Here is a 57,671-nt window from a genome sequence, read left to right as displayed (position 1 = left end):
TTGCTTAACTAGACATAAAACAACTGCTACCATTTACATTTGTAAATCTTTCTTCTTGTCTCTTTCTTCTTGTATTTAAATTCTTAGCTCTGGCATAAAAAAAAAGCGCGTTTCTAAATGCTAGAAACGCGCTTTTTTTTATTATTTGAATTACTATTGTATCTGTTTTTTGTAAATGGAGTAAATAGTATCGATTGTTTTGCGGTCCAAAGTAGGAGTTACATCCGTTTGAATATAATGTAATTTAAAAGCCATAATTGCTGCCGAAAGGTTTTTTGTGTTGTAACCAATGATTCGAAGTGCTTGTTCAATTTTAAAATCAAAAGGAGCTTCTTCTAAAACTTCATCTGGCCAGATTCCAAATCCTTTTTCAGCTAGAGTTTTCCAAGGAAATAAAGCACTTGGATCTTGTTTTCTTCCTGGGGCAATGTCAGAATGGCCTAATATATTTTGTGTCGGTATATTATAATCCTTTTTCAATTTTGTCAAAAGAGCCACTAAACTGCTGATTTGGGTTTCTGTAAAAGGTTTGAAACCGTTGTTGTCTAATTCAATTCCAATTGAACTTGAGTTGAGGTCAGTGTTTTTTCCCCAAGTTGAAGCGCCCGCATGCCATGCTCTTAAATAATCATTCAGCATTTGCACTACTTTTCCGTTTTCAGAAATAATATAATGCGCACTAACCTGTGTTTTAGTTTTAGTAAAAGTGTTGATCGTCTGCTTTAGCGAATCTTGAGCTGTATGGTGAATGATAATAAAGCTTGGTTTTCTTAAATTGAAATTTACCGTTCCAATCCATTCTGTTGTTATACCATTTACCAAATGAGTAGAGCCCGTTTTTGATAAAGTATCTTTTACAATGCCTAATTGCGCGGCATAAGTAGTGTCAATTACAACAGGACTAACTGGAGGAATTGCTTGAGGATCTTTACTTGTAATTTGATTTTCTAAAGTTTTAAGCTGCTGATCGTATACCTTTTCAGTAGTTTTATATGGATTTGTAGAGCAAGAAGTTATAATAATTGCTAATATCAAATAACAAAAATGTTTTTTTACCATGATCATTCACATTGTAAGTTGAAGTCTAAAAAATTATTCTCCAGCTTTTATTGTTTTTTCTTCTTCTGTTGCTTCTTTTTTGTCTTTAGAATCTTTTTTCTTTTTTGATTTATCTTTTTTGATTTCCTTAAAATTGGCCATGAAAGCAGTGTATTTTTCTATTTGATCAGGATTTAAGAAAGCAGTAATTTTTTTATTAGTACTTTCTCTTAAAGCTTTAATCTGTTCCAATTTTTCATCTTGACTGCTGCTTTCGTTTTTCAAAAGAATTCCTTGTTCTTTCATGCTGTCTGCCAAAACATTTGCGATTGCAATAGCTTGAAGTTCATCAAGTTTTACTTCTGGTTTCATTTGCTCAACGATTTTTGCTGCAGTTTCTTCTACAGGAATCTCTTTTGGCTTGCTTGGAGAACTCTGTGGTCCAGACATCATGCTTCTGTCCATGCCCATTCCGCCTCCGCGTCCATAACCTCCGCCATAGCCATTATTATAACCATTGTAGCTGCCTCCATACTGAGCTGACGCTAAATTAAAACAGCATATAGTGAAAATCAAAAGAAAAAATGTGTTCGTAGGTTTCATAGTAAGTTGTTATCTAAATTGATAATAATTTAGCGTAAATTTAAGCAGGTTCTCCGTATAAATCAAATTCTGTCGCTTCTATTATTTTAATATTAACAAATTCACCTGTTTTTACATAATGTTTAGATGCATCGATCAATACTTCGTTGTCAACATCAGGACTGTCAAATTCTGTTCGGCCTACAAAATGTGCTCCTTCTTTTCTGTCAATGATACATTTGTAAACTTGTCCAACTTTTTCTTGGTTCAAATCCCATGAAATTTGCGACTGCAATTCCATTATTTCATTAGCTCGGGCTTGTTTTACATCGTTCGGAACATCATCTTCTAATAAATAAGCATGCGTATTTTCTTCATGAGAATAAGCAAAACATCCCATTCTGTCAAATTTCATTTCCTGAACAAAATCCTTCAAAATCTCAAAATCTTCCTGAGTTTCTCCAGGATATCCAACAATTAAAGTTGTTCTGATTGCCATTCCAGGAACTGAAGCACGGAAATCTTTTAATAACTTTGTTGTTTTTGCCTGAGTTGTACCGCGGCGCATTGATTTTAAGATGGAATCAGAAATATGCTGTAACGGAATATCGATATAATTACAAATTTTTGGTTCGCGTTTCATTATTTCCAAAACATCCATTGGGAAACCAGTTGGGAATGCATAGTGTAAACGAATCCATTCGATTCCTTCAACTTTAACCAATGCTTCTAAAAGTTCTCCAAGATTTCTCTTCTTATAAAGATCAAGTCCGTAATAAGTTAAATCCTGAGCAATCAAAATTAATTCTTTAACGCCATTTTTAGCTAAACCTTCAGCTTCTTTTACTAATTTTTCAATTGACTGCGAAACGTGCGCCCCACGCATAAGCGGAATTGCGCAAAAACTGCAAGGTCTGTCGCATCCTTCTGCAATTTTTAAGTAGGCATAATTTTTTGGAGTTGTAGTTAAACGTTCTCCTAATAATTCGTGTTTATAATCGGCACCTAAAGCCTTCAATAATTGTGGTAATTCAGTTGTACCAAAATATTGATCTACATTCGGAATTTCTTTTTCTAAATCTGGTCTGTAACGTTCAGATAAACATCCTGTTACAAAAACTTTATCAACTAAGCCTTTGTCTTTTTTATCTGCATATTCCAAAATCATATTTACTGATTCGGCTTTAGCGTTATCGATAAAACCACAAGTGTTAATTACAATAATGTTTCCTTCTTTTTCCGCAGGAGCTTCGTGTTCAACTTCTTTTCCATTAGCGCGCAGCTGTCCCATAAGGACTTCACTGTCATAAACATTTTTTGAACACCCAAGAGTGATAACGTTAATTTTGTTCTTTTTTAAAGACTTGGTTCTCATACTTTTATAAATTGGAGTGCAAAATTACACTTTTTTATTCAAACACCGCTTGTTTCAGTTTCTTTTAGGTGTTTTTTATGAAGCTAATCCCGCTGTCCGCTATATCTTTTCCTTGCTAAAGGAGCAAGAAAAAGGATGCCGCTTCCATCGGGGCTAAAAAAAATCCGTCAAGCAAACACCTGACGGAAATCTCTATTCATCTATTTTAATTTCTGATTACAATTCAAATAATAGGGTCAAACTTACATTGTTAAGTTTTGATGTAATGTTTGCTCCATCTGTAAATCCAGTGGCAAAAAATCCTTGATTTGATTTTCTCTCTAAATAAGAATAAGCCAAATCTAATTTAGTTGCTCCAAAACTATAACCCAAACCTCCTGAATAACTGTTTAAATCACCAATTGTAGTTCCGTTTTTGTACGGACTTCCTTCAAAACGGTATCCGCCACGAAGACTTAAGTGTTGTATTTTGTATTCGGCACCAATTCTTAATTCTCCATTAGATGTCAATTGACTGTTCATGTCAGCATTTAACCCTCTGAATCCTGGATCGCTGGTTGGTTTGTATTTTGTATTTGCATAATCCTTAATAGAGTAATCAACACTAATTAAGCCTGATTTTCCAAATACATAAGCGCCACTAAATGTAAATTTTCCAGGTGTCTGCAAAGTGTATCTGTCATAAACATTGACAAGATTTGGATTAATAGATTCATGTATTTCTTGCCCACCTGCAGCTTGTCTTGTGGTAGTTAGACTTTGTGAAACTTCATCATATAAATCGTACCAAGTGTTTGATTCGTACGCAAGTCCTAGTCTGAAAGCATCAGTAACTTTGGCAATTGCTCCTAACTGGAAAGAAAATCCGTTTCCGTAAGTATATAAGTCATTATTAAAACGAAGATTTGAGATTGTTTCTCCGGCCTCTAACGGATTGCTGTTGTCTTCGTAAAAACTGCTTGATCTTCTGTAATCTGTAATATGAACATTCAGATTAGCTCCAAAATAAATTCTGTCCTTATATGAAGTTGCAATATTAAAACTCAATTTACTGTTGTATCCTCTCGCGTAAATTTCGTTTTCTTGGTAGTAATTACCGCCAGCTGGAACATTTGAAGTGTATTGTGTATTGTTGTCAGTATTAGATACTGGATTGATAATATATCCTTGATATCCAAAATAGGCTTGTTGCTCATCATAGTACTGATCTCGATATGGGATATTGGTTATGTTTCCTAATGGAATTCCATTAGCATAAGTCAAAAAGTACTGATCAATTGAGTTTCTTGGATTGGTTCCAACAGAAAATACATCACTATTGAAATTGTTTGTGTTTTCATAAGTTGTTCCAATTGCAATCTTAGTCCAATTATTATTTGGATTGTGATCATGAAAAACAAAAACACCACCAGCTTGATTTAGTATAAAAGAGTTGTCTTTATCGCTTGTTTCAGTTCCAAAATAATTAGAATTATTTTTAACGGTCTGATTGCTGAAAGATATCCCAATTTGATTATTGTTGAAAATTGCAGATCCAGCTGGATTCACGCTTAAAGCAGATAAGTCTCCTCCAACGGCTCCAAATGCACCACTCATTGCTCTGAAACGTGCGGTTCCGGTTAAATTTTCCTGTCCATAACGAACAGCGTCTGATACTTCTTGTGAATGTAAGGCACTAATAGATAGTCCTGTTATAAATAGGAAGAATATTTTTTTCATTTTGGTTAAGTTTTTAAAGTGATTGAATGATTTACGGAAGAGATTTTATCTTCTTCCGCCGCCACCGCCGCCACCGTAAGATCTTCCGCCACCGCCACTGCTTCCGCCGCCGCTGTAGCTTCTTCCGCCTCCACCGCCACTGTCCATTGAACGTGATGGGCTAGGAGAGTAAGTTCTTGCCGAGTTGTTGTTTGGAGTACTATAACTTCTGTTACTTGTCCCGGCACTTGATCTTCTGTTAGAATAATCATAACCATTACTTTGACCTTGAGCAGTACCTCTTCTGTCTGTAAAAGTTGGACTTGAATAGGTTCTGCCATTTACAGAAGAACTTCTTCTGAAATCTGAGTAGCCTCTGCTGGTTGTACTATTGCTGCTTCTTCCAGCGTAATCTCTTCCTGAATAAGAACTTCTTCCTGCATAATTTCTGCTGGCAAAATCTCGTCCAGTGTAATTTCTTCCAGCGTATGAACCTCTTCCTGCATATGAATCTCTTGATGCATATCCTCTAGATCCATAATATGCTGCAGATCCTCTTCTTCCATAGCTGTAAGAATAATTGTTGTATCCGTAGCCATAACCGTAACATGGATATCCCCATCCTGGGTATCCATATCCTGGGTAATAGCCCCAGCCTGGATAATAGCCTCCCCAACCGTAATATGGGTATCCCCAGCCGTATCCATAACCAGAATAGCCCCATCCGAAACCAAATCCCCAATACATTGATGGATCTGAATAGTAGGTTACTGAAGTTTCTGTAGTACCGCTTCCCCAAGCAGGGTAAGCTGTTGCTGTTTGTGTACTGTCGTTTACAGCATAATTACTGTAATTGTCTACATCAGTAAAAATTTCAGTTGGCTGATTATCGTCTTGAAGCGACTTAAAGTAATCTTTATATTGATTATTGGTGCTTGTTGTAGCTGTTTGTGCGTACGTGTTTGTAGATTTGCCATAAACTCCGTCATTGTCATAATAAGAAGCATTTTGGTAAGAGCCACACGATGTAAGCAGAAAACTCAGTAATCCAATTAAGTAAAAGTAACTTGAGTTTTGGCGGAGAGAAGTAGAAGTTTTCATATCTGTGGTGTTTTTTATTGTTGCACATTACAAAAATAGTTAGTTTTGTCAAACTATTTAGTTAAAATTATTTAAAACAAAATTTGTGCCAAACTATATAATATGAGTAAGAACCTTACTACAAGATCAGAAGATTATTCGAAATGGTATAACGAGCTGGTTGTAAAAGCGGATCTAGCTGAAAATTCAGGAGTTAGAGGATGTATGGTTATTAAGCCGTACGGATATGCTATTTGGGAAAAAATGCAGGCTGAGTTAGATCGAATGTTTAAAGAAACAGGACATCAAAATGCTTATTTTCCTTTATTTGTGCCTAAGAGCATGTTTGAAGCGGAAGAGAAAAATGCAGAAGGATTTGCAAAAGAATGTGCTGTTGTAACGCATTATAGATTGAAAAATGATCCCGACAAACCGGGGAAATTAATGGTTGATCCGAACGCAAAATTAGAAGAAGAACTTATTGTTCGTCCTACGAGTGAAGCGATTATTTGGTCTACATATAAAGGATGGGTACAGTCTTATAGAGATTTGCCTTTGTTGATTAATCAGTGGGCAAATGTGGTTCGCTGGGAAATGCGTACGCGCTTGTTTTTAAGAACTGCCGAGTTTTTATGGCAGGAAGGGCATACTGCTCATGCTACAAAAGCTGAGGCGATTGAAGAATCTGAAAAAATGATGAATGTTTACGCTGATTTTGCAGAGAGCTTTATGGCAATTCCGGTTGTTAAAGGTTTTAAAACTGAATCAGAGCGCTTTGCAGGTGCAGATGAAACATATTGTATTGAAGCATTGATGCAAGACGGAAAAGCGTTGCAGGCTGGAACTTCTCATTTTTTAGGTCAGAATTTTGCAAAAGCTTTTGATGTGAAGTTTGCTAATGCGGAAGGAAAGCAAGAGCATGTTTGGGGAACTTCTTGGGGGGTTTCTACTCGATTAATGGGAGCATTAATTATGACGCACTCTGATGATCAAGGTTTAGTATTGCCTCCAAATTTAGCGCCAATTCAAGTTGTAATTGTTCCTATTCATAAAACAGACGAACAATTAGCAGAAATTACAGCTGCTGTAAATGAATTGGCTGCGAAATTAAGAAAGCTGAAGATTTCAGTTAAATATGATGACAGAACAACTCAAAAACCAGGATTCAAATTTGCTGAATGGGAATTGAAAGGAGTTCCTGTTAGAATTGCTGTTGGACCAAAAGATTTAGAAAACGGAACTTTTGAGGTTGCAAGACGCGATAATTTGTCAAAAGAAGTTGTTGGGAGTGAAAAAATCGTAGAATACGTAAATGACCTTTTAGAACAAATTCAAAAGGATCTATTTGATCGTGCATTAAATTACCGAAATACACATATTACAGAAGTAAATAGTTTTGAGGAGTTTAAGCAGGTTTTAGATGGTAAAGGAGGTTTTATATCTGCTCACTGGGACGGAACAGCTGCGACTGAAGAGAAAATAAAAGATTTGACAAAAGCGACAATTCGATGTATTCCTTTGGATGCTGTTGAAGAGGCGGGAATCTGTGTGTTTACAGGGAATCCTTCTACTAAAAGAGTGCTTTTTGCTAAGGCGTATTAAAAAAAAATATTTTTTTTTGCATCAGGTATTGTACAACTAAAAAATAGTTGTATTTTTGCATCCGCATTAGAGAAACACGGTCCGTTCGTCTATCGGTTAGGACGCCAGGTTTTCATCCTGGTAAGGGGGGTTCGATTCCCCCACGGACTACTTTTTTTTCTGCTACTTAAGTTATTACACTTGATGTTAATGGTCCGTTCGTCTATCGGTTAGGACGCCAGGTTTTCATCCTGGTAAGGGGGGTTCGATTCCCCCACGGACTACAATTTCAATTTTATTTAAATTGAAGAAAACTTAGAAACGATCGGTCTGTTCGTCTAGGGGTTAGGACTCCAGGCTTTCGTCCTGGTAACAGGGGTTCGATTCCCTTACAGACTACAAAATTAGTTGTAAATAAGTTTTGTAAAATAAAAATTGGTGTCTCGATTTTTGTTTTATTAGTTAAAACCAAAGTGATTGTTTTATAATTGTGGGAGGTTTTTCTTTTTTAACTAGTATTTATAATAATTATTACATCTAAAATTAAAGAAAATGGCAAATCATAAGTCAGCGTTAAAAAGAATCAGAAGTAACGAAAAAAGAAGAGTTCTTAACAGATACCAGCACAAAACTACTCGTAATGCTATCAAAGCATTAAGAATAGCTACTGATAAAGCTGATGCTACTGCAAAATTATCAACTGTAATTTCTATGATTGATAAATTAGCTAAAAAGAACATCATTCATGATAATAAAGCTTCTAACTTGAAGTCTAAATTAACTAAGCATGTTGCTAAATTGTAATTAATTACAATTTTATAAAAATATAAAAAGTCCTCTTTTGAGGACTTTTTTTGTTTATGACTAATTGAGAAGTCCTAATATTCTAAATTTCAAATCCCAAATTTGAAATTTTACAATATCAAAAATCCAAATTCAACTTTAAAACAAAAGTTTGGAATTTGGATTTTTAATATTCGAATTTAATTTGGTCTAAAGATTTATTTTTTTCTTAAGGTACTCAAGCATTGCGAGTGTAATTGGTTTTGAAAGAAAATCTAATATAATGGGATATTTTTTTGCTTTCGCTAAATCTTCAGGATCAATTGTTGAAGATAAAACTATGACATTTGCAGTATTGAATTCGGCGTAATCTGGTGAAGTGAAATGATCTAGAAATTCCCAGCCTCCCATGACAGGCATATTTAAATCTAAGAAAATCAATTCAGGTTTTTTGTTGTCTTTATTTTTGTTGTTGGTATATTTTAAGGTATTGAAGTGATGAAGGGCTTCTTCTCCATTTTGAGCGGTGATAATTTCATGCGAAATTTGGGACTTCGAAATTACTTTTTTACATAACATTAACGTGATAGGGTCATCGTCAATGCATAAAATTTGCTCGAGCATGATGTTTAATTTTTAAATGTTATTATAAAGGTTGTTCCTTTATTGACCTCGCTTTCTATACTTATTGTTCCTCCCATGGTTTCTACCTGCGATTTTACAAGGTATAAGCCAAGTCCTTTGCTGTCTGGGTAATTGTGAAATCTTTGGTACAGGCCAAAAACTTTGTCTCTGTTTCTTTCTAAGTCAATTCCAATCCCGTTGTCTTTGAATGTTAATATTGCTTTATTGTCTATTTGTTCTGCAGTAATTGATATTTTTAATTTTCGGTTTTCTGATTTGTATTTTATAGAATTTGTAAGTAAATTAAGTAAGATGCTTTCAATATATGCCTTGTTTGTGTTTAGCAAAGGTACACGTTCAAATTTTAATTTGATGATTGGCTTGTGTAATTCTATTTGAAATGATAATTGGCTGAAAACATTTTCAAAAACTTCTTTTAGTGAGACTTCTTCTTTTTGCATTGAAGGATTGTCCTTGATAATAATAACTTTTACTAAATCGTTGATCGTTTCATTCAGTAAATGAGTTGATTTGGTAAAGCCATTTAAGATTTCTTCAAGCTCTGGATTTTCGATCGGAATGTCTTCGATAAGGTTTAAAAGTCCAATTAGATTAGATAACGGCGCTCTTAAATTGTGTGAAGTGATGTATGAAAACTGTTTTAAATCTTTGTTGTTTTGAGTCAGTTCGCGAATAAGATGCTCTTTTTCGGTTTCAAGCTTTTTTTCTTCTGTAATATCTCTTTGAATTGAAATCCAGTGCGAAATAGATCCTTCATTATTAAAAATCGGAATCATAGAAAAACGAACCCAATATTCTTCTTTTTGTTTTGTGTAACTAATGGTTTCTATTAAGCATTCTTCCTCATTTTTAATTGCTCTTAATAGTTTTTTTAGTTCATCTGAATCTGATTTCGGGCCTTTGAAAATATTTGGAGATTTGCCGACAATTTCATTGGATAAATAACCCGACATTTGTGAAAAGGCAGGATTTACGTATACAATTTTTGGGATTTTTCGAGCTTGTGAATTGGCTTCAGTAATTAAAATAGAATCCTTAGATTGTGTAATAACAGTTTCTAAAAGTTTTAATCGCTGTTCTTCTTCTTTCTGCTTTGTAATGTCCTGAATCGCTCCAATCATTCTGATGGCTCTTCCGTTTTCATCTTTTAATAAAAAACCACGGTCTAAAACATATTTGTAAGTCCCATCAGCACATCTAAAGCGATATTGATCTTGCCATTTTTCTGTTTTTTGTTCAATAAAAGAATATAGTTTGATAGACATTCTGATGCTGTCTTCAGGATGAATTTTATCAAACCACCATTTTGATGTTTTTCCAACTTCGTTCGGATTGTAGCCAAAAACACTTTCAATTCCTTTGTTCCAGTTTAGGCTGTCCTCTTGAATTTTCCAGTCCCAAATAGTGTCACTTGTCGCTTTTGCGACAATGTCATATTTTTCGTTTGATTCTTTGATTTCTTCGTTTGTTTCTTTTAGTTTTTTGAAAACAGTGACGTTCTTTTTTTCGTTTTTAGAAACTATGTATTTGAAAAATAATGCGGTAGTTAATATGAAGAAAATATCTTTAAGAAAAAAAAGATAAAAGTATTTTGTGTCCGGGAAATAAGTGGTAAGTATTTTATGACAGATGATTGCCATAAACAATGATACTAGAATATAAACTAGAGTAATTTGGAGAGTTTTACTTTTCATTACCTCAAATATAGTTAAATTAACTATAACTCAGTACTATCAAAAGCGCATTTTGAAGGGTATATTTTGGTGTTTTATATTAACTAATTGATTGTATATACGCAAACTATGTCAGAAACGTTTTTTATTAAAAAATAAAGTGTACCTTTGCGCCCATTAAAAATCACAGATGGAATCTATTAGAAACATTGCAATTATTGCCCACGTCGATCACGGTAAAACCACTTTGGTTGATAAAATTATGTATCACTGTCAGTTATTTCGCGATAACGAGAACACAGGTGATTTAATTCTTGATAATAACGATTTAGAGCGTGAGAGAGGTATTACTATTACTTCTAAGAACGTATCAGTTCAATATAAAGGAACAAAAATCAATATTATTGACACTCCTGGCCACGCGGATTTTGGAGGTGAAGTAGAACGTGTACTAAACATGGCCGATGGTGTATGTTTGCTAGTAGATGCTTTTGAAGGACCAATGCCGCAAACACGTTTCGTATTACAAAAAGCGATTGACTTAGGTCTTAAGCCTTGCGTAGTTATTAACAAAGTTGATAAAGAAAATTGTACTCCTGAGGAAGTTCACGAAAAAGTTTTTGACTTAATGTTTGAATTAGGTGCTCAAGAATGGCAGTTGGATTTTCCAACTGTTTACGGTTCAGCTAAAAACAACTGGATGTCTGATCATTGGGAAAACGTAACTGATAATGTTGAAGCATTATTGGATATGGTTGTTGACAATGTACCTGCTCCTAAAGTTTCTGAAGGAACACCACAAATGTTGATTACATCTTTAGATTTCTCTGCATTTACAGGTCGTATCGCTATTGGTCGTCTTGAAAGAGGAATTCTTAACGAAGGTATGCCAATCTCATTAGTAAAAAGAGATGGTACTATTTCTAAATCTCGTATTAAAGAACTTCATACTTTTGAAGGTCTTGGACGTAAAAAAGTATCGCAAGTTATTGCTGGAGATATTTGTGCAATCATTGGAGTTGAAGGTTTTGAAATTGGTGATACTATTGCTGATTTTGAAAATCCAGAAGGTCTAAAAACAATTGATATCGACGAGCCTACTATGAGTATGTTGTTTACAATTAATGACTCTCCTTTCTTTGGTAAAGAGGGTAAATTTGTAACTTCTCGTCACATTAGAGAAAGATTGACAAAAGAATTAGAGAAAAACTTAGCGATGAAGTTAGGTGAAACTGATTCTGCTGATAAATTCATGGTTTTTGGCCGTGGAGTACTTCACTTATCTGTTCTTATTGAAACAATGAGAAGAGAAGGTTACGAGTTGCAAATTGGTCAGCCACAAGTTATCATCAAAGAAATTGACGGTAAAAAATGTGAGCCAATTGAGGAATTGACGATCGATTTACCAGAAAGTCTTTCAGGTAGAGCGGTTGAGTTCGTTACTATGCGTAAAGGTGAAATGTTGAGTATGGAAACTAAAGGTGACCGTATGATCGTGAAATTTAATATTCCATCTCGTGGAATTATTGGATTGCGTAACCAATTGCTTACTGCAACAGCTGGTGAGGCTATTATGGCACACCGTTTTATTGGATATGAGCCTTACAAAGGAGAAATTGCTGGACGTAACAAAGGTTCATTAATTTCTATGGAAAAAGGAAAAGCTATTCCTTATTCTATCGATAAATTACAAGATCGTGGTAAGTTTTTCGTTGAACCAAATGCTGAAATTTACGAAGGTCAGGTAATTGGAGAAAACTCTCGTGGTGATGATATGTGTGTAAACGTAACGAAAGAGAAAAAACAATCTAACGTTCGTTCTTCTGGAAATGATGAAAAAGCAAGAATCATCCCTCCAATTATTTTCTCTTTAGAGGAAGCTTTAGAATACATTCAAAAAGATGAATATGTAGAGGTTACACCAAAATCTATTCGTTTGAGAAAAATCTATTTGACTGAAACTGATAGAAAAAGATTTAAATTCTAAGAGATTTAATTTTCAATATAAAAATCCCAAATTCCAATATGGAGTTTGGGATTTTTTTGTTTCAATTCGCATTGAAATTTTGGGATTTGGAATTTCAAAATTGAATTTTTTATTAATTATCTTTTCAAACTAAAGTGACCTTTTGCTTCACGCCCGTCTTCGAGTTTTAATGTGTACCAATAATCATCTGCAGGCATTGGGCTTCCGGTGAAGGTTCCGTCCCAGCCATCGCTTGAGGCAGTAATTTGTTTGATTAATTTTCCATATCGATCGAAAATAAGGATTTTGGCACCAGAATTAAAAGTATCATTTGCTCCTTGAAGATTCCAATAATCATTATGCCCGTCATTATTTGGAGTGAAAAATTTAGGAATTCCAAGTACTGCTACGGTTTTTGAAATTTTTCCGCATCCATTTTTGTCATTTATGTAAAGATCATGAATACCTGGGCGAACATTTTCAAATAAGTTAGATTCTTGAAAAGTACCAGTAGGATCATCTAAACTGTATTCATAATTTCCGGCTCCTGAAACATTTGCTTCAACAGTATTATAATCTGATAAATCGGAGATGGAAACAGAATCTAGATGTGCAATATCTGAAGCTGTTACGCTAATAGTTCGTGTTCTGCTGCAGCTGATTGCATCTTTAGTAAAAACTTCTACGGTATAAATCCCTTCTTCATTAACATCTAAAGTTTCGCTAGTTTCTCCCGGAATAATACTTCCGTCTTTTGACCAGCTATAGGTATATGTGTTGACTGGTATATTTCCAATAATTCCGGCATCGAGTTTGACAAAAAAAGTTGGCAAGTTGGAACATACTAATTCGTCAGCACTGCGATTGTCATTAATATCAATATTAGGTTTAGGATTTACTGTAAGCGTAATGTAAGCTCCCAATCCAAAACAGGCATTATCTAGATTACTGTCTACACGTACCCAAATTTTTTGTTGTTTTGGTATTGTATTTCGATAATTTGATGGATTTGTAATAGCATTAGTTTCTGCCAAAGCATCAGCTTCATTTGCAAAATAGTTTATAGAATAATTTGCGCTTGCTGAAGGAAGCATCGCCTGAATGTCAGCTGTTACACTACTAAAATCAAAAGCTGCAATTCCGTCTTTATCATCATTAACTGCATCAATAAAATCATCACAAATGGTAAAAGATCTTTTAAATTTAGAATCGATTTGTGTTGTTGAAACTACTAAATTCAATTGAGCAACACTAAAACATCCATTTGAATTTTCAACCCGTGTCCAAATATTTTTATTAGCACTCGTAAACGCCAACGGATTTGAAATTAATACAGCAGCATCTTTTGTATTTGCACCCGCCAAAGTAGTGTAATAAGAGAATGTTTCATTGGCAAAATTGGCTGAAATAAAACTATTTTTTGTGGTTACATTAAAATTAGAAATTCCGTCAGTATCGTCATCACATTGAACAATTGTAATTGGCGAGCTTAAAACTGGTAAAGAATAAAGTGTAAGTTTTACAGAATTGGCAGAAGTCAATCCGCAGGCATTATTGTTTCTGTTTAATAGCGCACGATATTGATAACCATTCATTGTTTTATTTGTTTTTTGAATGGTTAAAGAAGCAGTTTTAGTTCCGGTATAAATTGCGTTTTCAGTCAAAACATTCCAGATATTGCCGCCATCAGTAGAAAATTGCCATTGAAAAGTGTCAGCATTCGATTCGATGCTGAAAATGGCTTTTTCCAATTCGCAGACCGTTTGATTTTCTGGCTGTTTGGTAATTATAATTGGAGTTGCAATAATATAATTGCCATTTGGAGCAGTATAACCATCGGTTCTGCTGGTTACAACGCCAAAAGAATTTACAGCAACTGGCACGTTTCCTAACAGACCGTCAAAGTTTGGATCACTAAATCCAGCTTCAATAACATCATTACAGCCGTCGTTATCACTGTCAATTTCAGTGTAGTTCTTTATTCCGTCATTATCAGAATCTAAAACGGTATATTTTAAAACACCGCTGTCAGGGTTGGTTTCTAAAGCATCAGCTAATCCGTTACTTCCAAAAACTGTCGTGTCAACAATTCCGTCTCGATTAACATCTGGGGTATTGCTTCCGGATTCAGTCAAATCATAAATTCCATCATTATCGCTATCTAAATCAAGATAATTCGGAATTCCGTCATTATCGGTATCGAGTGGGGGTGTGGTAAGATTAAAAATATCATCCAAACCATCTAAATTCGAATCTTTATTAGATAAAGCAATTGGTTTAATTTGCGATTCGATCACATCAGGTATGCCATCATTGTCTGAATCTAAATCTAATTGATCTGGAATTCCATCGCCATCAGAATCTTTTGGAACACAAGTTGCTGTGAGTTTGAATGTTGCTTTGTTTCCAACTGTATCAAGCAGGTTTTTATGAGTAATTTTAAATGATTGAGTTTGATAGGACTGGAATTTGAATGTTCCAGTTCCGGCAGGTAAAGGAACATTGCCATTTAATCGAAAGCGAATTTCAAAAGAAGAAAATTGTGTAACACCGCTTTCGTATATTCCGTCATAATTGGTATCAATTAGTAATTGATTGTCGGGATTTAAAACGGTGACTGTTTTATCAATATCTGAATTGATAATATATTCAGAATCAGAATTTAATAAATCAGTTACATTCGCCTTATCGCTATATTCTAAACGAATATTTATTGGTTTAGCAAAATTCATTTTATAACTCACAGAAAAACCTTTTCCTGGCAATACTTCGGTAATAAAACTTCCGTCTGCATTTCCAGTAAAAGGAACTGTAGCGGCTGTTGTACTGTTTGTAACGGTACCAGTGAAAGAATTAGAATAAGCTCCCGTTTTTATCAAGCCTGAATTTTGGTTTGAAATATTTACGGGCAAATCCCCATATGATTCTGTACAGTTTGTTATGCCATCATTATCATAATCAATGTCAATATTGTCATTCGCTAAATCATTATCGATATTTATAGGACATTCACTCACTGGAATTTTATCTGAAAACACATCGCTCACACATCCTGAAATGCTTCCTCTTACCTGATAAAAACCGGGCTGGCTTGGGCTGAAGGTATTTTTAGTTTCACCCGGAATAAGAACGTCATCTTTATACCATTGAAAAGTATCATAAGAAGACAGTGTATTTATTTTTAAAGATACATTTGGAATACAAGATGAGTTGTTTAATGTGATTTTACCGCTGACGATTTCAGGTTTTAAATCAAAACCCGAATAATAACCTCCATAAGTTGCAGCTCCATTGGTTCCAAAATAAGAAACATATACTTGCTTAGTTGATTTTACGGCAATATTTCCTGATAAATCAGATACGCTATAACGAACAAAATCAGCAGTTCCTTGAATTGGAGTTGGAAGCGCATTGATGGCGCTGTTGTTTAGTAAAACTGTAGCTCCTGTTTCGGTTACAATATTCAGGAAGCCGTTAAAAGTATTATTGCCAATAGATTGGATTTGAGGAATATTATCTACCGTATTTGGCGTTGCACAATTTATTGGAGGTACAAAAAATAAATTTTGATTGGCCGGATTTATTGTTCCTCCAATACTTTGATAGGCAAATACGTTATTAGATGTTTTTACATACAAAGTTCCGTTGGTGAACTGACTCCCATCAATTGCAGCATATTCGCCGCTGTTAAGGGTTTTATATGGAGAAGTCGAGCCATTAATGAATACTTCGGTATTGTCGTAATGTGCTACTAATAAAACACGCTCTAATTCATCTGTACCTAGTCCTTTTATGAAAATGTATTCTTTTCCTGTTTTTTCAAGTGAAACAATTTGATCAAAACCGACATCTCTTCCTACAGGAGCCAATCCTCCGTTTTGAGTAGCTCCAAGCGCTGTACTGTTGCTTCCTCCAAAAGAACCTGTATTGACCACTACTGGTTTATCAGACGCAACCAGAGCTCCAATTAATTTAGAGCTATTTGATGGAATTTCGCTAATATTATTATTGAATAAAGTGAGTATGTAACTTTCATTTTTATTTAATATAGCGGTAATTGGTCCCGAAACAGTTGTCCCGTCAGAAAGTCTAGTTCCGTTCTGGATATTTGAAATGGTAATTTTTGTACCATTTTCTGTTGCCATTATGGATGTAAAGTTGGCTAAAGTTGGGTCGGCGAGCGGATTTAACATGGCTCCTAATCTAAAAGTGGTGCCTAATGCGCTGTTTCCTTTAGAGACTAATCCTCCCGCGTGATTATAAGTTCCGTTTTGAACAAGTGCGGCATTTACTCTCGCACTTACATAAATTAGATCTTCAGCTTCAATTACATAACCTCGGTTTGATACAACTCCAGCACTAAGCAAAGGAGCAAATAACTGTGTTCCAGGGCCATTTCCAATATAATAGCGATAGGGATTATTACTGTTTACGGTGCCATTTACAACACTTCCTCCATTAGAAATAATTTTGAAATTAACATTGGCAACGCTTGGAGTTGAAATGTATAAATATTGATCGTTGACTAGTAATGCGGCATTACAAATCAATGGCGGTATGTAGTGCGTTTTACTGAATTGTGAGAAACAATTTAATGTGCAAAGCAAAAATAAAAAGGAGTGTAATGTTTTTTTCATTGGCTCGTTTATTGGCAACATACAAAATTGAATCGCCCAAAACCAAAAATAAGATTTATTTTACTTTCATTGAAAGATAGCGTGTTTTTTTCTTTGTAAATATTTAAAATCTAGGAGTTTTTGAAATTCCGCTATTTCAGAAATGTATTTTGAAGTAAAATAAAGTGGAATTTATCAGAAGGAAATTTTATCTTTTTAAACTAAAATGTCCCTTAACACTTTTCCCATCAACAAAAAGAAGCGTGAACCAATAATCATCAGATGGTAATTGTTCGCCATTGAACAAGCCATTCCAGCCCGTGCTGTTTTGATTCATTTGCTTTAAAAATTTACCGTAGCGGTCAAAGATGTTTATAGTGTAATTTGGCATCTGATTTATATCTTTAATTGCCCACAGATCGTTATATCCATCGTTGTTTGGAGTGAAAAATCTTGGGTAATCTAAAACATATAATAAAAAACGATTTGAAAGTCCGCAGCCGTTTTTATCTCGTGCAGTTGCAAAATAAATACCGGGTCCTATTCCGGTAAATAATGGGTCATCTTGAAAAACGTTTCCATCTAATGAAAATTCGTAGTTTCCAGCACCAGTATATTTTATTAAGACAGAATTATCGACTCCAGAAAAATCTTTTACAACAGCTTCTGTAATAACTGCCGGTTCAGATAAAAGGACGGTAAATTTTTTGGTTTTTTCGCATCCGTTGGCATCTGTCACGGTAACGGTGTAATCTCCCGGTGTGCTTACTAATAAAGTATTTGTTGTACTATTTCCCGGACTCCATAAATAACTGCTGAAACCAGTGGCGACATTTAAAGTTATGTCATCATCCTTGCAAATGTATTTTGTTTCTTCCTGAAAATTTGCCGGATCAAAAGTATTAACGACCAGTGTAATTGGTGAAAGACTATAGCAGTCAGCTCCATTTATAATTCGGGCATAAATAGTTTGAGAGAACGCAACTGTATTTTTGAAATTATTTGGCAATACATTTGTTTCGTTCAAGGCATCATTTGGAGTTGAAAAATAATTTACCTGCAAACCTGCTGGCAGACCTGCAGTTAATTGTGGCGTTACTTCTGACTGAAGATCAAATTGATAAAAACCATCTTGTTTGTCATCGCCGTCGCAAGTTTTAATTGGATTTTGTGGTGCAATTGCATTGTTTGAAATTTGAAGTTTTACTTCAACAGTTTTGAAGCAGCCAAATTTATTTTCAATTCTTCCAAAAACAGTTTGATTGACGCTTTTGTTTGTATATTTTTCAGGATTTGCAATTGGGTTTGCTTTCGACTGAGCATCGGCTAAAGTTTCATAATAACCATTGTTTGTAATGTCTGAAGCATTGTTTTTAATCAGATTGTCAACTTTCTTTAAATTAAAAACACTTTTCCCGTCAGTATTATCATCACATTGAACTAACGTTGTGTTTGTTGTTAAGATTTCGGGCGCAACTTCAATTTTGATTTCTCCAGTTACAACACATGTGGAAGGTGTCATGGTAACTTCGACTTTATAAGTCCCTGATGTTGATGCTTGAAGTATCGGATTTTTTTCTGCTGGCAAAAGCACACCGTCTTTATACCATTTAAAATCATAAGATGCTGATAAATGTGTATCTAACGTTGCTTGTTCTCCAAAACACAATGGTTTGCCCGTTGTTGAAGTCTGATCTGAACCAAAATCAATTTTAGAAGAAAAACTTCCAGCCTGCAAAAAAACGGCCGAATCAAAATACCTGTTTTTATCATCAGCAATTACAAGCTTAATATGGTATTTTTTACCCGTTACAACCTTTGTCTGTGCATTCATGACAACAGTTTGCCCAGCATAATCTATTGGACTGCTATTATCATTTAAGCCGTTGAAATAATTTTCGTTTACAGCTGGACATCCTGGATAATGGTCTCCATTTACAGCAACTCCGGGCTCAATTTTTGGACGAACATTTGTTGAGGAAACTGGAACAGCATTATTATTGGGCAAAACGGCCAAATTTTTATAAGGATCAGAACTTCCGGCTTCTTTAATTAAAAATGCAAATCCGTCTGAATATTCACAAGGGTAAAAAGACTGATATTCATTTGAAGCAAAAATATAATTGAAACTTAGAAAATCAGTAAGAGGAACGAAGTCAAATTCTAAAACAGTTGCATTTATAGAATTAATTCCTAAAATAGTATTTAAATCTGCATCTCCTTGCCAGTTAACGTCGCCTTGACCAATATAGCTTACATATGGCCCGACTGCATTTGGACTTGTTGATGTAGTTAAAACAATTCCTTCAGAAAAAGGAAATCCGCTTGATCCTGCATTAAAATAAGCAAAACTTTGCTGGCCTTGAGTAAAAGTATCTCCTTTTCCTGAAGTATTGGTAACAGCTACACATGAACTGTTGACTAATATATTTTCAATAAGCTGTTTTGGTGTTTTTTGATCATCTATGCTAATATATTGAGCGTTTATCTTACTAGATAAACAACACATAAAAAAAACGCATAAATAAACTTTAAAATGAGTCATAGCCCAACAAATATACTACAAATCTCTCTTCTTTAATAATTTGTATGAGAGGAAAACGAACAAAAACGTCCAGACTAAAACGATTAAAATTGAAAAATAGTTTACGCTGTAATCTTTTATATTTTCTACGCCAATTTGAGTTCCGATACTTTTTACAACGGATAGTCTGGTAAAAGGCTCAATTATTAAATTTGACATGGCTTCTAGCGGGAAAAACTTTATAATGGTAAAGGCTATTTTGCTGTCAGGGAATATTTTAAAAATTAAAAGACCTCTTGCAATTCCTTCTAAAATGCTCCAAACTAAAAGAAATCCTAAAGCAAAAGCCGAACGTTTTACCAAAATTCCTAAAAACAAACAGAACGAAAAGAAACCAACAAGCTTTACAAAAAAGGCCAGCAAATAGTCTAAATCAGAGAATATAATTCCAAATTCATTGTAAGATGAAAAACATAGTCCGAGAATTAAACTCATTACAAAAACAAAAATTGTCGATGCAAAAGCAAAAACAACAACAGTCAAAAATTTTGACAATATGAATTCTTGTTTACTCAAACCGTCAATTAGGTTTTGTTTCAGTGTTCCGTAGCTGTATTCGTTTGCCATCATAGAAACAATTACGATTGCAAGAAATAATTTCAAAATAGCGGCAACATACGTATTAAAATGCCAGATATACGGAAAATTGAAGATTCCCATTTCGGCTAAATGAAATTTAAACGGACCAATATCAAATTTTATTGACGCGATCAATGCGATAAACGAAAGTAAAATAAAATAGGCGAGTGTTAAGATACGGCTGGCTTTGTTTTTCCAGATTTTTTGCAGTTCTATAGAGATAAGTCTGTTCATGGTTTAGTTTTTTTGAATGGTGGCGTTTTTGGTTAATTCTAAAAATTGTGCTTCCAGGCTGTTTTTACGTTTTACCAAATGATTTAAAACGATATTTTTTGAGAATAAAAACTGATTTAAATCGGAAGCTGATAATTCTGATTTTAAGTAAACCAAAATTTTTCCATCTTCTTCTTTAATTTGGCCAACAGACTGATGATCATTCAAAATTGATTTTAGAGCTAGATTATCATTCGCAGAAATTTCAAAAAATCCTTCATTTGCAGACATCGCATCAACGGAACCTGAATACAAAATTTCGCCTTTTCTTAAAACAACGACATGCGAACATACTTTTTCGACTTCATCTAATAAATGCGAAGCCAATAAAATTGTTGTTCCCTGCGCTGCAATTTCTTTAATAATATCACGGATCTGATGAATTCCCTGCGGATCTAAACCATTCGTTGGTTCGTCTAAAATCAAGATTTCAGGATCATTCAAAAGTGCCGATGCAATTGCAAGACGCTGTTTCATCCCTAAAGAAAAAGTACTGAATTTGCTGTCTTTTCTTTCGGTTAAACCTACAAGATTCAGTTTTTCTTGGATTTTAGAATAATTGATGCTTTTAATTTTACAGACTAATTTCAGGTTTTCTTCAGCCGTCATATAGGGGTAAAAGTTAGGTCGCTCAATAATGGCTCCCACTTTTTTTAGGGCTTCATGCGTTTCCATTTTTCCGTCAAACCATTTGTAATGGCCTGTTGTTTCGTTTACAACATTCAAAACAATGCCTAAAGTGGTTGATTTTCCGCTTCCGTTAGGGCCAAGAATGCCGTAGACATGACCTTTTTGAATGCTGAATGATACGTTTTTGAGTGCCTGAATGCGCCCGTATCTTTTGCTGAGATTTTCGATAGTAAGGATGGTTTCCAAGGTTTTTTCGGTTTTAGTTTTTAGTATGACGAATCAAGTTCTATATTGTTACGTGAAATTTATTTTTATCGTGTTATTGATGTAAATTTGTACTAAAGATATTCAAAATGAGCGAGCCTTTAATGGTTTTAAAAAAACCTTCATACCCTTTAACGCAACCGCTTTTAAGTTATTTGGACAGATTCGAGCGTATTTCGAAAGTTTCTGTTTTTTATGATGATTTATTGCGATTCTCTGGTTCGATTAATGTTTATGATAAAAATGAAACCGATACCTTATGGATTCGTGTGTATTATGGCGAATTTGAACGAAATGAAATCGATCTTAATCTAAAGAAAATTTATTCGCTACTGCATTCTGATGGAAACAGTGAAATTATTCAGTTTCTAAATGTCGATGCGATTGATTACTGTACTTTTGGAAATTCAAAACCTTTTAGAATTAAAGTCCGAAATATTCTGAATGATAATTACGTTCATTTTTATATCAAAAAAGCCGATGCCTCAAGAATTTACGGATTAGAGTTAGAAGATATCCTTTCGCCAGATAAAATCAATTTTTTGGTGTACAACGACACTTTAATCGAAGAGCATATTATTGGGATTCCCGGCGATGTTTTTATGGATACTTTATTAGACAAATGTACCGAAACCGAAAAAGCCCAAATTGCAAAAGAATTTGTAAAGTTTAATGAACGCTGTATGATTCGTTTGCTCGGTGACATGCGCGCGTATAATTATGTAATTGTACCAATTCACGATTTTGACCAAGTAGTCTATAAAATTCGCCCAATCGATTTTGATCAGCAATGTTATGAAGGGAATTTCAAAGTCTATCGTCCGCAGTTTTTCAAGGAAAATTATCCTATGATTAAATTGATTAAGGAGAAATTAGAAGAACGTTCGATCATTCAGTATAAAGATGAAGAAAGAGCGATTTTGGCAAAACGTATTCATTCGGCTGAAACCAGAATTAAAAAATTATTGAATATAATGTGTCACGACACGATTTCGACGCAAGAACACTTGGATCAGCTCAAAATGGAATTGTATCGATACACCAATGATATGAAGTTTAAAAATGCCAGATCAATGGGGCACGTCATGCAAGCTGCGTTTGAGTTTATTACGCGTAATTTTAAAAACACTAATTTAGTTTAAAGAATTTTACCATATAAGTTATATAAGTTCATAAAGTCAACCTTCTTAAATTATCTTATATAACTTATATGATTTAAAAATTATAATCTTATGAAAAAATCTTTTTTAGTAGCCGTTTCTATTGTTTTATTGGCTTGTCAGCAACAGACGAGCAGTGATTTTAAAAAGCTTTATTCACTTCCGAAGAAATTAAAAGAAGTTTCAGGAATCGCTTATTTTCCGGAGACCAACTTAATTTACACTTTAGAAGACAGCGGAAACAAAAATGCCATTTATGCAATTGATTCTAAAGGAAAATTAGCCAAAACCATTACGATTTCAAATGCTACAAATGTCGATTGGGAAGATATTACAAAAGATAAATCGGGTAATATTTACATTGGAGATTTTGGAAATAATGCCAATGAACGCAGGGATTTATGTATTTATAAAGTCGCTAAAAATCAGCTGAATAAAGATTTGGCTTCCGCCGAATATAAAATTTCGTTCGCCTATCCAGAACAAACCGAATTTCCTCCAAAGAAAAAAGAACTATTTTATGACGTTGAAGGGTTTTTTGAACTAAACGGATATTTTTATCTTTTCACCAAAAACCGAAGCAAAGGTTTTGATGGAACGGCTTTTATTTACAAAATTAAAAATGCAAAAGGAAATCAAAAAGCAGTGAAAATAGGAGCGTTTAAAACGTGCAGCAATTACAATCATTGTGTTTTAACAAGTGCCACAATTAGTCCCGACGGAAAAAAAGTAGTATTGCTGAGTCACGACAAAATTGTTTTATTTAAAGATTTTAAAGGCGATTTATTCCATAAAGGAAAACAAACCGAAATAAGCCTAAATCACTTCTCTCAAAAAGAAGCTATTGTTTTCAAGGACAATAATACTTTATTTATCGCTGACGAAAAAACCAATAAAATAGGAGGGAATGTTTATGAGTTTAAGCTCTAAGGTTCTAAGTTGCTAAGATGCTAAGGTTCTAAGCTTTTTCTTTAAATAAAAACCTTAGAACCTTAGCATCTCAGAACCTTAGTTCCTTTTCTAAAAGCTATATGCTGCTCCAAAAATAATTCTTCCAGGTTCATCAGGAGATTGGAAATAAGAAATTCTGGCTGTTACCAAGTTAATCGCATTCAGCCATAATCCGCCGCCGTAATCCTGGTGCCATTTTCTTGAGTTTTCACCATCAAGCCAGATTCTTCCGTAATCGAAACCTCCTAAAATTCCATAAGTCAAAGGCGCAACTGTACGGTGAATTTTACCAATGCTTAAACGTAAATCACTGCTTTGAGAAAAATAAGAACTTCCTAAAAAGCGTTCATTTCTGTAGCCTCGCAAGTCAGTATCTCCGCCTAAAGCAGCACCGTGATAAAAATCAAAATTGTTATTTAAAACAGCTTTTCCTTTTAAGAATGTAGCTAAAACTAATTTTCCGTTGTGATCTATTTTATGCGTAAAGCCTAATATACTTTCAAGCGTTGGGAAATTTTGTTTTGTATCGCTTAAGTTTGTCGTCCACATTCCTGAAAACATAAAGTACATTCCTAAGGTTGGTTTTGCAACAAAATCAGAGTTTTTGAAAACATATTTTACCCTCAAAGCTCCATACGTTTGACTGTCAAATACATTCGGATTTATAATTCCAGGAATATCAATAAAGCGGTTATCCGTTTCTTCAACAGTCAATTTTTGAAGAATGGGCTGAATGCTAAATTCACTTCCAAAACGCCCGACGTGTCTTGCAGCACCTGCAACAGTAAATTTTCGAATTCGGACTCTGTTATAATCCATTCCAAATTCATCGTCATTATTTACAGTTTCGTTTCCGTAACCAAAATAGTTCATCGCAAAATTTGGTGTAGTCAGTTGTGAATCAACGTCAATAACCCATTTCCCTAATAGTCCTGGAAAATGTGCTGCATAGGTTAACTCGAAACCTCCAGTTGCAAAATAATAGAAACCATTTAAGATATGTTTCTGTGTATAAGGATTCTGTTTAAAATTATTAACCGTATAATTCAAATTAAATCCAAGTTTTACGCCATCATCCGGATTATAGCCTATGTTTGGCAGACCGGCAATTACGTTATATTTAGGTTTTTCATAATTGTACAAATTCACATCATAATCGTCTGTAAGCTGTGTTCTGGCTTTAGAATCTAAGTTGTATGTGTTTTCTTTAGATTTAAAATCATAAACAATCACTTTTCGGCCATTTTCTACGTTGTATGTGTCATTGTTTTGGCCTCCAATTAAACGAATTTTAATGCTGGATTTTTCATTTCCTTTTACTTCAAAAGTATCGTTATCATCCAAACCATAAATCCATAAATTTGAAGTTTTATCATCCGTTACAGTTTTGGTGTAAACCAAATCATCGCCTTCTTTTTTAACTCTTAAAACCTGAATTTCAATACTTTTTTTAGCATTGTGATTGATTACAAATTTGTCTTTTTTATCAGTTCCAGCAATCATAACCGTATGGCTTAACACATCAAAATATTCCGAAGCATATTTTTGAAGGTCTTTTTTTCTGCTTTTTAATTTCTGTTTAATATCATCAACGGTTTCATCCTGAACTTCTTTAGGCATGTTTTTGAAAGCCGTATCAATATCAGCATCTGATAAATTTTCCTGAATATATTTGGCTTGTTCAGTCCAGTCTTTCTCTTCGGCCGTTCTTAAAAATGCAAGATCCATTGGGTAAGGTTCTCTTCCAAGCCATTTTACATTGATTTTATTTCCTTTAAAAGTACGCATATGACGAAGTGGCGGCATATTCATAATAAGTGAAAGTAAAGCTCCGTCGTATTTCACAAACGCCTGATCACGGTCTCTCGGAATTGGTTTGTAAATAACTTTGTCGCCTTGTTTGTATTCGCCCCAGCGCCATTGATCGCTATGCCTGTCCCAGTCGCCAATAAGGATATCAAATAAACGGGCTTTTATATATTCTTTTTCGTTAACTGAGTATTTTTCATCTTTATGCAAGTTTTTCATGATGTCCTCAGTGCTGATAATATCAGATGGATTTCCAAAATTTTTGGCATCCAAATGATTATCTGCCGGACGCTCTTCAACCATATAAAGCTGATCGCCATAACCCGCATTAAATTCTTTTAGGCCTTTTTGTTTCGGAATATAATATAAAATCGGATTTGTGTGTGCAAGTCCAATTTGATCTGACATACTGCCTGTTACATATGGAGCATATGGATGCGAAGTCGTGTAAAAATCATATAAAAAGTTTTCCGTGTAGGTTTTCTCAAAATCATTTACAATATATTGATCCTTAAACGCAACCGACTGTAAAAACACAGTGGCGCTTTTTTTCATAGCACGCATTACATATTCACGACCTTTTGGATCTGACATTCTTAAGGAAATAGACTGATGTCCTCCGCCTTCGCGAATTGGTTTTAAACCGCCCATTAAAGTATCTACAGTAGCAACTTTGGCTTCAATTGGTGTGCTGTAATATTTTCGATAATGCTGTCCGAACAAAAATTTATGAACTAAACTTTTATCGGTCATTTCTTTTGTATAAATCGAAGTTGTGATTTTTGATGGGAAACTATTTGGAATATCTGATGCCCAGTTAATTTCTTTCGCTTTTATAATTTCGCGTTCAAAAAGAAGTTTTTCCTTGTTGTTTTCATTCCCGAAATAAGAAACTTTTGCATCACCGCTTTTAAATAATGTTAATGTTGCATATCCATTTCCGCCATAAGAAAAATCATTTTCACTGATAGCTCTCGCTGCTTCAGATTTTGATCCCGCTCCGCTGATAATCTGCTGAATATTTTCTTTGCTGATGTATTGCAGATTATGATCATGTCCTGAAACTACAATTACATTTTTCTGTTTTTGCAAAAGCGTTTTTATTCTTTTGGCATAAATTGTATATTGTTTATTTTGAAGGTCCTGCGGACTTGCGCCTGATGTTTTTCTCAGCAAATTAATAAAAGAGCCAATTACCGGAAGCGGAATTTTTTTCTCTAAAGGAAATAATTGTTTTTCCATAGAAAATTGTCCGCCGTGCGTTCCGTTGCTCAATAAAGGATGATGAATGGCCAGAACTACCGTTTTCTCTTGATTTTTATTTAAGATACTTTCCAGTTCATCAAAAAAATCTTCCCTTGTTTTAATGTCGCAATTATCATTTATCGTAGGATGATTGTTCCAGTCTTCCAAAAACCATTCGCTGTCAATTGTGACCAACGTTGTAATACTATCAATTTTTATATCTTCAATTGGACAGCCTTTTCTTGGTGAAAATGCTTTTTTATCATTTAAATATTTGGTCACAAAATTTTCCTGACGTTCCAAGCCTTTAATACCGCTGTACCAATCATGATTTCCAGGAATCACCACAGTTTTTCCTTTAAAACCTTCGGTCAGTTTTAATTGATTAGTTAGTTTTGTTTCTGCTAAAGCTTTCTCCGAGGCATTGTCATCACTAGGAAAGCCTTTCGGATAAATGTTATCTCCCAAAAAAAGAAGCGTCGATTTTTTACCCGATTTTTTTAGTTTTTGATGCAAAAGTTCCAGTGTTTGCTGGGCTTGTTCTTCATCAGCATTTCCAGCATCTCCGACAAGAAAAAAAGTGTGCGCAATTTTTATAGTGTCTGTAGCGTTTTCTGTTTCGTTGGCACTCACATTTTTTCCGTATTGCGCTTTGCGCGTTGCACAGGAGTAAACAATGAAAAGTGCGGTTATTGCTAAAGAATAGTTTTTAATCTTAGCAATAAAATGATTATCCAAAAACAATTTCATATTTTAGTGGTATTAAAATATTCTCTTATGAACCTAATAGAACAATCCGAAGATTTCGTCGGTAATTTACTCAAAGATAAACTTTCTAATTTATATTCTTATCATAATTTTAACCATACTTTCACAGTAATTACGGCCGTAAAAGAGCTTTGTAAAAAAGAAGATGTAAAAGATGGTGATAAAGAGGCATTAATGGTTGCCGCCTGGTTTCATGATACTGGATATATAAACGGTTACGAGAATCACGAAAAAGAAAGCACCGAAATTGCATCAGACTTTTTGCGCGAAAAAGGAAAATCTGAAGAATTTATTGCGCTGGTTTCCAGTTTGATTTTGGCTACAGCCAAAGAATATGAGCCAAAAACACTTTTGGAAAAAATCATTAAAGATGCAGATTATGCGCATTTAATGGGACCAGAATATATAACTACCTGCGAATTACTTCGTTTAGAACTAAAAAATACCGGAATAGCAAGTTTCTCTAATTCAGAATGGACGAGAGAGAATTTAAATTTCTTATTGAATAAACATCGCTTTTATACGGACCATGCTTTAAAAAAATGGCAGCCTTTGAAAGAAAAAAATCTAATTCTTATTCAGAAGAAAATTAACAAACAGGAATTAAAAGTAGCCTCGGCAATTGACGAGGAAAATAAAAAGAAAGAAAAGGTCGAAAAACCAGAACGCGGCATTGATACGCTATTTCGCGTTACACTTGGAAATCATACGCGCTTAAGCGGGATTGCTGATAGTAAAGCCAATATTTTACTGTCTGTAAATGCAATTATTATTTCGATTGCACTTTCTTCAATCATACCAAAATTAGACAGTCCGAAAAATGCGCATTTAGTAATTCCGACATTTATAATGCTGATTTCTAGTGTAATCACAATTATTTTTGCTATTCTTTCGACAAGGCCAAAAGTAACTTCAGGTTTTTTTACGCGCGAAGATGTTGAGGCTAAAAAAGTGAACTTGATGTTTTTTGGGAATTTTTATAAAATGCCTTTTGAAGAATACAACTGGGCAATGAATGAAATGATGAAAGACAGAGATTATTTATATTCTACAATGATAAAAGATTTGTATTACCTGGGATTGGTTTTACAGCGAAAATACAATTTACTTCGAATTGCTTACAATTTTTTCATGATTGGAATAATCATTACAGTAATCGCTTTTGTAATTGCTTTTAGATCGATTTAATTTTTAGATCAACGCATAATTTTAGACGCTGATTTTACGGATTCGCTATCGCGAAGACACTGATAAAAGCGGATTTCTGATTTTTTAATAAATAAAAAAACTTTTAAATCTGTGTTCATCCGCGTTTTCGCGATAGCGAATCAGTTTCATCTGTGTTGAATAATGTCAAAAAAAAAGCTCAACTGTTTAGTTGAGCTCATCTAATAAATCTTGATAAGTGATTTTTTTTGCTGCTGGACTTATAGTATTATTAATCACTTTGACACGAATGGCTCTCAAGCCCGAAACGCCTTGAAGATCTTCTACTTCAAACTGCTCAATCGCAGGTTCCAGTATTTTTTTGTGCTGTAAGTACTTGATATACTTTAAGTATTCAGTTTCTTCGTTGTTTTGAGAATAAACAATTGTAATTTTTTCTTTCTCGGTTATTCTCTCTTTTGTTCCTTTAATATTCGATTTGTCAATTCGTTTTTTAACAACTTCATATCGTGCATTATAGGTTCCGTCTACGTCAAAACGTTTTTCATCCATTCTGAATCGGATCGAAAGCGGCACGCTGAAAACTAAAATCAAAGACGTTACATCTAATTCATACGGAAGCGATTCTTTTAGCTGATGATGCTCTAATTCCATTTCGCATAATGTCTGCAATTGCCATAATCTCAAATTATGCAGATACATGATGTCAAAAGGTTTTGTTGGCGAAATTGAAGAACCAATATATAAATTATGTTCAACACCATCTGTTTTAAAACGCTCGTAATAATGCGGATAAATTTGCTGTGCTTCGACTTGTTTTTTATCTAAAACCGATGCCATTTTTTTATTGATAATAGACATCGCATTATCAAACTTTTTTCTTTCCTGATAAAATAAGCCCGATTTTTCGTCTAGACTTTCAAAATACAGAGCTTCTAATTTTTCATTTTTCTCTGAACCTTTAGTGTTTTTTAAAATCGGATGAATTTCATCTTCAATATAACGTTGAATATGCTGTTCAGTATCTGCCTTCAATGGGAAATCTAATTCTTTTCGAAGTGATTCCAATTCAAATTTTCTTTGTTCCAAAAGAACAAGATTTGAATTTGTTTCTTGATTGTCAAAAATTTCTAAAAGCGTCGAAAGCTGATTTTTTAAGTCAATTTTTACGGTTTCATTTCGGTGTTCTGATGAACCTTTAATATCAATCTGCCCGTATAACGGATATACATTTTTAAAAACAATTTCTTTAAAAATATAATCTTTTGTATGATTTATATTTTGAAAGTAATTCTGGGATTCTTTCTTAAATTTCCAATAAACACTCGGGTGAATCGTAGTGTATTCACGCTGAATAATCGCTTCAATCTGATGTTGCATATCAGTATTATAACGATCAATTGTATCTGTTAAATACGGTAAAATCAATTCCAGTTTTGTCGCGTTGACACTATTTAAATCGCGTACATTGTCAGAAACCAGTTCGACAACTCCTAATAATTGTTCGTCTTTTATAACAGGCGCAAAAACACAGCTTTTAATACCTTGTTTCAGTAAATGTTCGCCCAGTCTTTTATTTGGAGATTCTTCAATGAATTTTTCGACATTCGAAATCACAAATGGTTCTTTATTGTTCAGAAGATTTTCAAAAGAACAGCCAAAAAAAGCATTTTTGCAATCTACTTCCTGATCTGTATTCAGTAGAAAACTCTGCATCTGATTGTCAAACTTAATTGGTCTTATAAATTTTTCTTCTTCAGGATTGTAAATAATAAAACCAACTTTTAAACTCGGAATTTTAAATATAGATCTAAAAATAGTCTCAATAACATCCGTAGAAGTATCCGTAGTACTATCAGGTTTTAATAAATTGCTTTTCAGATTTGAAATAGCACTTTCGGTTGTTGCATCAAATAAAGAAACCATTCCAAAACCTTTTAAAATCCAGCTTCTTTTAGGGAATTTAGCTTTCCATAAATCGATATCATTGTAATTATCAATTAATTGATCAATATCGTCCTGAGTTAATTCTATAGCTCTTTCTGTTGGCGTAATTTCCATGAAATCGGCATTGTAAAGAATTCTATAGTGCTTTTCAATGCCTTGCTCATCTGGGATATCATAAAAAAACGGCTTATTGAAATCAATATTTTGATTGTAATAATACGCTAATATTAAACAGCAGTTATTTATATAGAATTGATGATCATCAAAATCACGAATTTCCATATCGAATTCGTCTCCGGCATTGCGCAGGATTTTCTTGAAACGTTCGGTATAATTAAAAGATAAATTTTGAAACGGAATTGTAATTGCTTTTATCTCATTATGCGTCAAAGCAGTTGGAAATAAATCGGCAACTATGTTTTTTATTAGAGCTTCGTTATTTTTAATGATATTATAATCATGAATTCCTGTTCTGAATTCCGGAAAAGGCTCAACCTCTTTTAAAATGGCTTTAGCATAATTAGATCGGTAATCTACATCAGACGCCGCAATTTCTTCAAAAGACTCAAGTAGTTTATGAAAAGAGATTATGGTTTCGAAAGGACTTTCATGTGGTAAAAGGCGTTCCATGTTTTTTTGTTTTAGAGTACAAAATTAAGCAAATATTAAGAATCGCCGACATTTTGCAATTTGTTTCGCTTATGGTTAAATAGCTAATTCCTTTATAAATAAAGGGTTTTAAAATCTGCTTAAATATTTTAACTAAAAATTAACACTTTAAATAACGGAACGATCGTTCCGTTATTATATCTTTGTACCATAATAATTGAATAATCAATAACTTAAAAACAAATAAAAATGAAAAATTTAGAAAACAAAGTAGCAATCGTAACAGGTGGAAACAGTGGAATAGGATATGCTGCAGCAGCAGAATTGGTAGCAAAAGGTGCAAAAGTAATTGTAACAGGAAGAAACAAAGAAGCTTTGGCAAAAGCCGAAACAGAATTAAATGTTACTGGAATTGTTGCAGATCAATCGGATTTAAAATCAATTGATAATTTAGTTGATCAAGTAAAAGCACAATTCGGAAAAGTAGATATTCTATTTTTAAATGCCGGAATTGCAGCTTTTGCTCCAGTAGATTCAGCTTCAGAAGATCATTATGACAGTATTATGAATGTGAATGTGAAAGGAGTTTATTTTACAGTTCAAAAAGTGTTGCCAATTTTAAACGATGGCGGTTCTATTATTTTTAATACTTCAGTAAATGCTCAATTAGGAATGCCAGGTTCAAGCGTATATGGAGCAAGTAAGGCGGCCGTTTTATCATTAAACAGAATCTTTGCAGCAGAATTAGCACCAAGAAAAATCAGAGTAAATGCAGTTTCTCCTGGTCCAATTGAAACTCCTTTATATGGTAAAGTAGGTTTAGAAAAAGAAGAAGTAGAAGGTTTAGGTGCTGCTTTGGGCAACAAAATTTTATTGAAACGTTTTGGTCAAGCCTCTGAAGTTGCAAAAACAATTAGTTTTCTTGCTTCAGACGACGCATCATTCATTACAGGAACAGAAATTGTTGTTGACGGCGGACTTACTGTAAATACAGTATTATAATTTTTTTGACCAATTCAGGAACGATTGTTCCGTATAATTATTATCTTTGTATAGAAATTTAATTTTGGAGCAATGGCTAGAACGAAAGAATTTAATGAAGATCAGGCTTTAGATAAAGCAATCGAAATTTTTTGGCACAAAGGCTATAACGGAACTTCGGCTCAGGATTTAGTAACGTATTTAGGTCTAAGCCGTTCGAGTTTGTATGATACTTTTGGCGATAAACAAAAATTGTTTTCGAAATCTTTACAGCGTTACCAGCTTCAAGCTCAAGATACTGTAAAAGAACTTTTGGAAAAGTCTGATAATGTTAAAGAAACGCTTAGAGATATTTTTAAACAAGCCGTGATCGAAAGTCTTGAAGACCGCATTACAAAAGGGTGTTTTATGGTTAATTCATCTGTAGAACTCGCAATGCACGACGAAGAAATTGCAAAAATTGTAAAAAACAACAGCCAGATTATGGAAGAAGTTTTTACAAATGCTGTGAAAAGAGGGCAGGAGGCAGGACATATTTCAAAACAGCTAGATGCAAAAGTTTTGGCTCGATTCATCTTTAATAATTATTCTGGGATTAGGGTTTTGGCCCGAACTGGAGAAAGAGACAAACAAGTTTATGATGATATTGTAAAAGCAGTATTCTCGATTTTATAGCATCAAAATGTGCGACAATAAAAAAAACGGCAGTTACATTTGTAACTGCCGTTTTCTGTTTTAAGTAAGTAATAGAAAATGAAAACTTCTTAGCTTTTTTCTTCTTTGTTGAAGTAAACTAAGTAGTAATACATTTGTTTTTCTTCATCCCAGCCTTTTTCAACAAATTTTTCTGCACTTTCAGGATTGATGAAATCCATTTTAATTTGAATGTGAGTATCTAAATTAATCACATTTTTAATCGATTTTCTTGCGTCAGAAACTGCCGCGTTGGCAATTGGGAATGAGGTCACATCTTCGATGCTGTATTTTTCTCCTTTATCAACTTTATAGTTTTTGAATTCAGGAATTAAGTCTGGATTATCTAGTACTTCATTCAAGAAATTTTGCTCTTCAAACTGATCATTTTTAGCGAAATAATTCACAGATCGGTTCATGAACATAACTTCCTCTTTCTTGTCTTCTGCTGGCAAAACAACATCTTTTGCGAAGTTTTGACAGAATTTTAAATATTTTTTAGTGATGAAATTTTCATCTTCAAAAGCATCTACAGATAAAAAGTGCTCTAACCAGTAACGCGCATCATAACGGTTGCTGTCTACAGTCAATATTTTATATCCTTCTTCTTTTTTATAATTGAAAATCAAACATCCTTTATCTAGTTTGCTCAAGTTGATTCCTTGCTGCAAAATCATTTCAAGATTGCTGTCTTTTTCTTCAAACTGCAAAAAGTCGGCCTGTAATTCACTTTTAAAAATCCCGATTGCGTCAACTACATTATTGTCGATACTTAAGTTTGTCAAATACGTTACGTAAACCTCTCCGTTTTTAATGTGCGGATGATTTGACTGCTCATACAAATGCTTTGTAATTTTTTTAGAAACCTCTTGAACACTAGACGGATTTGCAAAAATTTCAGTTGCATATTTAAACATGTCGTTGTAATCCAAGTCCACTTCGTGTGCAAACTGATAATAGTTTTCTTCTTTTTCTCTAAAAGGCTTAAAAAAGTATTCTTTTATCAAAGGAACAATTTCATCATTTAAATTAAATGGCTGCTCTGATAAAAAAATAGCTTCGTTACGGCTTTTATTTCCTACGCGATGTATAGAAAGCGTCTCGATGTGGGTGTTGAATAGGTTTATCATATTTTTTTAGGTACTGAGGTTCTAAGATGCTAAGGTACTAAGGTTTGGTTCTGTCTTTTATTTTTTTAATAAAAGAAACTAACATTCTTTCTACTTCGCGACTGTCCTCATATAAGTTGTTAAAATCTTGATCTTTTAGATAAGATATATTTTTTGCTATTTCTAACTGCGTCTGCATTTCGAATAATGATCCAACAGATATGTTTAAAAAGCGTAAAAGATCTTTATCGCTTTCTCTTCCAAATCCTTCGGCAATATTGCTAGGTATAGAAATCGAACTACGTCTAATTTGTGAAGTTAATCCGAAGATTTCTTCTTTAGGAAAATTGTTTGTGGAAAAATAAATTTTGGTTGTCAAGGCCATTGATTTCTGCCAGACAAGTAAGCTTCTAAAGTTACTCATGTTTAAATATTTTTAATTCGAAGAATTAAAAATAAGAAAAAACTTTCAAAATAAAACCTCAGAACCTTAGCGTCTCAGGACCTCAGAACCTTAGATTAATTCCAATTCTCCTCAAATCCATAATCTTCAAAGCTGTCATCGCCTTCGAACATGTCAAGATCATCTTCGTCTAAGTCGTCTTCAAATTCACCGTAGATATCGTCGTGCATATCAGCTTCAAAGTTTTTTTCGATCGCTTCATCTGGCATTTCACCGTGAGAGAATAAAGTTTCTGGGTAAATTGCACCAACAGATTCTTCTTCAATTGCAGCCAATTCAACTAAGAAAGTCCACATGCTTATGAAATCGTAAACGTAGATAATCTTAGTGTTTTCTTTATCCAAAATACTAGATAACGGATAATCGTTCATGGTTCTCATTTCACCAGGAACGTCTCCTGTATCAAAAAGCGGAATTTCATCTTCTTGATTCCAAGTTTCGTCACAAGTATAAAATGAAGCCACTTCTGTACCGTCAAAGCCAAAAGCATTGAAGATGGCATTGTGTAAATCTTCAAGTGTATCTTCCTCAAGAATTGCAATGTCTCTAAAAATATCTTCTTCGGCGTCTAGAATTACTCTAAATTTATAAACCATAATCTTTGTTTTTATTGAGAGGTCAAAGGTAAAATATAAAAAACGAAATACGAATTGTGAATTGAGATTTGTTGAAAAGATTTTAATCTTTTGATTTACCGTAGTTTATTTAGCTGGCGCTCCTGCAAGGTTTTCAAAACCTTGTAGGTATGACTTTAATACAAATACAAACCTACAAGGTTTTGAAAACCTTGCAGGAATAGGGATTAGAATTACTTCCCAGTCAATCTCTTTCTAATTTTATGATAATGTTTATGGTAAGTGCTGTGACTAGGATAACTTCTGCTTGAAGTCATATTATTAAAAATCAATGCGGTGAAAAGCAAAATAAGAACTCCAGTCAAAACGGGAGAAAGTACGTACATATAACCCAAAGCTTTTACTTTTTCGGTTCCGATGACCGCGATCAAAGCCGTTGCTCCTCCAGGCGGATGAAGCGTTTTGGTAATCTGCATTAAAATTATGGCAATTGAAACGGCCAACGGTGCAGCAATGTACATGATATCAGGAATCAGTTTATGAACCGTGACACCCACGAGAGCAGAAATAACGTGACCGCCAACTAAATTTCGAGGCTGTGAAAACGGACTCTGAATGATTCCATAAACTAAAACGCTCGAGGCTCCAAAAGAACCAATTAAATAAACAGCATCACTTCCAGAAAAATGCATGGATTGAACGTAAGCCAGAATTCCAATTCCAACAAATGATCCTAAAAACGACCAGAAATGCTCTTTATAATCGATTAAAGTTTCTTTATAAAGAATATAACGTGTTTTGCGGTAGCTTCTTTTAATTTTTTGAGTTGGCATAATGTATAATTTGTGGTATTTTTTGCCACAGATTTCACAGAGTGAAAGGATTATAAAACTGTGAGATCTGTGGCCTAAAAAAAATATTTATTTCGTCAAGCTTGGAGCGTAAGTATATACAGTGTAAGGATAAATTGTTTTTGCAGTGTATTTTGAAATTAAGCAAACAACAAGAATTGGAAAAAATAAAGTATAATCGTTCGTTAAGCCGCACACTAAGAAAATTGCTGTAAAAGGCGCATGAATACTGGCACTTAAAACTGCTGCCATTCCGATAATCATGAAGTTTAGTGGAATTACATTTACATGAAAAAAGCTGTTTAACACTGATGCCAATAATAATCCTAAAAAGGCTCCAATAAATAAACTCGGAGCAAAAACACCGCCGTCACCTCCAGAAGCCAATGTAATTGAAGTTACAATTGGCTTTAAAATTAGTATTCCAATGAATGTCAGTGCCAAAGTTATAGTCAATGGAAGCTCGTTTGAACTGCCAAAAATTCCTTTTATAGCGTGATATCCTTCTCCATATAATTGCGGAAAAGTAAATAAAGAAATACTCAAGACAGCTGAACCAATCAGGATTTTGTAATAATGTGTGTCAATTTTGCCAAACTGTGATTTGAAAAATAATACACATCGTGTTAAATAAACCGAGTTGATTCCGGCTAAAATTCCTAAGAGAATAAAATAAGGAATCGCTTTTAGATGCCAAGTCGCAATAGAAACTGCAAATAAAGGTTCTTCTTTTAAAATGGTCAATAAACCAAAAGCAATAGAAACGGCAACTACATTTGAAATGATAAAAGCACGAGTTACTTTTCTAGAAATAACTTCGAGAGCAAATAGAATTCCTGCAATTGGACTGCTGAAAAGCGCCGTAACACCCGCAGCAACACCCGCACAGATTAATTCGGTTTTATATTGACGGAAAACATTTTCTTTTTCGTGCGCAACGGAACCAATTGTAGCCGTGGCAACAACTGTCGAAACTTCAATTCCTGTTGAGCCTCCAAAAATAACAGTCAATAATCCGTTTATGAAATGTGATGGAATTTTGTATGAAGGAAGATTTTTTTTTGTTTTAGTACTTTCAAAAACTTCTTTGATTCCTTTATTTTCTTTTTTCTTAAAAAGATATTGTCTTAGAAAATAAATCACTGATAATCCGAAAACGGGAAAAACGATGTAAAATATCGGATGAACAGAAACTTCGTGAAAGAAGATTGCTTCGTAATATTCGGTTATTTTTTTTAGTGAAATTCCGAGAAAGGCAGAGAGAAAGCCAATTAAAATAGAAACAATAACTAATTTTCGGAATTTAATGAATTGATGATTTTTTTTGATTTGCGCCGTTTTGTTCATCAGAAGTGGTTTTGTAGTCGCAGGATTTTATTTGCGATTTCACAAAATTAGGCAATCAAATTTGTTTTTTAATAATAATCGTTCCTTATAATATGTTAAAATTGATAAAATAAGAAAATTCTTTCAGTGTGTTTTTCTTGGAATAGTGGTTGTTTTTAGGGACAAAGTGACAAAGATACAAAGTGGCTAAGGTTTTCTCATTTTATGTCATTTCGACGAAGGAGAAATCTCCGCAAGTAACTCCACAATCAAAATCGCCAATCTTTGTAGAGCTTCTCGCGGAGATTTGCTTCGCCTATTCGCTATCGCTCGGGTCTCGTTCCTCGAAGTGACAAACTATACCTTTATTATCTGACTAAAAGAAAACCTTTGAACCTCTGTAACTTTGAGCCTCTGCACCTTAAAATTTATCTCTCATAAAACTCAATTGGCAGTAAATCAGGATCAGCAATAAAAGTGAAACGTTTTTCAGTTGTTTCATCAATTCGTATCGGTTCTGATTCAATTTCTTTTGAATCTAAAAAAGAGATGGTTTCTTCTAAATTTATTACTTCAAAAGCCAAATGTCTTAAACCAACAGCTTCAGGTCTTGAAGGCCTTTGTGGCGGATTTGGGAATGAAAATAATTCGACAACATACGAACCATTCAAAGCTAAATCCAATTTATAAGACTGGCGCTCTTCGCGGTAGATTTCTCGAATAATTGTTAAGCCTAAAATTTGAGTATAGAAATATTTGGATTTTTCGTAATCAGAGCATAAAATGGCAATATGGTGAACTTTATTTAAGGTAAGCATTATTTTTTTGATTCAGGTTCTTGATTTAATTTTCGAATAACTTTTGCAGGATTTCCAACGGCTAATGAATTGTCCGGAATGTCTTTTGTAACAACAGATCCGGCGCCAATAACACAGCCTTTTCCAATTGTCACGCCGGGACAAATAACGGAATTTCCGCCAATCCAGCAATCATCTCCAATGGTAACCGGATAAGCATTTTCAAGCGTTTTTCTCAATTCAGCGTCAAGCGGATGAGACGCAGTATAAATTTGCACATTTGGTGCAATAAAAACATTTGATCCAATATTTACAGGCGCACAGTCCAAAACAACACAATTCACATTGAAATAAACGTTGTCACCGCAAAAAATATTATAACCGTAATCACAATGAAAAGGCGGTTCTATATATAAACCAGCTCCTGCATTCGGAATTAATGTTGCCAAAATTTCTTTTGCTTTTTTGGTAACTCTGTATTCTTTCACATTTAAACTGTGTAAAAGATTTTTTGCTGCTCTTCGACCTTTTAATAATTCTGGGTCAAAAGCGTTGTAGTATTCGCCAGAGATCATTTTTTCTTTTTCTGTTTTCATCTATTACATTTTCGTCTTGGCGATTTTCTCATGAATTTTCAAAGTTTCCTGCAAAGCTGCGGTACAGTACCAAGGCGTTAATTCGGCTTCAAGTAAATTGGCTTTTATTGCGGGATCGGTCGCTACGAGTGCTTTTGCTTCTTCTATAGTTTCAACATTAAAAACATAAATGCCACGATAATTTCTATCATTTTTCATAAAAGGTCCGGCAACAACAAGTTTTCCTTCTTTGGCTAATTTACCAATATTTGCCATGTGGCCTTCAAAAAGCTTTTTAGTTTCTTCTTTTGAAGCCGTTGTGTTGGTTCCCGATTTTAAAAGACAAAAAACATATTTCTTCATTCCGTATTCATCGGCGTTTAGAGATTTTGCCAGTTTTTCATCAAACTTAACTTCTGTTTCTTGGGAATATCCTATTGCGTTTAATAGCAAAAATGCGAATAACAGTATTGATTTTTTCATGTTTTAGTTTTGTTAAAATTGAATGACATAAACAACGTTTTAAAGCAGTTTCTTCAAAATAACAATCTGTCCTAAATGATAAACGTCATGCTGAATAATTCCGTGAATATCTTCATAAAAATTATGATTATTATTTTGATCTATTTTCTCGAAATCCGCGTCATTAAAATTACTCAAACAATCATTCCATAATTCCTGAGATTTTGCCAGACTTTGTAGTGATTGTTCCCAGGCAGGTTCAGATGAATCTAAAATGGGTACAAAATAATTATGATCGGGAGTTGTGATTATTTCTCCTTGAACACGTTTTAATATGTTTCTTCTCCATTGTATTAGGTGATTGACAATTTCCCAAATCGTGTTTAAATTAGGATTAATTTTTTTATAAGCCTGAGCTGCAGTTACATCTTTTAAAGTATCTGCTAAGGTAACTTCAAGCCACGGATTTCCATTATAAATGGATTGATACAAATTCGAAACTCTTTTACTTTCTGACATGATTAACAATGTTTTTCAATTTCTAGCTAAGATACAAATTAGTATTTTACAACTCATCCTTAAAATTCTACAATTGGGTTATTATATATTTTTTAACTTTAAATGTTAAAATATATTTGCTTCATCAAAAACCAAAGATGTTATGAAAACCAAATTATTTTTTACAATAAGCCTTTTATTTTTTACTGCTTTAAATTTTGCTCAAAATACTATTTCAGGAAAAGTGGTAGATCAAAAAGGAAAACCAGTCGCTGGTGCTAATATTTATATTGACGGAACTTATGACGGAGCCACAAGTTCTGAAACGGGAGACTTTTCTTTTCAAACCAGCGAAACGGGCAATAAATTTTTAGTGGTAAGTTTTTTACTTTTTGAAACTTTCAAACAAGAAATTGATATTACCAATTATAAAGATCAGACGATTAAATTACGTGAGAATGTAAATACGCTGGATGCTGTTGTCATTACTGCCGGAACGCTTGAATCTGGTGACAAAGCGAGAGTTTCGGTTTTAAAACCTTTAGATATTGTAACGACTGCTGGCTCTGCCGGAAATATTATTGCCGCTTTGCAGACTTTGCCAGGAACGCAATCTGTGGGTGAAGACGGACGCTTATTTGTTCGTGGAGGTGAAGCCAGCGAAACACAGACTTTTGTTGACGGAATACGAGTGGCACAGCCATACGGCGCGACAACTAATAATTTACCAACAAGAAGCCGATTTTCTCCTTTTCTGTTCAGCGGAATTGCATTTTCTACCGGAGGTTACTCGGCAGAATATGGTGAAGCTTTGTCAAGTGTTTTGCTTTTAAATACGCAAGATGAAGCAGATCACGAAAAAACGGATATTGGTTTAATGACTGTTGGATTAAGTTTAGCCAATACGCAAAAATTCAAAAAAAGTTCTGTAAGCGTCAATATGACTTATATCAATTTAGCGCCTTATCAAGCTGTAATTCCTCAAAATGTAGATTGGAATAATCCTTATCAGTCGCTTGGCGGAGAAACGGTTTACCGATATAATTTCACAAACGGAATCTTTAAATTATATGCTGCTTTTGATTCGGAGAAATTCGATTTGAATCAGAAAAATATAAACTTCGAAAATCCAATCAGAACAGATTTGAATAATAATAACTTTTATTTAAACTCTTCTTACAAAGGAACTTTTGGAACAGGATGGCAGTTAACTTCGGGTATTAGTTATGGTTACAGTAAAAATTTAACCAAATATGATATTAATGATATTGATGCCAAAGAAAATGCGGCTCAGTTGAAATTGAAATTGACGAAAAAAGTTTCAAATTATTTTAAATTATCTTTTGGAACTGATTATTTCATAACCAAATACGACGAAAATTTTAAGGATAATATTTCTATCGATGTAACAAACGGATATGATTCTAACATTTTTGCAGCTTACGCAGAAGGTGATATTTTGTTCTCTAAAAAATTGGCAATGAAAGTAGGTTTGAGATATTCGAACAACAGTTTATTAAATGAAAATAATATTGCACCAAGAGCTTCATTGGCATACAAATTTTCAAAAACGAGTCAGTTTTCTTTCGCTTACGGAGATTTTACGCAAACGCCTGTTGTGGATTATATTAAGTATTCAAAGTATCATCAATTTGAAAGTGAAAAAGCAAGACATTATATCCTGAATTATCAGTTTACAAAACCAGGACAGACTTTTAGAGCCGAAGCTTATTACAAAGATTACAGCAATTTAGTTCAGTACGATACAAAGAATATTGAGTACAATTCAGTTTTCAATAATAACGGTTCTGGATATGCAAAAGGATTGGATTTATTTTGGAGAGACAGCAATTTGTATAAAAATTTAGAATACTGGATTTCATATTCTTATATCGATTCAGAAAGACAGTACAAGAATTTTCCAAACATGGCAACTCCAAGTTTTATTGCTAATCATACTTTGTCTGTAGTCACAAAATATTTCATCACCGACTGGAAATCACAAATTGGATTTACAAACAGTTATAGTTCAGGACGTCCTTATAATGATCCAAACCAAACACAATTTATGAACGGAAAAACAAAATCATACAACAGTTTGAGTTTTAACTGGGCGTATTTATTGACAACACAAAAAATCCTTTATTTCTCAGTTTCAAACATTTTAGGAACACAAAATATCTTTGGATATGATTATGCAAAACTGCCAGATCCAAATGGAGTGTATCAAAGACAAGCGGTAACACCAACAGCTGATAGATTTTTCTTCGTAGGTTTCTTCTGGACGATCAGTCAGGATAAAAAAGAGAATCAGTTGAAGAATTTATAGGTACTAAGATGCTAAGGTTCTGAGGTGCTAAGAAAAAAACTTAGTCCCTTAGCATCTCAGAACCTTAGTATCTTTTAAAAAAAAACAATTCAGTAACCAAAATCGACAACTCAGTATCATTTAATTTTAAAAGAATAAAAACCAACATACTTTTGAAGTATAAATTAACAAACAGAGTTTTAATCATCAATTAAAAAGAGTCGCTAAGTTGCTAAGACTCTAAGACAAATAAAAAAAACTTAGAATCTTAGCAACTCAGAACCTCAGAACCTTAAAAAAATAATTTAGAACCTTAAAAAAAAGAAATCATGACCAAAATTATTACAATTACCACATTATTTATCTGCAGTTTATTATCAGCTCAGACACAATTTGAACAAGGAATGGGAAAAGCTTTTGGGCTTTGGAAAGAAGGAAAAAATGCTGAAGCATCGGCAATGTTTGAAAGAATTGCTGCTGCGGAGAAAAACAGTTATCTGCCTAATTATTATGTAGCTTTGATTAACACTACATCAGCTTTTAGCGAAAAAGATAAAACGAAAATCGATTTGTTATTAACTAAAGCTCAGGACGCATTAGATGTTGAATTTATAAAAGATCAGAATAATGCAGAACTTTATGCTTTGCAAGCTTTAATCTATACAGCGTGGGTAGTTGCAGATCCAATGACAAACGGAATGAAATATTCGGCTAAAGTGATGGAAGCTTACGCGAAAGGAAAAGCGATCGACCCAAATAATCCGAGAATTGTTTTTGGTGAAGCTGATTACCAAATTGGCGGAGCAAAATGGTCAGGCGTAGATACAAAGCCATTGTGCGCGCAAGTTGACAGAGCTATTGAACTTTTTGCTACATTTAAACCTGCAACTCCTTTTTCTCCAAAATGGGGATTAGAAAGAGCTTTGGAAACTCAAAAAAATTGTAAAAAATAAATTTAATTTAAGCAGATTTAGAATGAAAGACTATAGAAGTAGCTTTGCAGATGTAAGAAGTGGAACGATCACCTGTTTCAAAATTTCTATGGTCTTTGCCATATTGTTTTCAGCATTTTTAGGAGACGATTTAAGTGTTAAAAACGTTGCGGTAACCTTTTTCGTAAGCTGTCTTTATTCTTTCGGACTTGGATTTGGGAACGGATTTATCAGTGTTTTTCTAGATAAAAAATGGGATTGGCTGGAGCAGACGAATTTGAGAGTTTATTACGGAATTTTATGTACAGTTTTGTATACGGTTCCAGTAGTTCTAGGAATAAATTATTTCATTTTTGTTGTCTTGCAACACGTGACTTTAGATGTGTTTTTTAGTGCAAGAATGCTTTGGGTTCATCTTTTTTATATCGTTGTTTCTCTGGGAGTTTCAACTTTCCTGCAAGCCAGAAGTTTTATGGTAAAGTGGAAACAAGCTTCAAAATTTGAAATAACACAGCAAAAGATTATTGCGGGAACGGCAAACGCCCAATTCGAGAGTTTAAAAAATCAGATCGACCCGCATTTTCTTTTTAACAGCTTGAATGTTTTAAGTTCTTTGATCGAAGAAAATCCAGATAATGCACAGCGATTCACAACTTCTTTATCTAAAATCTATCGCTACGTTTTAGAGCAAAAAGATAAAGAATTAGTGTCTGTTGAGGATGAATTGTCATTTGCAAAAACCTATATGAATTTGCTTAAAATGCGTTTTGAAAATAGTCTGTTTTATGAAGTGCCAACAACAGATATAAATCCAGATGCAAAAGTAGTTCCGTTGTCGTTACAGCTTTTATTAGAAAATACTGTGAAACACAACGTTGTAAGTGAGCAAAAGCCCTTACACATTCGAATTTTTATTGATGGAGATTATCTGGCAATTCAGAATGATTTTCAAAAGAAAGAAGTTTTGCAGGATCGAAAAGGAGTTGGACTGCAGAATATTGTAAACCGATACGGAATTGTAACAAACAGAAAAGTGGTGATTGAACAAAACGAACAAACATTCACTGTTAAGATTCCGATTTTAACCAAACAAATTACAGTTATGGAAACAAGTGCAGACTATAGCGATGAAAATAAAGCTTATTTCAGAGCTAAAAAAAGAGTGGAAGAATTAAAAGGATTTTACGGAAATGTTATTTCATATTGTTGTGTGATTCCATTTTTAATTTTTATAAATTTGAGGTATTCTCCTGGATTTCAGTGGTTTTGGTTTTCGGCTCTAGGCTGGGGATTTGGAGTTGTAATGCATGCTTTTAAAGTTTTTGGATACAGCTCAGATTGGGAAGAACGAAAAATCAGAGAGATTTTAGAAAAAGAAAACAAACAGAAAAACTGGAAATAATCATGGAACCAAATTATTCTGAAGCAGAACGTTATCACAAAGCTCAAAAAAAAGTAAAAGAGATTAAAGGATTTTATCATCATTTAACCGTTTTTATTCTGGTAACGATAATCCTGCTTGTAATAAATCTAATAACTTCACCAGAATATTTATGGTTTATATGGTGTGTGTTTGGATGGGGAATTGGAGTCGTAATACATGGACTAAAAACTTTTGAAATTTCACCAGCCTTTAGTAAAGAATGGGAAGAACGAAAAATAAAAGAGATTTTAGAAAAAGAAAAGAATAAACAAACTTGAAAATAGTCATGGAAACAGATTGTAATAATGACCGAGAAAAATTTGAATTTCAAGAAATATTCAGCAAAAAAGCGGTAAAACTTAGATCCGTATATATACATACATTTTTTTATGCAATTGGATTGATAATCTATCTTTTAAAAGAATACTATGGAGTTTCGCTGAATTTCTTTCCTATAAAATATTTAAACAGCGTTGTAATGGTAATTTGGACAAGTGTATTTTTAGTGTCTGTAATTGATTTGTTTGCTTCGTATAAGATATTTGATGAAGAATGGGAAGAACGCAAAATGAAAAGCCTTTTAGATAAAAAAGTAAAAAAACAAAAATGGGAATAATCATGGAAGTAAATTTTAATGACGAGGATAGATATTACTTGGCAAAAAAGAAAGTCGAGAATATTAAAGGTTTTTATGGAAACTTAACGGCCTTTATTTCAGTAAATATAATTTTGATTGTTATCAATTTAATGACTTCACCGAATCATCTTTGGTTTTACTGGCCATTAATGTGGTGGGGCGTTGGAGTTCTTTTTCACGGATTGAAAGTTTTTGAAGTATTTCCGGTTCTTGGAAAAGACTGGGAAGAGAAAAAGATCAAAGAGTTCATGGAAAAAGAAAAAGAGAACAAAAAAAAATGGCAATAATCCTTAAATAAAAACAAAATGGGACGCTTAAGAAGACGCATGTACGAAGAATACAGAAACGAATTTTCGAATGATGAACGCTTTAATATTGCATATAGAAAAGTTAGAAGAATAAAAGGTTTTTACTCGCACTTAAAAGTATATATAATTGTAAACGCAATTATAATCATCTCTAGTTTAAACCGAGAGTTTATTGGAAGTCATTTTAACGACAACGGTTTGTTTGAGTGGCATACTTATTCAACAGCATTTTATTGGGGAATTGCATTAGTGATGCATGCTGTTTCAGTTTTTGGACGTGAAATTTTCTGTAGTGATGATTGGGAAGAAAGAAAAATTCAGGAATATATGAATCAAGAGACAGAAAAGAGCAAAAAATGGCAATAACTTTAAAAAGGATTTAAAATGGGATGTTCTAGAAGACGCATGTACGAAGAGTACAGAAAGGAATTTAAAGATGATGAAAGCTTTGAAATTGCGTATAAAAAAGTAAAAAAAGTAAAAGATTTTTACTCGCATTTAAAAGTATATATAGTGGTGAACGTAATCCTTATTATTTCTAATACAAATAGAGATTTTCTGGGGATTAGGTTTAATGAAAACGAATTATTTGACTGGGAAACTTATTCAACTGCAATATTTTGGGGAATTGCCTTGCTGGTTCATGCCTTAGCAGTTTTTGGACCCGAGTTATTTTTTGGATCAAACTGGGAACAGAGAAAAATTCAGAGCTACATGGACAAAGAAGCTCACAGTACCCATAAATGGCAATAACTTTAAAAGAGATTTAAAATGAGACGTTTTAGAAGAAATATTTTTGAAGATTACGACGAAGAGTTCAGCACAGATGAAAACTTCAATATTGCATACAGAAAAGTAAAAAGAATAAAAGGTTTTTACTCGCATTTGAGAATTTATATTATTGTAAATGCGATAATTATAATAACAAATTTGAACCGCGATGTCTTTGGAAAAGATATAATTTACAATGGTTTATCAGACTGGCACACTTATTCTACCGCTTTTTATTGGGGAATAGCATTATTAATTCATGCATTTTCGGTATTTGGACCAGATATCTTTTTTACCAAAGATTGGGAACAAAAGAAAATCCAGAAATTTATGGAAAAAGAGAACCAAAATACCAATAAATGGGAGTAATTTTGAATTGAATTTTCAATTTTTTAGCCAAATAAATGACCACACTAATCATAGAAGACGAAAAACCGGCAGCAAGATTGTTGCAGAGAAAGCTTGAAAAACTTGATATTGCAGTTAAAACTATGTTGCATTCTGTAGAAGAATCAGTAGATTGGTTTGCAAACAACGAACATCCAGATCTGATTTTTTTGGATATTCAGTTATCGGATGGTTTATCGTTTGAAATTTTTGAAAAAATAGATATAAAAAGCGCCATCATCTTTACAACTGCTTACGATGAATATGCACTAAAAGCATTTAAATTGAACAGTATAGATTATCTTTTAAAACCAATTGATGAAGATGATCTTGAAGTAGCTGTAGAAAAATTCAAGATGAGACTTCCAAAAGCGGTTTCTGAAACTTCTAATCTGCAATTGGATTTTGAACAAATTCGTCAGATGCTGTCAAATCCTTTTGAGAAAAATTACAAAAAGAGATTTACGGTTAAAATCGGTCAGCATTTAAAAGTAATTACGACTGATGAAATCGAATGTTTTTTTAGCGAAAACAAAGGAACATACATTCATACTTTTGATAACCGAAATTATTTAATCGATTCGACTTTAGAAATTCTGGAACAGGAATTAGATATGAAGAATTTCTTCCGCGTAAGCAGAAAATTTATTGTACCGCTTCAGGCAATAAAAGAAATTCAGGTTTACACGAATTCCCGACTTAAAGTTATTTTGCCAACCTATAAAGAAGATGAGGTAATTGTAAGCCGCGAAAAAGTCCAAGATTTTAAAGCTTGGTTGGGATAAGAATTATTTAAGATTCTTAAAAATATCATCATCATCAAATTGATTTTTATTTGTAATAATCGATTTGATGAATTTTTCTTTAATGCTTGTTTTAAGAAAACACGACCCGTAACCATCCTGATAACTTATTTTAATACCTAAAATTAAAGTATCATTTATAGTTTTACAACTGTAAATTTCTTCCGAAGACCCATCATCATGTGTTAGACTTGCAAATTTTTGATTTCTGACTTCTTTCTGATTTTCAGGAATTCCAATTGTACTGTATTGATTAGTTTGTTTATTGAACACCAATAAATAATCATAATCATCACAATCAGTCAAACCTTCTTCATCGGAAGCTCCCATTTCGAAATTTCTGATGGTTAAAATTGTTAGATTATCATTAAAGAATACATCATGTTTATCGTTTTGATTTATCTCATAAATATCTTGCCCAAATACTAAATAATCATTGTCTTTATATTTAATTTTTATAAAGTTTGATTTGAAGCAGTAGTCAGTACTTTTTTCAATATTATATTGTTCTGTACTTTTTTCTAAAATCTGAACTTTTGTAATTATATCAATTTCAAGACTCCCTGTTTGATTTAATTTGTCATCATAAAATTTGATTTGTCCGTTTAAAAGGATTCCCTCTTTTTGATATTTTTTTAAAATCAGCGCATTTGTTTTATCTTCATTTTCCGAATTCAAAGACAAATCTGTTTTGACTGGTAAAGAATTCTTTACTTGTGATTCTTTCTTATTTTGACATCCAATTATGAAGATCAGAAACAAAAACGAAAATATTTTTTTTATCATTATTTTTTATTTACTTAATCGGTGTAAAGTATACGTCATTGCGCTCAAAAGGAAAAATGCCATAATCTGGTGAATTAATCCTAAAGCCAATGGAACGCTGTATAGCAAAGTGAAAACGCCAAGCAAAAACTGAATGAAAACAAAAGCAACTAACGTTTTTATTCCGTTTGACTGCGTTGTAGTAAGCGTATATTTTTTGCTTTTGAAGAAAAGAAAAAGAATAATCGCAACAACTACATAAGCAAAAGTTCTGTGAACAAATTGAACACCGCTTTTTCCTTCAGTTAAGTTTTTTAGCAAAGTCGATTGCTCAATAAAAACCGATTCGTGAATAAATTCTCCGTCGCTCATTAAAGGCCAGTGATTGTGAATTAATCCGGCGTTTAAGCCAGCAACAAAGCCACCATAGATAATCTGAATCAGCAAAGCAGCTAAAGCATAACGTGCGATAGTGCGAAGCGGAATTATTTTATTGATATTTCTTTCCGGATAAATCAAATCAAGTGCCACCCAAAGCGTGTAGGCAAAAGTGATAAAAGCAAAAGTCAAGTGTAAAGAAAGTCTGAAGTGGCTAACATCTGGATTGTCAATTAAACCTGAGCGAACCATAAACCAGCCAAGAAAACCTTGAAAAGCCCCCATTCCTAAAAGAACGACGCATTTTTTAATTGTATCGGTATCTAATTTCTTTTTGATCAAAAAGTAAACGAACGGAACAAAAAATACAAGTCCGATGATACGGCCAATGAAACGGTGAAACCATTCCCAGAAATAAATAAATTTATAATCTGCTAACTGAAAATCGTTGTGAATATTGATTTTTTGATATTCAGGAAACTTCTTGTATTCGTCAAAAGCGGCTTGCCATTTCGCATCTGTTAATGGCGGAAAGGTATCGGTTACCAAATGCCAGTCTGTCATTGATAAGCCTGAATTGGTCAAACGTGTAATGCCGCCCACGACAACCATTAAAAATAATAAAACACAACCTGATAGCAACCAAATGATTACTGATTTATTCTCTTTTTTCATTCTATTCCAATTAATTCGATTTCTTTTTCTTTTTTTGTTTTTGAAATTCTTTTCAAATAGAATTTCGCGATGTATATATTTACTAAAATGCTAGGACAGAATATTATAGTTTCAAAGATAATTCGGGATAAGTAGCCATTAAGATAAGGGCCTAAATTTAGTACTTTAAATAAATTCCAGTATACCATCATTGCTGCAATAACAAAAACTATTGAACAAGAAATAACGATAGATATTAAAAAGTAAAATAATTTGTGTTTATAATGATTTTTTTTAGTCTCCTTCAATCCTTTGAAAAAAACAAAGTTTGGATACAAAATAGTTGCCAAAAATAAAACTATAAAAAGGCCACCTAAAAAATCCATTATTTCTTAAGCGTTAGATTTAACTTTGCCGCTCTTTTAATCACAAAATCATAGGCAGCTTGGTATTCATTTGGAATATCGCCTTCTAAAATAGCTTCTTTTACCGCTTCTTTTAAAACTCCAATTTCGCGTGACGGTTTTAAGTCGAACATTTCCATAATTTCTTCACCCGAAATTGGCGGCTGGAAATTACGAACATGATCACGTTCTTCAACTTCAACGATTTTTTTGCGGACAACTTCGAAGTTTTTGTGGTATTTCTTGAATTTTGCCGGATTTTTAGTTGTGATATCAGCTTCGCACAAAGTCATTAAACTTTCTACATCTTCGCCTGCATCAAAAACCAAACGGCGAACAGCGCTGTCGGTTACAATGTCTTCAGCCAAAACAATCGGGCGTGAACTCATGATAACCATTTTTTGCACAAATTTCATTTTATGGTTCAATGGCATGTGCAAACGTTCGAAGATTTTTTTTGCCATTTTTCCGCCTAAAAACTCGTGCCCATGAAAAGTCCAGCCTTGTTTTTTATTGAAACGTTTTGTGGGTGCTTTCCCAATGTCATGCAGTAAAGCCGACCAGCGTAACCAGACATCATCTGTATTTGGGCAAATATTATCAACCACTTCAAGTGTATGGTAAAAATTATTTTTATGCGTATGACCTTCAATTTCTTCTACCTGATTCAAAGCTGTTAATTCAGGCAAGATTAAATCTAAAAGTCCAGTTTTATATAAAAGTAGAAACCCTGTTGAAGGTTTATCTGTAGAAAGAATTTTGTTTAATTCATCTACAATTCTTTCACCAGAAATGATCTTTATTCTTTCGGCATTTTTTGTGATGGCATTCAGCGAATTTTCTTCAATCTCAAAATTCAGCTGATTGGCAAAACGAATTGCACGAAGCATTCGCAATGGATCATCAGAATACGTAATATCTGGATCTAATGGCGTTTTGATTGTTTTATTTTCTAAATCGGTTAAACCATCGAAAGGATCTAGAAGATCTCCGAAGTTTTTTTCGTTTAAAGAAATAGCCAAAGCATTAATCGTAAAATCACGACGATTTTGGTCATCCTGTAAAGTTCCATTTTCTACAATTGGATTTCGGCTATCGAAATTATAAGATTCTTTTCGGGCGCCAACAAATTCAATATCGGTATCTTCAAAACGAAGCATTGCGGTTCCGTACGTTTTAAAAACTTGAACTTTTGGTTTGTTTGGAAGTAAATTAGAAACTTTCAGCGCTAATTCTATACCGCTTCCAACTGCTACAACGTCGATATCTTTTTTAGAACCTCGATTTAAAAGCAAATCACGAACAAATCCTCCTATAACATAAGAGTCAACATTTAGTTCCTTAGAAGCTTTCGAAATGATATCGAAGATTTTGTTTTGTAAAGCAGTTTTATAATTTGTTTGTATAGCCACGAATTGAGTGATTTTTGAATAAAATACGATTTCAATTTTTTGAAGAAAAAGAAATGCATGCAAATTTACAACATAGAAAATGCCTATTATAATCTACAGACCACTTTTTTAAGCAAATTCACAATTTTTCAATTGAAATTTATCAAAACAAAAATCAAGAATGTTTAATTACACGAATTGATACGAAATAAACTCATAGATTGTAAAAAAATAATTCGTGAATTCGTGGCGGAAAAAAACTATACCCAAATAAAACAAATCAATTACAATAACATATTTTTAAAAATTCAATTTGTATTTTTGAATCATACAAAAAAGCACAAATGAAAATAGTTATATCGCCAGCGAAGTCTTTAAATTTTGAAAAAGAATTACCAACATCTCAATATACAGAACCACATTTTTTAAAAGAAGCAAGAGTGGTTCACAAAGTGGTAAAGCAAAAAAAGCCATCCGAATTGTCTGAATTAATGTCGATTTCTGATAAACTTGCCGATTTAAACTGGAAAAGAAATCAAGATTGGAAAACGCCGTTTACACCTGAGAACGCGCGTCCGGCAGTTTATACTTTTGATGGCGATGTTTATACAGGTTTGGATGCTTATTCAATTCCACTGGAGAAATTAGATGTTCTTCAGGATAAATTGAGAATTTTATCAGGACTTTATGGTCTTCTAAAACCGCTTGACTTAATGCAGGCCTATCGTTTAGAAATGGGGACAAAAATGTCAGTTGGAGAATCTAAAAATCTTCATGAATTTTGGAAACCAACTGTGACAAAAGCTTTAAACAAAGAATTGAAGAAAGGTGAATTATTTGTGAATTTAGCCAGCAACGAATATTTCTCTGCTGTTGATGTAAAAGCGCTAAAAGTTCCAGTAATTACTCCAGATTTTAAAGATTACAAAGACGGAAAATTAAAAATGATCAGTTTTTTTGCCAAGAAGGCGAGAGGAATGATGGTGCGTTATATTATTGATACCAATGCTGAAACTATTGAGGATCTGAAAGGTTTCAATTATGAAGGATATCAATTTGATGCGAATCTTTCGAAGGGAAATCATTTGGTTTTTACAAGATGATTTTTTAAGGTACAAAGGAGCAAAGAGACAAAGGTTCAAAGGTTTTTTACTTGAGAGCCGAAGACTCGGAACATATTGTAGGCAGGGATTTTAATCCCTGAAGGAGATGAAATAAAAAAGATTCTAAAGTTCTAAGTTTTTTAACCGCAATGAGCGCTAAGACAAACGCAAGGTTCGCAAAGGTTTTACACAAAGCTTTGCGAACCTTGCGTTCTTCTCGGCCTCTAGAAATAAAATCTTTGCGTGCTTTGCGGTTAAATTTAAAAAAATAAACGCCGAATTCTAAATGATGAATTCGGCGTTTCTGCGTATTATAAACTTATTATTATTAATGCATTGCGTCGGCTGCACTAATTTTGTTCTTCCCTTTTTTGATAAAGAGAATAATCGGTATACAGCATAAGAACATAATTCCCAGATACATAAAAATATCTATATAAGCCATTACAGTACTTTGCTTCAAAATTGAATATTCAATTGCCTGATATGCTTTTTTAAGAGCGACATCGGCGCTATATCCTTTAGACATAAAAGCTCTTTGCATTCCGGTAACGCGCTGTTGTACATCGTATTTCGCAGGATCTAAGTTATTAATCAAATTAACTCTGTGTTCCTGAGTAAAACGTGTTATAAAAGTGGTAATGATGGCAATACCAAAAGAACCTCCTAATTGTCTCATCATTCCGGTAAAGGCTGCACCTTCACCAATATGTTTTCCTTTTAAAGTCGAAAGTGAAAGTGTCGTAATAGGAACGAAAAGCAATCCTAAACCAATTCCTCTTAAGATTAAAGGCCAATACATATGTTCTACACCAGTATCTGGTGTCATACGGGTTTGCATCATGAAGGTAAAGAAGAAGAAAACTAAAAATCCAATTCCTACCATATATCCCTGCGGAACACCTTTCTGAATCATATTACCTACAAATGGCATCATGATCGCTGTTGTAATCGATCCCGGAATTAATAATAATCCGGCATCAGTTGCGGTCCATCCTAAAATTGACTGTGTATAAATTGGGATAATCAATGTTGATCCGTACAAACCAAAACCAAGAATAAAACACATTACGGTTCCAATTCTTAAATTTCCGTCTTTTAAAACACTCAAGTTTACGATTGGATATTTATAGGTTAGCTCTCTCCAAATAAATAAAACCAATCCTAATACTGTCACAACACTTAAGGTTACAATTGTTGAATCGTTAAACCAGTCGTCTTGCTGTCCGTGTTCTAGTACGAATTGCAATGATCCAATAAAAGCACTCAATAAAATAATTCCCCACCAGTCAACCTGATTGGCTTTTAATTTTTCTCCGTATTTCGGACTTCTAACAAAAGTCAAAGCCAAAATCGTTGCAATAATCCCTAATGGAATATTGATATAGAAAATATAAGGCCAAGAATAATTATCTACTAAATAACCTCCTAAAGGCGGACCTAAAGTTGGACCTACAATTACACCCATTCCGTAAATAGCCTGCGCCATTCCACGTTTTGCTACTGGGTAACTTTCCGTAATAATTGTTTGGGCTGTTACTAGCAGCGCTCCACCGCCCATACCTTGGACGAATCGGAAGGCTACAAGTTCCCAAATATTACTGGCGTTACCGCATAAAAAGGAGCAGACCGTAAATATTATGATAGAAGCCACAAAATAATTACGTCTTCCAAATTGCTGTGATAGCCAGCTCGTCATCGGAATTACAATAACATTCGCAATTGCGTATGCTGTAATTACCCACGCCACATCGGTCAAGGTTGCTCCAAGGCTTCCTCGCATATCTGTCAGCGCTACGTTTACAATCGTTGTATCTACAATTTCCAGCAATGCACAAAGTACTGCCGTAATCGTTATGATCACACGTCTGTAGCCGTATTCTACTAAATCGTCTTCTGCTTGTACTGCTGTTGCCATTTATATTATTTCAAATGTACGTCTACATCAACATTCATTCCTGGGCGTAATAATTTTACTTTTTCAGGATCGTTTGAAGGATCTAAACTAATTTTTACCGGTAATCTCTGAATTGTTTTCACGAAGTTTCCTGTTGCATTGTCAGGAGGCAATAATGAAAAACGAGATCCTGTAGCAGGAGAGAAAGAAGTTACAATTCCTTTGAATTCATAGTTAGGATACGCATCAACTTTTAAGCTTACTTTTTGACCTACAATCATTTTGTTTAATTGTGTTTCTTTGAAGTTAGCTACAACCCAAGCTTCATTATTATTGATAATATAAAATAAAGACTGTCCTGGCTGAACCAATTGTCCTGGCTGAATATCAACCTTAGAAACCTGACCGTCAATTGCTGCAGTTACAACAGTATAAGTAAGATTTAATTTAGCTACATCAAGCATTGTTTTTGCTTTTTTAATGTTAGCCGCTGCAACTTCAGTTTGTTTATCCGAAGCTTTAGATTTAGATTCAATAACCGATTTTTGGAATGAACTTGCTCTTTGCTGTTGTTCTAAAACACGTACTTGATTTTCAGCTTCTTCTTTTGCAGTCAAAGCTTGCTCATATTGCTGTTTTGTAATTGTGTGTGTTTTGTACAAGTTATTGTAACGGTTATAATCGTTTGTAAGCTGTCTCAATCTGATTTTTGCACTTTCGATAGAACCGCTTGCCGATTTCATATTTGCATCTGAAACAGAAATACTTGCATACGCACTTCCAATATCAGCTTTAGCCGCTTCAAATTGACCTTCAGCACCTAATAAAGCAGCATTTGCTTCGTCGATTTTTAATTGATAATCTCTTTTGTCGATAGTAAATAAAGTATCTCCTTTTTTTACATAATCATTATCTTTCACATAAACTTTGCTGATATATCCTGATACTCTAGGAATAATCGGATTCATTTTTTTCTCGATTTGAGCATCATCCGTTTCTTCGTGACCTTGAGCGTGTATGTATTTTGATATTCCGTAAGTTCCTCCCACTAAAACCAAAACGGTTAGTATGATGATGAATTTTGTATTTGTCTTTTTCTTTTCCATGAGAGCTATCGATTATATTTTAGAAAGATTGAATGATTGTGATAATTGTCCTGAGACTGAAAGTAATTCGTAATATTTTTGAATAATAGTTGCTTTAGACAAAGCCGTTTGGATTTTAGCATTTAAATGTTCTACATCAGCTTCAACCAAATCATTTGTGTCCGAAAGTCCGTTATCAAATTTATCTTTTACAAGTCTGTAGTTTTCGGCTGCCTGCTGAAGCGCTTCTTCATAAACCACGCTTTGGTTGATGGCCAAATCATAATCTTCAATAGATTTTTGAACTTCAACTTTAATACGGTCCGTCATGATCGCTTCAGTATTTTTTACTTCCAAAGCCCTGCTTTCTGCCTCTTTCACGTGAACATTATTCTTCAAAATTCCAGATAAGTCATATGATAAACCAATCCCAAAATTCATTGCATATTTTACAGTAATAATATCTTTAAGGTCAAAAGCAGTATAACCTCCAAGAAGTGAAACCGAAGGATAATAACCCGATTTTGCGATTTTAATATTAGCTTCTGAAGCTTTTCCTTGAAGTCTTATAGCTTCTAAATCTTTTCTGCTTTCCAGCGCCAATGCATCAGATGTTGGTGCATTGCTGGTTTTTAGATTAAAGAAATCATCCTCATTTACCTGAAGTTTTACAGAAGGATCTAATTTTAATAAAGTAGTAAGGTAGAAATTGATATTGTTGATGTTATTGTTTGCTTCATCAATCGATAATTGCGTTTTAGAAACCAATAACTGCGCTTTCAATAAATCATTTCTCGGAATAATTCCGTTTTTTTCCAATTCTACAAAATCAGTAACACGCTGTTTAGCGCTTTTTTGATTTTCGTTTAAAACATCTAAAGTTTTTTGAGCTTTGTAAAGCGCCGTGTAGTAAGTAACTACTTTTAAAGCAACATCCTCTTTTGTTTTTGCCGCATTTGCATTTTCAGCTTCATACATATTGTCGTAAGCGTCAATACTGCTTTGAATTTTAAATCCTGCAAAAATTGGAAGACTTAAATTTGCCATTCCAAGCATAGCTCTATCAGGAGAGCCCAAAGTTGCTGCATCGCTGCCATCATTGTGCATATCAATCGAAGCTTTTGTAAGTCGCTGATATTGACCAGAGACTTTAATATCTGGATATTGGTTGTTTTTTACGGTTTTTAATTCGTATTTTTTTGTGTTTACCTTAGTGTTGGCAAGCGTAACTTCGTTACTTTTTTCCCAAGCCAGTTTAACGGCTTCGTCTAAGGTTAAACTTGTTTTTTCTTGTGCTTCTATTGAAGAAATTCCGATAAAGAAAACTCCAAAGAGCATTAATTGACTAATTTTCATAAACAAGTAGCGCTTTTATAGTTTGTTGAATGTGCTTTGTAAGACTGGTTTTGATGTAATTATTATACATTTCTTCGGTATTCAGATTTAATAATTCTACGAAGAAAAATTTATTCATGTGAAAATGAAAATAAGTACCAATTATTGTCGGTGTGATTAACGGAATGATGATATCTTTCCTGAAAACACCTTTATCTTGGCCTTGTTTTATGATCGTTTCAACAGATTTTAAATTTTCTTTTTTTAATTCTGAAAAGGCAATTAGGCTTTTTTCAATCTTTTTTGAGGTGAGTTCAAAATGTAAAACTCTGAAAATACCTTTATTACAACTAATTCTGTTAATGTAAATTTCGATTAATTTATTGACTTTTTCAAGAGGTTCAATATTTTCCTGTAATAAATTTTCGAGCTGCAGTTTTAAATCAGAAGTTTTGTAGATGATCAAAGACTCTAAAAGTCTTTCTTTCGAACCAAAATAATACGAAACCATAGCAATATTAATTTTTGCATGTTTTGAAATGTCCCGTATAGAAGTTCCTTCAAATCCTTTCTCTGAAAACAGCTTTTCAGCAACTTCTAGAATCTGAATTTTTTTATCGTTAAGTTCGATGTTTGACATGGTATTGTTTCTAATCGATTACAAAATTAAACACTTGTTTAATTTAAACACTTGTTTAATTTTATTTTAACACAATATTAACATAAAACGGTTTCGGAAATTTTGAGCAAAAAAAAGCTGAAACACTTAGTATTTCAGCTTTTCTTTTAAAATAGTTATAACTATTTGTCAATTTTAAAATTTGACATATCTAATAATTTTGTTTTCTTTAATATTTAATAATTCCATTTCAGAATCATTTAGCTTCACAATCTTTAAATCAGAATATTGTTCTTTGAACTTTATAGTCAAAATATTGTTCTTTAAACTATAGTTAAAAATGTCTTTTTCTATAGTTTTACCATTCGATATAAACTCGCTAATTAATAGATTGTCTTTTGTGAAAGTTGATTTATCCACGATGTTTTTGCCTGTAGTATCCACAACATCTTCCATTTTCCAACTTCCAATTAGTTTCTCGGTTTGAATTTCTTGACATGAACTTATTGAGATAAATAAAATAATGATAGTTAAATATTTTACCATTTTCATTTGAATTAAATTATCGAATCTCTCCAACAAATTCCTCAATTTTCCCACTGCCACTTTCACTCAAATGCTTGATAAAAGCACTTCCAATAATAGCGCCTTTCGCATATTTAGTTGCCTGATTAAAAGTTTCTTTATTCGAAATTCCGAAACCTACGATTTGAGGGTTTTTCAAATTCATGTTTCCAATTCTTTCAAAATACGTTTCCTGTGTATCTCCAAAACCAGACTGAGAACCCGTCACACTTGCAGAACTTACCATATAAATAAATCCGTTTGAAACGCTGTCAATAAAACGAATACGTTCGTCTGAAGTTTGAGGCGTAATTAAGAACACATTAATTAAACCATATTTTTCGAAAATCGCTTTGTATTCATCTGCATAAACATCAACCGGAAGATCTGGAATAATTAAACCGTCAATGCCAATTTCGGCACATTTTGCACAAAAAGCTTCAACGCCATATTGCAGCATCGGGTTGAAATATCCCATAATAATCAACGGAATTTTTACGCTTTCGCGGATGTTTTTCAGCTGATCAAAAAGAATTTGAGTCGTCATTCCGTTA

50 protein-coding genes and 3 tRNA genes (1 of these 53 running past the window's edge) are annotated in these 57,671 nt (G+C 33.5%); 22 read left to right on the top strand and 31 right to left on the bottom strand.

What is annotated here, in order from left to right; genetic code table 11:
* Nucleotides 1-153 precede the first annotated feature (153 nt).
* The 5 genes from GKZ88_RS09305 to GKZ88_RS09285 all read right to left on the bottom strand — a co-directional run bounded on the left by GKZ88_RS09305 (nucleotide 154) and on the right by GKZ88_RS09285 (nucleotide 5,794).
* Nucleotides 154-1,059, bottom strand: a complete 906-nt coding sequence (locus GKZ88_RS09305) for an N-acetylmuramoyl-L-alanine amidase (RefSeq protein WP_155102092.1) — start codon at nucleotides 1,057-1,059, stop codon at nucleotides 154-156.
* Between the two features lie 33 nt (nucleotides 1,060-1,092).
* On the bottom strand, nucleotides 1,093-1,641 hold the full coding sequence (locus tag GKZ88_RS09300; RefSeq protein WP_155102091.1) for a hypothetical protein: 549 nt from the start codon (nucleotides 1,639-1,641) through the stop codon (nucleotides 1,093-1,095).
* A 40-nt stretch (nucleotides 1,642-1,681) separates the two neighbouring features.
* On the bottom strand, nucleotides 1,682-2,995 hold the full coding sequence (gene rimO / locus GKZ88_RS09295; protein WP_155102090.1) for a 30S ribosomal protein S12 methylthiotransferase RimO: 1,314 nt from the start codon (nucleotides 2,993-2,995) through the stop codon (nucleotides 1,682-1,684).
* A 216-nt stretch (nucleotides 2,996-3,211) separates the two neighbouring features.
* Nucleotides 3,212-4,714: an outer membrane protein transport protein gene (locus tag GKZ88_RS09290; protein ID WP_155102089.1), complete on the bottom strand. Its 1,503-nt coding sequence runs from the start codon at nucleotides 4,712-4,714 to the stop codon at nucleotides 3,212-3,214.
* 45 nt (nucleotides 4,715-4,759) lie between these two features.
* Nucleotides 4,760-5,794 (bottom strand): hypothetical protein, encoded by a 1,035-nt coding sequence (locus GKZ88_RS09285; RefSeq protein WP_155102088.1) that lies wholly within the window; start codon nucleotides 5,792-5,794, stop codon nucleotides 4,760-4,762.
* 102 nt (nucleotides 5,795-5,896) lie between these two features.
* Here GKZ88_RS09285 and proS point away from each other — a divergent pair, with 102 nt between their 5' ends.
* From proS to rpsT, 5 genes are all read left to right on the top strand, one after another.
* Nucleotides 5,897-7,375 (top strand): proline--tRNA ligase, encoded by a 1,479-nt coding sequence (gene proS, locus GKZ88_RS09280; protein ID WP_155102087.1) that lies wholly within the window; start codon nucleotides 5,897-5,899, stop codon nucleotides 7,373-7,375.
* A gap of 78 nt (nucleotides 7,376-7,453) precedes the next feature.
* Nucleotides 7,454-7,525: transfer RNA gene (locus GKZ88_RS09275), tRNA-Glu, on the top strand.
* 41 nt (nucleotides 7,526-7,566) lie between these two features.
* Nucleotides 7,567-7,638 (top strand) — tRNA-Glu (locus tag GKZ88_RS09270).
* Nucleotides 7,639-7,681: 43 nt separating this feature from the next.
* Nucleotides 7,682-7,753, top strand: a tRNA-Glu gene (locus tag GKZ88_RS09265).
* A 153-nt stretch (nucleotides 7,754-7,906) separates the two neighbouring features.
* On the top strand, nucleotides 7,907-8,158 hold the full coding sequence (gene rpsT / locus GKZ88_RS09260; RefSeq protein WP_068844538.1) for a 30S ribosomal protein S20: 252 nt from the start codon (nucleotides 7,907-7,909) through the stop codon (nucleotides 8,156-8,158).
* Between the two features lie 189 nt (nucleotides 8,159-8,347).
* Here rpsT and GKZ88_RS09255 read toward each other — a convergent pair whose 3' ends face one another.
* Nucleotides 8,348-8,761 carry a response regulator gene (locus tag GKZ88_RS09255; RefSeq protein ID WP_155102086.1) on the bottom strand — a complete coding sequence of 138 codons (414 nt, stop codon included), beginning with the start codon at nucleotides 8,759-8,761 and terminating at the stop codon, nucleotides 8,348-8,350.
* 5 nt (nucleotides 8,762-8,766) lie between these two features.
* A complete protein-coding gene (locus GKZ88_RS09250) occupies nucleotides 8,767-10,422 on the bottom strand; it encodes a PAS domain-containing protein (protein WP_230392492.1) in 1,656 nt (551 codons plus the stop codon).
* A 223-nt stretch (nucleotides 10,423-10,645) separates the two neighbouring features.
* Between GKZ88_RS09250 and typA the strand changes: the two genes are divergently transcribed.
* The gene (typA, locus tag GKZ88_RS09245) at nucleotides 10,646-12,442 is read left to right on the top strand and encodes a translational GTPase TypA (protein WP_155102084.1); all 1,797 of its coding nucleotides are present in this window, start codon (nucleotides 10,646-10,648) and stop codon (nucleotides 12,440-12,442) included.
* Nucleotides 12,443-12,558: 116 nt separating this feature from the next.
* Here typA and GKZ88_RS09240 read toward each other — a convergent pair whose 3' ends face one another.
* From GKZ88_RS09240 to GKZ88_RS09225, 4 genes are all read right to left on the bottom strand, one after another.
* Nucleotides 12,559-17,058 (bottom strand): T9SS type B sorting domain-containing protein, encoded by a 4,500-nt coding sequence (locus GKZ88_RS09240; RefSeq protein ID WP_155102083.1) that lies wholly within the window; start codon nucleotides 17,056-17,058, stop codon nucleotides 12,559-12,561.
* 187 nt (nucleotides 17,059-17,245) lie between these two features.
* Nucleotides 17,246-19,546 carry a choice-of-anchor L domain-containing protein gene (locus GKZ88_RS09235; protein ID WP_230392491.1) on the bottom strand — a complete coding sequence of 767 codons (2,301 nt, stop codon included), beginning with the start codon at nucleotides 19,544-19,546 and terminating at the stop codon, nucleotides 17,246-17,248.
* A 51-nt stretch (nucleotides 19,547-19,597) separates the two neighbouring features.
* Nucleotides 19,598-20,434, bottom strand: a complete 837-nt coding sequence (locus GKZ88_RS09230; RefSeq protein WP_155102081.1) for an ABC transporter permease — start codon at nucleotides 20,432-20,434, stop codon at nucleotides 19,598-19,600.
* Nucleotides 20,435-20,437: 3 nt separating this feature from the next.
* A complete protein-coding gene (locus GKZ88_RS09225) occupies nucleotides 20,438-21,349 on the bottom strand; it encodes an ATP-binding cassette domain-containing protein (protein WP_155102080.1) in 912 nt (303 codons plus the stop codon).
* 107 nt (nucleotides 21,350-21,456) lie between these two features.
* Between GKZ88_RS09225 and GKZ88_RS09220 the strand changes: the two genes are divergently transcribed.
* Together GKZ88_RS09220 and GKZ88_RS09215 are read left to right on the top strand one after the other, a co-directional pair.
* Nucleotides 21,457-22,509: a hypothetical protein gene (locus GKZ88_RS09220; protein WP_155102079.1), complete on the top strand. Its 1,053-nt coding sequence runs from the start codon at nucleotides 21,457-21,459 to the stop codon at nucleotides 22,507-22,509.
* A 90-nt stretch (nucleotides 22,510-22,599) separates the two neighbouring features.
* Nucleotides 22,600-23,457, top strand: coding sequence for a hypothetical protein (locus GKZ88_RS09215; RefSeq protein ID WP_155102078.1), 858 nt, complete (start codon nucleotides 22,600-22,602; stop codon nucleotides 23,455-23,457).
* Between the two features lie 90 nt (nucleotides 23,458-23,547).
* Here the strand turns inward: GKZ88_RS09215 and GKZ88_RS09210 are convergent, their stop codons facing one another.
* Nucleotides 23,548-27,282, bottom strand: a complete 3,735-nt coding sequence (locus tag GKZ88_RS09210) for a metallophosphoesterase (protein ID WP_155102077.1) — start codon at nucleotides 27,280-27,282, stop codon at nucleotides 23,548-23,550.
* A gap of 27 nt (nucleotides 27,283-27,309) precedes the next feature.
* On the opposite strand from GKZ88_RS09210, the gene GKZ88_RS09205 reads away from it, so the two are divergent.
* Nucleotides 27,310-28,488 carry a Pycsar system effector family protein gene (locus GKZ88_RS09205; protein ID WP_155102076.1) on the top strand — a complete coding sequence of 393 codons (1,179 nt, stop codon included), beginning with the start codon at nucleotides 27,310-27,312 and terminating at the stop codon, nucleotides 28,486-28,488.
* 186 nt (nucleotides 28,489-28,674) lie between these two features.
* Here the strand turns inward: GKZ88_RS09205 and GKZ88_RS09200 are convergent, their stop codons facing one another.
* Nucleotides 28,675-31,044, bottom strand: coding sequence for a GAF domain-containing protein (locus GKZ88_RS09200; RefSeq protein ID WP_155102075.1), 2,370 nt, complete (start codon nucleotides 31,042-31,044; stop codon nucleotides 28,675-28,677).
* Between the two features lie 228 nt (nucleotides 31,045-31,272).
* Here GKZ88_RS09200 and GKZ88_RS09195 point away from each other — a divergent pair, with 228 nt between their 5' ends.
* Both GKZ88_RS09195 and GKZ88_RS09190 read left to right on the top strand, forming a co-directional pair.
* Nucleotides 31,273-32,025, top strand: coding sequence for an SDR family oxidoreductase (locus tag GKZ88_RS09195; RefSeq protein WP_155102074.1), 753 nt, complete (start codon nucleotides 31,273-31,275; stop codon nucleotides 32,023-32,025).
* A gap of 72 nt (nucleotides 32,026-32,097) precedes the next feature.
* Complete coding sequence (locus GKZ88_RS09190; RefSeq protein ID WP_155102073.1) at nucleotides 32,098-32,679, top strand: TetR/AcrR family transcriptional regulator; 582 nt, start codon at nucleotides 32,098-32,100, stop codon at nucleotides 32,677-32,679.
* Nucleotides 32,680-32,768: 89 nt separating this feature from the next.
* Here the strand turns inward: GKZ88_RS09190 and GKZ88_RS09185 are convergent, their stop codons facing one another.
* The 9 genes from GKZ88_RS09185 to GKZ88_RS09145 all read right to left on the bottom strand — a co-directional run bounded on the left by GKZ88_RS09185 (nucleotide 32,769) and on the right by GKZ88_RS09145 (nucleotide 39,374).
* Complete coding sequence (locus tag GKZ88_RS09185) at nucleotides 32,769-33,827, bottom strand: nucleoid-associated protein (protein WP_133524639.1); 1,059 nt, start codon at nucleotides 33,825-33,827, stop codon at nucleotides 32,769-32,771.
* Nucleotides 33,828-33,864: 37 nt separating this feature from the next.
* On the bottom strand, nucleotides 33,865-34,230 hold the full coding sequence (locus GKZ88_RS09180; protein ID WP_155102072.1) for a four helix bundle protein: 366 nt from the start codon (nucleotides 34,228-34,230) through the stop codon (nucleotides 33,865-33,867).
* Between the two features lie 95 nt (nucleotides 34,231-34,325).
* The gene (locus GKZ88_RS09175; RefSeq protein ID WP_155102071.1) at nucleotides 34,326-34,865 is read right to left on the bottom strand and encodes a hypothetical protein; all 540 of its coding nucleotides are present in this window, start codon (nucleotides 34,863-34,865) and stop codon (nucleotides 34,326-34,328) included.
* 212 nt (nucleotides 34,866-35,077) lie between these two features.
* Entirely contained in the window at nucleotides 35,078-35,677 is a 600-nt protein-coding gene (locus GKZ88_RS09170) for an HPP family protein (protein WP_155102070.1), read from the bottom strand.
* A gap of 87 nt (nucleotides 35,678-35,764) precedes the next feature.
* Entirely contained in the window at nucleotides 35,765-37,042 is a 1,278-nt protein-coding gene (locus GKZ88_RS09165; RefSeq protein WP_155102069.1) for a chloride channel protein, read from the bottom strand.
* A gap of 407 nt (nucleotides 37,043-37,449) precedes the next feature.
* Nucleotides 37,450-37,839 (bottom strand): VOC family protein, encoded by a 390-nt coding sequence (locus GKZ88_RS09160; protein ID WP_155102068.1) that lies wholly within the window; start codon nucleotides 37,837-37,839, stop codon nucleotides 37,450-37,452.
* Nucleotides 37,839-38,414, bottom strand: a complete 576-nt coding sequence (locus tag GKZ88_RS09155) for a sugar O-acetyltransferase (RefSeq protein WP_155102067.1) — start codon at nucleotides 38,412-38,414, stop codon at nucleotides 37,839-37,841. The genes GKZ88_RS09160 and GKZ88_RS09155 overlap by 1 nt, the downstream gene beginning before the upstream one ends.
* A gap of 3 nt (nucleotides 38,415-38,417) precedes the next feature.
* The gene (locus tag GKZ88_RS09150) at nucleotides 38,418-38,876 is read right to left on the bottom strand and encodes a YciI family protein (RefSeq protein ID WP_155102066.1); all 459 of its coding nucleotides are present in this window, start codon (nucleotides 38,874-38,876) and stop codon (nucleotides 38,418-38,420) included.
* A 39-nt stretch (nucleotides 38,877-38,915) separates the two neighbouring features.
* Nucleotides 38,916-39,374: a DinB family protein gene (locus GKZ88_RS09145; RefSeq protein ID WP_057120995.1), complete on the bottom strand. Its 459-nt coding sequence runs from the start codon at nucleotides 39,372-39,374 to the stop codon at nucleotides 38,916-38,918.
* A 142-nt stretch (nucleotides 39,375-39,516) separates the two neighbouring features.
* Between GKZ88_RS09145 and GKZ88_RS09140 the strand changes: the two genes are divergently transcribed.
* From GKZ88_RS09140 to GKZ88_RS09095, 10 genes are all read left to right on the top strand, one after another.
* On the top strand, nucleotides 39,517-41,682 hold the full coding sequence (locus tag GKZ88_RS09140) for a TonB-dependent receptor (RefSeq protein WP_155102065.1): 2,166 nt from the start codon (nucleotides 39,517-39,519) through the stop codon (nucleotides 41,680-41,682).
* 308 nt (nucleotides 41,683-41,990) lie between these two features.
* A complete protein-coding gene (locus GKZ88_RS09135) occupies nucleotides 41,991-42,614 on the top strand; it encodes a hypothetical protein (RefSeq protein ID WP_155102064.1) in 624 nt (207 codons plus the stop codon).
* A 22-nt stretch (nucleotides 42,615-42,636) separates the two neighbouring features.
* The gene (locus GKZ88_RS09130; RefSeq protein ID WP_155102063.1) at nucleotides 42,637-43,995 is read left to right on the top strand and encodes a 2TM domain-containing protein; all 1,359 of its coding nucleotides are present in this window, start codon (nucleotides 42,637-42,639) and stop codon (nucleotides 43,993-43,995) included.
* Nucleotides 43,996-43,997: 2 nt separating this feature from the next.
* Nucleotides 43,998-44,294, top strand: a complete 297-nt coding sequence (locus tag GKZ88_RS09125) for a 2TM domain-containing protein (RefSeq protein WP_155102062.1) — start codon at nucleotides 43,998-44,000, stop codon at nucleotides 44,292-44,294.
* An 8-nt stretch (nucleotides 44,295-44,302) separates the two neighbouring features.
* On the top strand, nucleotides 44,303-44,632 hold the full coding sequence (locus GKZ88_RS09120; protein ID WP_155102061.1) for a 2TM domain-containing protein: 330 nt from the start codon (nucleotides 44,303-44,305) through the stop codon (nucleotides 44,630-44,632).
* Nucleotides 44,633-44,634: 2 nt separating this feature from the next.
* Nucleotides 44,635-44,940 (top strand): 2TM domain-containing protein, encoded by a 306-nt coding sequence (locus GKZ88_RS09115; RefSeq protein ID WP_230392490.1) that lies wholly within the window; start codon nucleotides 44,635-44,637, stop codon nucleotides 44,938-44,940.
* An 18-nt stretch (nucleotides 44,941-44,958) separates the two neighbouring features.
* The gene (locus GKZ88_RS09110) at nucleotides 44,959-45,327 is read left to right on the top strand and encodes a 2TM domain-containing protein (RefSeq protein ID WP_155102059.1); all 369 of its coding nucleotides are present in this window, start codon (nucleotides 44,959-44,961) and stop codon (nucleotides 45,325-45,327) included.
* 18 nt (nucleotides 45,328-45,345) lie between these two features.
* Nucleotides 45,346-45,714: a 2TM domain-containing protein gene (locus tag GKZ88_RS09105; protein ID WP_155102058.1), complete on the top strand. Its 369-nt coding sequence runs from the start codon at nucleotides 45,346-45,348 to the stop codon at nucleotides 45,712-45,714.
* Between the two features lie 18 nt (nucleotides 45,715-45,732).
* Nucleotides 45,733-46,101 carry a 2TM domain-containing protein gene (locus GKZ88_RS09100; protein WP_155102057.1) on the top strand — a complete coding sequence of 123 codons (369 nt, stop codon included), beginning with the start codon at nucleotides 45,733-45,735 and terminating at the stop codon, nucleotides 46,099-46,101.
* Nucleotides 46,102-46,136: 35 nt separating this feature from the next.
* Nucleotides 46,137-46,904: a LytTR family DNA-binding domain-containing protein gene (locus GKZ88_RS09095; RefSeq protein ID WP_155102056.1), complete on the top strand. Its 768-nt coding sequence runs from the start codon at nucleotides 46,137-46,139 to the stop codon at nucleotides 46,902-46,904.
* A 3-nt stretch (nucleotides 46,905-46,907) separates the two neighbouring features.
* Here GKZ88_RS09095 and GKZ88_RS09090 read toward each other — a convergent pair whose 3' ends face one another.
* From GKZ88_RS09090 to GKZ88_RS09080, 3 genes are all read right to left on the bottom strand, one after another.
* Complete coding sequence (locus GKZ88_RS09090) at nucleotides 46,908-47,708, bottom strand: hypothetical protein (RefSeq protein ID WP_155102055.1); 801 nt, start codon at nucleotides 47,706-47,708, stop codon at nucleotides 46,908-46,910.
* A gap of 6 nt (nucleotides 47,709-47,714) precedes the next feature.
* Nucleotides 47,715-48,740: a COX15/CtaA family protein gene (locus GKZ88_RS09085; RefSeq protein WP_155102054.1), complete on the bottom strand. Its 1,026-nt coding sequence runs from the start codon at nucleotides 48,738-48,740 to the stop codon at nucleotides 47,715-47,717.
* A 364-nt stretch (nucleotides 48,741-49,104) separates the two neighbouring features.
* Nucleotides 49,105-50,535, bottom strand: coding sequence for an HD domain-containing protein (locus GKZ88_RS09080; protein WP_347343863.1), 1,431 nt, complete (start codon nucleotides 50,533-50,535; stop codon nucleotides 49,105-49,107).
* A 323-nt stretch (nucleotides 50,536-50,858) separates the two neighbouring features.
* On the opposite strand from GKZ88_RS09080, the gene yaaA reads away from it, so the two are divergent.
* Nucleotides 50,859-51,617 (top strand): peroxide stress protein YaaA, encoded by a 759-nt coding sequence (yaaA, locus tag GKZ88_RS09075; protein WP_155102052.1) that lies wholly within the window; start codon nucleotides 50,859-50,861, stop codon nucleotides 51,615-51,617.
* Between the two features lie 328 nt (nucleotides 51,618-51,945).
* Here yaaA and GKZ88_RS09070 read toward each other — a convergent pair whose 3' ends face one another.
* The 6 genes from GKZ88_RS09070 to trpA all read right to left on the bottom strand — a co-directional run.
* Nucleotides 51,946-53,535: an MDR family MFS transporter gene (locus GKZ88_RS09070; protein WP_155102051.1), complete on the bottom strand. Its 1,590-nt coding sequence runs from the start codon at nucleotides 53,533-53,535 to the stop codon at nucleotides 51,946-51,948.
* 5 nt (nucleotides 53,536-53,540) lie between these two features.
* Nucleotides 53,541-54,620: an HlyD family secretion protein gene (locus GKZ88_RS09065; protein WP_155102050.1), complete on the bottom strand. Its 1,080-nt coding sequence runs from the start codon at nucleotides 54,618-54,620 to the stop codon at nucleotides 53,541-53,543.
* 12 nt (nucleotides 54,621-54,632) lie between these two features.
* Nucleotides 54,633-55,955 (bottom strand): TolC family protein, encoded by a 1,323-nt coding sequence (locus GKZ88_RS09060; RefSeq protein ID WP_155102049.1) that lies wholly within the window; start codon nucleotides 55,953-55,955, stop codon nucleotides 54,633-54,635.
* Nucleotides 55,945-56,574 carry a TetR family transcriptional regulator gene (locus GKZ88_RS09055; RefSeq protein WP_155102048.1) on the bottom strand — a complete coding sequence of 210 codons (630 nt, stop codon included), beginning with the start codon at nucleotides 56,572-56,574 and terminating at the stop codon, nucleotides 55,945-55,947. The genes GKZ88_RS09060 and GKZ88_RS09055 overlap by 11 nt, the downstream gene beginning before the upstream one ends.
* A 174-nt stretch (nucleotides 56,575-56,748) precedes the next feature.
* Nucleotides 56,749-57,099, bottom strand: a complete 351-nt coding sequence (locus GKZ88_RS09050) for a lipocalin family protein (protein ID WP_196216464.1) — start codon at nucleotides 57,097-57,099, stop codon at nucleotides 56,749-56,751.
* A 16-nt stretch (nucleotides 57,100-57,115) separates the two neighbouring features.
* A protein-coding gene (gene trpA / locus GKZ88_RS09045) for a tryptophan synthase subunit alpha (protein WP_155102046.1) crosses the window boundary here: on the bottom strand, nucleotides 57,116-57,671 show its 3' portion. It continues 206 nt past the right edge of the window; only the last 556 of its 762 coding nucleotides appear in the window; the start codon falls outside the window, past its right edge; its stop codon occupies nucleotides 57,116-57,118.

Origin of the sequence: Flavobacterium sp. LC2016-01, assembly GCF_009711135.1 — a bacterium.
Taxonomy (GTDB): domain Bacteria; phylum Bacteroidota; class Bacteroidia; order Flavobacteriales; family Flavobacteriaceae; genus Flavobacterium.
The sequence above is the reverse complement of the archived record's forward strand: the minus strand, read 5'-3'. Positions and strand labels throughout refer to the sequence as shown.

Bases quoted from the DNA above. Each gene is read 5' to 3' on its own strand.
- GKZ88_RS09305 (WP_155102092.1), bottom strand. From the start codon at position 1,059: ATGGTAAAAAAACATTTTTGTTATTTGATATTAGCAATTATTATAACT.
- GKZ88_RS09300 (WP_155102091.1), bottom strand. From the start codon at position 1,641: ATGAAACCTACGAACACATTTTTTCTTTTGATTTTCACTATATGCTGT.
- rimO (WP_155102090.1), bottom strand. From the start codon at position 2,995: ATGAGAACCAAGTCTTTAAAAAAGAACAAAATTAACGTTATCACTCTT.
- GKZ88_RS09290 (WP_155102089.1), bottom strand. From the start codon at position 4,714: ATGAAAAAAATATTCTTCCTATTTATAACAGGACTATCTATTAGTGCC.
- GKZ88_RS09285 (WP_155102088.1), bottom strand. From the start codon at position 5,794: ATGAAAACTTCTACTTCTCTCCGCCAAAACTCAAGTTACTTTTACTTA.
- proS (WP_155102087.1), top strand. From the start codon at position 5,897: ATGAGTAAGAACCTTACTACAAGATCAGAAGATTATTCGAAATGGTAT.
- rpsT (WP_068844538.1), top strand. From the start codon at position 7,907: ATGGCAAATCATAAGTCAGCGTTAAAAAGAATCAGAAGTAACGAAAAA.
- GKZ88_RS09255 (WP_155102086.1), bottom strand. From the start codon at position 8,761: ATGCTCGAGCAAATTTTATGCATTGACGATGACCCTATCACGTTAATG.
- GKZ88_RS09250 (WP_230392492.1), bottom strand. From the start codon at position 10,422: ATGGCAATCATCTGTCATAAAATACTTACCACTTATTTCCCGGACACA.
- typA (WP_155102084.1), top strand. From the start codon at position 10,646: ATGGAATCTATTAGAAACATTGCAATTATTGCCCACGTCGATCACGGT.
- GKZ88_RS09240 (WP_155102083.1), bottom strand. From the start codon at position 17,058: ATGAAAAAAACATTACACTCCTTTTTATTTTTGCTTTGCACATTAAAT.
- GKZ88_RS09235 (WP_230392491.1), bottom strand. From the start codon at position 19,546: ATGTGTTGTTTATCTAGTAAGATAAACGCTCAATATATTAGCATAGAT.
- GKZ88_RS09230 (WP_155102081.1), bottom strand. From the start codon at position 20,434: ATGAACAGACTTATCTCTATAGAACTGCAAAAAATCTGGAAAAACAAA.
- GKZ88_RS09220 (WP_155102079.1), top strand. From the start codon at position 21,457: ATGAGCGAGCCTTTAATGGTTTTAAAAAAACCTTCATACCCTTTAACG.
- GKZ88_RS09215 (WP_155102078.1), top strand. From the start codon at position 22,600: ATGAAAAAATCTTTTTTAGTAGCCGTTTCTATTGTTTTATTGGCTTGT.
- GKZ88_RS09210 (WP_155102077.1), bottom strand. From the start codon at position 27,282: ATGAAATTGTTTTTGGATAATCATTTTATTGCTAAGATTAAAAACTAT.
- GKZ88_RS09205 (WP_155102076.1), top strand. From the start codon at position 27,310: ATGAACCTAATAGAACAATCCGAAGATTTCGTCGGTAATTTACTCAAA.
- GKZ88_RS09200 (WP_155102075.1), bottom strand. From the start codon at position 31,044: ATGGAACGCCTTTTACCACATGAAAGTCCTTTCGAAACCATAATCTCT.
- GKZ88_RS09195 (WP_155102074.1), top strand. From the start codon at position 31,273: ATGAAAAATTTAGAAAACAAAGTAGCAATCGTAACAGGTGGAAACAGT.
- GKZ88_RS09190 (WP_155102073.1), top strand. From the start codon at position 32,098: ATGGCTAGAACGAAAGAATTTAATGAAGATCAGGCTTTAGATAAAGCA.
- GKZ88_RS09185 (WP_133524639.1), bottom strand. From the start codon at position 33,827: ATGATAAACCTATTCAACACCCACATCGAGACGCTTTCTATACATCGC.
- GKZ88_RS09180 (WP_155102072.1), bottom strand. From the start codon at position 34,230: ATGAGTAACTTTAGAAGCTTACTTGTCTGGCAGAAATCAATGGCCTTG.
- GKZ88_RS09175 (WP_155102071.1), bottom strand. From the start codon at position 34,865: ATGGTTTATAAATTTAGAGTAATTCTAGACGCCGAAGAAGATATTTTT.
- GKZ88_RS09170 (WP_155102070.1), bottom strand. From the start codon at position 35,677: ATGCCAACTCAAAAAATTAAAAGAAGCTACCGCAAAACACGTTATATT.
- GKZ88_RS09165 (WP_155102069.1), bottom strand. From the start codon at position 37,042: ATGAACAAAACGGCGCAAATCAAAAAAAATCATCAATTCATTAAATTC.
- GKZ88_RS09160 (WP_155102068.1), bottom strand. From the start codon at position 37,839: ATGCTTACCTTAAATAAAGTTCACCATATTGCCATTTTATGCTCTGAT.
- GKZ88_RS09155 (WP_155102067.1), bottom strand. From the start codon at position 38,414: ATGAAAACAGAAAAAGAAAAAATGATCTCTGGCGAATACTACAACGCT.
- GKZ88_RS09150 (WP_155102066.1), bottom strand. From the start codon at position 38,876: ATGAAAAAATCAATACTGTTATTCGCATTTTTGCTATTAAACGCAATA.
- GKZ88_RS09145 (WP_057120995.1), bottom strand. From the start codon at position 39,374: ATGTCAGAAAGTAAAAGAGTTTCGAATTTGTATCAATCCATTTATAAT.
- GKZ88_RS09140 (WP_155102065.1), top strand. From the start codon at position 39,517: ATGAAAACCAAATTATTTTTTACAATAAGCCTTTTATTTTTTACTGCT.
- GKZ88_RS09135 (WP_155102064.1), top strand. From the start codon at position 41,991: ATGACCAAAATTATTACAATTACCACATTATTTATCTGCAGTTTATTA.
- GKZ88_RS09130 (WP_155102063.1), top strand. From the start codon at position 42,637: ATGAAAGACTATAGAAGTAGCTTTGCAGATGTAAGAAGTGGAACGATC.
- GKZ88_RS09125 (WP_155102062.1), top strand. From the start codon at position 43,998: ATGGAACCAAATTATTCTGAAGCAGAACGTTATCACAAAGCTCAAAAA.
- GKZ88_RS09120 (WP_155102061.1), top strand. From the start codon at position 44,303: ATGGAAACAGATTGTAATAATGACCGAGAAAAATTTGAATTTCAAGAA.
- GKZ88_RS09115 (WP_230392490.1), top strand. From the start codon at position 44,635: ATGGAAGTAAATTTTAATGACGAGGATAGATATTACTTGGCAAAAAAG.
- GKZ88_RS09110 (WP_155102059.1), top strand. From the start codon at position 44,959: ATGGGACGCTTAAGAAGACGCATGTACGAAGAATACAGAAACGAATTT.
- GKZ88_RS09105 (WP_155102058.1), top strand. From the start codon at position 45,346: ATGGGATGTTCTAGAAGACGCATGTACGAAGAGTACAGAAAGGAATTT.
- GKZ88_RS09100 (WP_155102057.1), top strand. From the start codon at position 45,733: ATGAGACGTTTTAGAAGAAATATTTTTGAAGATTACGACGAAGAGTTC.
- GKZ88_RS09095 (WP_155102056.1), top strand. From the start codon at position 46,137: ATGACCACACTAATCATAGAAGACGAAAAACCGGCAGCAAGATTGTTG.
- GKZ88_RS09090 (WP_155102055.1), bottom strand. From the start codon at position 47,708: ATGATAAAAAAAATATTTTCGTTTTTGTTTCTGATCTTCATAATTGGA.
- GKZ88_RS09085 (WP_155102054.1), bottom strand. From the start codon at position 48,740: ATGAAAAAAGAGAATAAATCAGTAATCATTTGGTTGCTATCAGGTTGT.
- yaaA (WP_155102052.1), top strand. From the start codon at position 50,859: ATGAAAATAGTTATATCGCCAGCGAAGTCTTTAAATTTTGAAAAAGAA.
- GKZ88_RS09070 (WP_155102051.1), bottom strand. From the start codon at position 53,535: ATGGCAACAGCAGTACAAGCAGAAGACGATTTAGTAGAATACGGCTAC.
- GKZ88_RS09065 (WP_155102050.1), bottom strand. From the start codon at position 54,620: ATGGAAAAGAAAAAGACAAATACAAAATTCATCATCATACTAACCGTT.
- GKZ88_RS09060 (WP_155102049.1), bottom strand. From the start codon at position 55,955: ATGAAAATTAGTCAATTAATGCTCTTTGGAGTTTTCTTTATCGGAATT.
- GKZ88_RS09055 (WP_155102048.1), bottom strand. From the start codon at position 56,574: ATGTCAAACATCGAACTTAACGATAAAAAAATTCAGATTCTAGAAGTT.
- GKZ88_RS09050 (WP_196216464.1), bottom strand. From the start codon at position 57,099: ATGGTAAAATATTTAACTATCATTATTTTATTTATCTCAATAAGTTCA.